Annotated in this window: 45 protein-coding genes (2 of these 45 cut by a window edge); 3 read left to right on the top strand and 42 right to left on the bottom strand. The window is 49.7% G+C overall.

The genetic code is table 11. The features are described from left to right. The 23 genes from pcrA to MKX76_RS25605 form a co-directional block, all read right to left on the bottom strand. Window positions 1–178 carry the start of a DNA helicase PcrA gene (pcrA, locus tag MKX76_RS25710; RefSeq protein WP_341034828.1) on the bottom strand. 2,153 nt of this gene lie to the left of the window's left edge, so 178 of the gene's 2,331 nt are visible here — the first part of the coding sequence; its start codon is at window positions 176–178; its stop codon lies off the left edge, out of view. A gap of 175 nt (window positions 179–353) precedes the next feature. After that, the gene (locus MKX76_RS25705; RefSeq protein WP_007132223.1) at window positions 354–1,043 is read right to left on the bottom strand and encodes a heptaprenylglyceryl phosphate synthase; all 690 of its coding nucleotides are present in this window, start codon (window positions 1,041–1,043) and stop codon (window positions 354–356) included. A gap of 246 nt (window positions 1,044–1,289) precedes the next feature. Next, window positions 1,290–1,904: a class I SAM-dependent methyltransferase gene (locus MKX76_RS25700; protein ID WP_341034827.1), complete on the bottom strand. Its 615-nt coding sequence runs from the start codon at window positions 1,902–1,904 to the stop codon at window positions 1,290–1,292. Between the two features lie 583 nt (window positions 1,905–2,487). Then, complete coding sequence (locus MKX76_RS25695) at window positions 2,488–3,360, bottom strand: phosphatidylinositol-specific phospholipase C/glycerophosphodiester phosphodiesterase family protein (protein WP_341034826.1); 873 nt, start codon at window positions 3,358–3,360, stop codon at window positions 2,488–2,490. Window positions 3,361–3,490: 130 nt separating this feature from the next. Then, window positions 3,491–4,891, bottom strand: coding sequence for an undecaprenyl-phosphate glucose phosphotransferase (locus MKX76_RS25690; RefSeq protein WP_028405491.1), 1,401 nt, complete (start codon window positions 4,889–4,891; stop codon window positions 3,491–3,493). Beyond that, window positions 4,888–5,799, bottom strand: coding sequence for a glycosyltransferase family 2 protein (locus MKX76_RS25685; RefSeq protein WP_341034825.1), 912 nt, complete (start codon window positions 5,797–5,799; stop codon window positions 4,888–4,890). The genes MKX76_RS25690 and MKX76_RS25685 overlap by 4 nt, the downstream gene beginning before the upstream one ends. A gap of 93 nt (window positions 5,800–5,892) precedes the next feature. Further along, on the bottom strand, window positions 5,893–6,822 hold the full coding sequence (locus MKX76_RS25680) for a glycosyltransferase (RefSeq protein ID WP_144871906.1): 930 nt from the start codon (window positions 6,820–6,822) through the stop codon (window positions 5,893–5,895). A gap of 84 nt (window positions 6,823–6,906) precedes the next feature. Continuing rightward, window positions 6,907–7,791, bottom strand: coding sequence for a dTDP-4-dehydrorhamnose reductase (rfbD, locus tag MKX76_RS25675; RefSeq protein WP_341034824.1), 885 nt, complete (start codon window positions 7,789–7,791; stop codon window positions 6,907–6,909). Then, window positions 7,788–8,810, bottom strand: a complete 1,023-nt coding sequence (gene rfbB, locus MKX76_RS25670) for a dTDP-glucose 4,6-dehydratase (RefSeq protein WP_341034823.1) — start codon at window positions 8,808–8,810, stop codon at window positions 7,788–7,790. The genes rfbD and rfbB overlap by 4 nt, the downstream gene beginning before the upstream one ends. Window positions 8,811–8,822: 12 nt before the next feature. Next, window positions 8,823–9,371 carry a dTDP-4-dehydrorhamnose 3,5-epimerase gene (gene rfbC / locus MKX76_RS25665; protein WP_341034822.1) on the bottom strand — a complete coding sequence of 183 codons (549 nt, stop codon included), beginning with the start codon at window positions 9,369–9,371 and terminating at the stop codon, window positions 8,823–8,825. 16 nt (window positions 9,372–9,387) lie between these two features. Next, on the bottom strand, window positions 9,388–10,131 hold the full coding sequence (locus tag MKX76_RS25660) for a sugar phosphate nucleotidyltransferase (protein ID WP_144871914.1): 744 nt from the start codon (window positions 10,129–10,131) through the stop codon (window positions 9,388–9,390). 25 nt (window positions 10,132–10,156) lie between these two features. Further along, on the bottom strand, window positions 10,157–10,489 hold the full coding sequence (locus MKX76_RS25655) for a DMT family transporter (RefSeq protein ID WP_099478316.1): 333 nt from the start codon (window positions 10,487–10,489) through the stop codon (window positions 10,157–10,159). Beyond that, window positions 10,482–10,850, bottom strand: coding sequence for an EamA family transporter (locus MKX76_RS29805; protein WP_206098251.1), 369 nt, complete (start codon window positions 10,848–10,850; stop codon window positions 10,482–10,484). Before MKX76_RS29805 ends, MKX76_RS25655 begins: the two co-directional genes overlap by 8 nt. Further along, window positions 10,837–12,597 carry a DUF6020 family protein gene (locus MKX76_RS25650; RefSeq protein ID WP_099478315.1) on the bottom strand — a complete coding sequence of 587 codons (1,761 nt, stop codon included), beginning with the start codon at window positions 12,595–12,597 and terminating at the stop codon, window positions 10,837–10,839. The genes MKX76_RS29805 and MKX76_RS25650 overlap by 14 nt, the downstream gene beginning before the upstream one ends. Continuing rightward, a complete protein-coding gene (locus MKX76_RS25645) occupies window positions 12,587–13,528 on the bottom strand; it encodes a glycosyltransferase family 2 protein (protein ID WP_341034821.1) in 942 nt (313 codons plus the stop codon). The genes MKX76_RS25650 and MKX76_RS25645 overlap by 11 nt, the downstream gene beginning before the upstream one ends. Window positions 13,529–13,709: 181 nt before the next feature. Further along, a complete protein-coding gene (locus MKX76_RS25640) occupies window positions 13,710–14,456 on the bottom strand; it encodes a hypothetical protein (RefSeq protein ID WP_099478313.1) in 747 nt (248 codons plus the stop codon). Window positions 14,457–14,459: 3 nt separating this feature from the next. Further along, window positions 14,460–16,142 (bottom strand): glycosyltransferase, encoded by a 1,683-nt coding sequence (locus MKX76_RS25635; protein ID WP_099478312.1) that lies wholly within the window; start codon window positions 16,140–16,142, stop codon window positions 14,460–14,462. 16 nt (window positions 16,143–16,158) lie between these two features. Further along, entirely contained in the window at window positions 16,159–17,148 is a 990-nt protein-coding gene (locus tag MKX76_RS25630) for a class I SAM-dependent methyltransferase (RefSeq protein ID WP_099478311.1), read from the bottom strand. Window positions 17,149–17,167: 19 nt separating this feature from the next. After that, a complete protein-coding gene (locus tag MKX76_RS25625; RefSeq protein ID WP_099478310.1) occupies window positions 17,168–18,862 on the bottom strand; it encodes a glycosyltransferase in 1,695 nt (564 codons plus the stop codon). After that, window positions 18,847–19,716, bottom strand: a complete 870-nt coding sequence (locus MKX76_RS25620; RefSeq protein WP_144868716.1) for a glycosyltransferase — start codon at window positions 19,714–19,716, stop codon at window positions 18,847–18,849. Before MKX76_RS25620 ends, MKX76_RS25625 begins: the two co-directional genes overlap by 16 nt. A 21-nt stretch (window positions 19,717–19,737) precedes the next feature. After that, window positions 19,738–20,469 carry an ABC transporter ATP-binding protein gene (locus tag MKX76_RS25615; RefSeq protein ID WP_099478308.1) on the bottom strand — a complete coding sequence of 244 codons (732 nt, stop codon included), beginning with the start codon at window positions 20,467–20,469 and terminating at the stop codon, window positions 19,738–19,740. Between the two features lie 13 nt (window positions 20,470–20,482). Next, on the bottom strand, window positions 20,483–21,259 hold the full coding sequence (locus MKX76_RS25610; RefSeq protein WP_144868713.1) for an ABC transporter permease: 777 nt from the start codon (window positions 21,257–21,259) through the stop codon (window positions 20,483–20,485). Between the two features lie 17 nt (window positions 21,260–21,276). Next, entirely contained in the window at window positions 21,277–22,206 is a 930-nt protein-coding gene (locus MKX76_RS25605; protein ID WP_144868710.1) for an NAD-dependent epimerase/dehydratase family protein, read from the bottom strand. 114 nt (window positions 22,207–22,320) lie between these two features. On the opposite strand from MKX76_RS25605, the gene MKX76_RS25600 reads away from it, so the two are divergent. Continuing rightward, window positions 22,321–24,780: an O-antigen ligase family protein gene (locus MKX76_RS25600; RefSeq protein ID WP_341034820.1), complete on the top strand. Its 2,460-nt coding sequence runs from the start codon at window positions 22,321–22,323 to the stop codon at window positions 24,778–24,780. A 77-nt stretch (window positions 24,781–24,857) separates the two neighbouring features. Here MKX76_RS25600 and galU read toward each other — a convergent pair whose 3' ends face one another. Beyond that, the gene (gene galU / locus MKX76_RS25595; protein WP_251535712.1) at window positions 24,858–25,730 is read right to left on the bottom strand and encodes a UTP--glucose-1-phosphate uridylyltransferase GalU; all 873 of its coding nucleotides are present in this window, start codon (window positions 25,728–25,730) and stop codon (window positions 24,858–24,860) included. A 547-nt stretch (window positions 25,731–26,277) separates the two neighbouring features. Here galU and MKX76_RS25590 point away from each other — a divergent pair. Next, window positions 26,278–27,315, top strand: a complete 1,038-nt coding sequence (locus MKX76_RS25590; RefSeq protein WP_341034819.1) for an acyltransferase family protein — start codon at window positions 26,278–26,280, stop codon at window positions 27,313–27,315. Window positions 27,316–27,631: 316 nt separating this feature from the next. Here MKX76_RS25590 and MKX76_RS25585 read toward each other — a convergent pair whose 3' ends face one another. The 15 genes from MKX76_RS25585 to MKX76_RS25515 all read right to left on the bottom strand — a co-directional run bounded on the left by MKX76_RS25585 (window position 27,632) and on the right by MKX76_RS25515 (window position 51,448). Further along, the gene (locus MKX76_RS25585) at window positions 27,632–28,639 is read right to left on the bottom strand and encodes a LacI family DNA-binding transcriptional regulator (protein WP_341034818.1); all 1,008 of its coding nucleotides are present in this window, start codon (window positions 28,637–28,639) and stop codon (window positions 27,632–27,634) included. Between the two features lie 246 nt (window positions 28,640–28,885). Continuing rightward, window positions 28,886–29,686, bottom strand: coding sequence for a 5-deoxy-glucuronate isomerase (gene iolB, locus MKX76_RS25580; RefSeq protein ID WP_341034817.1), 801 nt, complete (start codon window positions 29,684–29,686; stop codon window positions 28,886–28,888). 135 nt (window positions 29,687–29,821) lie between these two features. Beyond that, window positions 29,822–30,856: an inositol 2-dehydrogenase gene (iolG, locus tag MKX76_RS25575; RefSeq protein WP_341034816.1), complete on the bottom strand. Its 1,035-nt coding sequence runs from the start codon at window positions 30,854–30,856 to the stop codon at window positions 29,822–29,824. A gap of 25 nt (window positions 30,857–30,881) precedes the next feature. Then, a complete protein-coding gene (locus MKX76_RS25570; protein ID WP_341034815.1) occupies window positions 30,882–32,327 on the bottom strand; it encodes a CoA-acylating methylmalonate-semialdehyde dehydrogenase in 1,446 nt (481 codons plus the stop codon). A 262-nt stretch (window positions 32,328–32,589) separates the two neighbouring features. Then, window positions 32,590–33,603, bottom strand: coding sequence for a 5-dehydro-2-deoxygluconokinase (gene iolC, locus MKX76_RS25565; RefSeq protein WP_341034814.1), 1,014 nt, complete (start codon window positions 33,601–33,603; stop codon window positions 32,590–32,592). 213 nt (window positions 33,604–33,816) lie between these two features. Beyond that, window positions 33,817–34,731: a myo-inosose-2 dehydratase gene (gene iolE, locus MKX76_RS25560; protein WP_341034813.1), complete on the bottom strand. Its 915-nt coding sequence runs from the start codon at window positions 34,729–34,731 to the stop codon at window positions 33,817–33,819. A 135-nt stretch (window positions 34,732–34,866) separates the two neighbouring features. After that, entirely contained in the window at window positions 34,867–36,732 is a 1,866-nt protein-coding gene (gene iolD, locus MKX76_RS25555; protein ID WP_341034812.1) for a 3D-(3,5/4)-trihydroxycyclohexane-1,2-dione acylhydrolase (decyclizing), read from the bottom strand. A 142-nt stretch (window positions 36,733–36,874) separates the two neighbouring features. Further along, on the bottom strand, window positions 36,875–39,109 hold the full coding sequence (locus MKX76_RS25550; protein ID WP_341034811.1) for a glycoside hydrolase family 88/105 protein: 2,235 nt from the start codon (window positions 39,107–39,109) through the stop codon (window positions 36,875–36,877). Beyond that, complete coding sequence (locus MKX76_RS25545) at window positions 39,106–40,881, bottom strand: hypothetical protein (RefSeq protein ID WP_341034810.1); 1,776 nt, start codon at window positions 40,879–40,881, stop codon at window positions 39,106–39,108. Before MKX76_RS25545 ends, MKX76_RS25550 begins: the two co-directional genes overlap by 4 nt. A 25-nt stretch (window positions 40,882–40,906) precedes the next feature. Beyond that, window positions 40,907–41,782, bottom strand: a complete 876-nt coding sequence (locus tag MKX76_RS25540) for a carbohydrate ABC transporter permease (RefSeq protein WP_007132248.1) — start codon at window positions 41,780–41,782, stop codon at window positions 40,907–40,909. A gap of 25 nt (window positions 41,783–41,807) precedes the next feature. Next, the gene (locus MKX76_RS25535) at window positions 41,808–42,710 is read right to left on the bottom strand and encodes an ABC transporter permease (RefSeq protein ID WP_144878661.1); all 903 of its coding nucleotides are present in this window, start codon (window positions 42,708–42,710) and stop codon (window positions 41,808–41,810) included. 96 nt (window positions 42,711–42,806) lie between these two features. After that, window positions 42,807–44,429, bottom strand: coding sequence for an extracellular solute-binding protein (locus MKX76_RS25530; protein WP_341034809.1), 1,623 nt, complete (start codon window positions 44,427–44,429; stop codon window positions 42,807–42,809). A gap of 520 nt (window positions 44,430–44,949) precedes the next feature. Continuing rightward, a complete protein-coding gene (locus MKX76_RS25525) occupies window positions 44,950–47,256 on the bottom strand; it encodes an AraC family transcriptional regulator (RefSeq protein ID WP_341034808.1) in 2,307 nt (768 codons plus the stop codon). A 283-nt stretch (window positions 47,257–47,539) separates the two neighbouring features. Beyond that, window positions 47,540–50,053 carry a U32 family peptidase gene (locus MKX76_RS25520; RefSeq protein WP_341034807.1) on the bottom strand — a complete coding sequence of 838 codons (2,514 nt, stop codon included), beginning with the start codon at window positions 50,051–50,053 and terminating at the stop codon, window positions 47,540–47,542. A gap of 297 nt (window positions 50,054–50,350) precedes the next feature. Further along, window positions 50,351–51,448 carry a DNA alkylation repair protein gene (locus MKX76_RS25515; RefSeq protein ID WP_341034806.1) on the bottom strand — a complete coding sequence of 366 codons (1,098 nt, stop codon included), beginning with the start codon at window positions 51,446–51,448 and terminating at the stop codon, window positions 50,351–50,353. Window positions 51,449–51,872: 424 nt separating this feature from the next. Here MKX76_RS25515 and MKX76_RS25510 point away from each other — a divergent pair, with 424 nt between their 5' ends. Beyond that, window positions 51,873–53,090 (top strand): MFS transporter, encoded by a 1,218-nt coding sequence (locus MKX76_RS25510; RefSeq protein ID WP_077568370.1) that lies wholly within the window; start codon window positions 51,873–51,875, stop codon window positions 53,088–53,090. Between the two features lie 116 nt (window positions 53,091–53,206). On the opposite strand, the gene MKX76_RS25505 is transcribed toward MKX76_RS25510, so the two are convergent. The 3 genes from MKX76_RS25505 to MKX76_RS25495 form a co-directional block, all read right to left on the bottom strand. After that, window positions 53,207–55,162 carry a translation factor GTPase family protein gene (locus tag MKX76_RS25505; RefSeq protein ID WP_341034805.1) on the bottom strand — a complete coding sequence of 652 codons (1,956 nt, stop codon included), beginning with the start codon at window positions 55,160–55,162 and terminating at the stop codon, window positions 53,207–53,209. 419 nt (window positions 55,163–55,581) lie between these two features. Beyond that, window positions 55,582–57,513 (bottom strand): copper amine oxidase N-terminal domain-containing protein, encoded by a 1,932-nt coding sequence (locus tag MKX76_RS25500; protein ID WP_341034804.1) that lies wholly within the window; start codon window positions 57,511–57,513, stop codon window positions 55,582–55,584. Then, window positions 57,510–57,671 carry the final stretch of a S1C family serine protease gene (locus MKX76_RS25495; protein WP_445669858.1) on the bottom strand. The gene runs 867 nt beyond the window's last position, so only the last 162 of its 1,029 coding nucleotides appear in the window; its start codon lies beyond the right edge, outside the window; the stop codon is at window positions 57,510–57,512. The genes MKX76_RS25500 and MKX76_RS25495 overlap by 4 nt, the downstream gene beginning before the upstream one ends.

Raw genomic sequence — 57,671 nt, 5'->3', positions numbered from 1 at the left:
TGCTCCAAGGCGCCGCCTTGCGCGTGGCGATCAGGTACGCGATCCGGTGCGTCAGCACCCGCGTCTTGCCGGAGCCCGCTCCGGCCATGATGAGCAGCGGTCCGTCAGTGGCCTCCACAGCCTGCCGCTGCTGGGGATTGAGGCGCTTGATCGCCTCATGTATATCAATGGAATGCATAAAGATTGCCTCCTAAGGTGTAAATTTGAGCAATGTGCGTCGTGTTGTGTTTTTTCAAAAAATGGGGTTGTACAAAAAGGTCCGGGGTCTGTATAAGGAATGTTCGGCGGTCTAATTTGTCCTCTGTGGACTAATACTCATATGCATCGAGACTATAGGAATCGGGCATCAGGTGTCAGCCTTTCACCGCACTGACCGTCGCCAGTGCCTGCTCCAGGTCATCATAAACGATATTGCCCACGATGATGGTATCGGCGCATGCCGCAGCCTCAGCTGCCCGCTCTGCGTTCGTGATTCCCCCGCCGTAAAATAGACGGGCCTGATCAAGCGATCGGCGCACCTTGCGGACGGTCTCCATATCGCCAAACGCACCGCTGTATTCCAAATAGACGACCGGCAGCTGCATGAGCTTGTCCGCCACTTGAGCGTAAGCTGCGGCAGAGCTTGCATCCAGCGCGGTATTCGCTCCTGTCAGCTCGGCAACGGCCGCATCCGGATTCAGCACAATATAGCCCTCCGCCACGACCAGCTCCCACGGAATCATATAACCATACCGCTCGATTCCTTCATGATGGCGGCCGAGTATCCATGTCGGATCCCCGGTATTCAGCACCATGGGAATCATGTATAGATCAAATCCGGGTACAACGGCTTCCAGATCGGACACCTCCTGCACGCACGGCAGCTCATAGCGGCGAACACGGGACAGGAGATCCACCGTATTTTCATAGGTAACGCCGGTCGAGCCTCCTACCATAATCGCATCGGTTCCTGACATGCATACCGCATCAAGGGCATCGTCGGCGATCTCCTTGTCGGGATCCAGCTTAAACACATGCCGCCAGGATTGTATCAAATCTTTCAAGCGTCATACCTCCACGTTCACGGGTTACTATTATACTAAATTAAGTCTATGCCAGCACGGTATGCAAGTCAATTTATGTTCGCATAAAATACGAACATTTTTTTGGTAATGGCGGGGAAGCGAGGGATGTGCGCTCAAACCGTTTCATGGCGGTTGCAGTGAATGGAACGCGATGAGCATAAAAAACCCAACCCTCCCCGTTAGCGGGAGAAGATTGGGCAAAGCTTCAAGCATCCGGTTATTGTGTTACTTTTTTGCGGTGTTGTTTGGTTTCAGTACGTGGATGTACCATTTTAAACCGGCTTTATGATTGAACAAGCTTACCTTATCCACTACCTCAAACGACCCGCAAGTCTCGATCTCTTGAATTTTGTGTTCCACCATGGCGTAATCGGGATCCTGCTGGTTTTTGTGCGAATACATCGATGTGACGATAACTCCGCCCGGCGTAAGAAACTCGGCGTATTCCAGCAGCTTGGCCGGCGTGTTCGGGACATACTGCAGCGATTCGTTAAAGACGATGACGTCGAAGGATCTCGGCGGCGTGTAATGATTGATGTCGGCGCAATGGAAAATAGGGCTGTCCGTTTTCCCCGAGGCGATTTTGATCGCTTCCTCCGACAGATCGACGCCTACATATGCCGGCTTTTCCTGCTCCGTCAGCAGATCGTACAGATTGCCCGCACCGCATCCCATATCCAAAATCCCCTCAGTCGCGGCAAACTTCCGAATGTAGCCGTATACGACGGAATACCGGGCGTACTCGGTCATATCGGATAAGTAATCCCAAATCTGCGCTTTATACTCTTCGTCCCATTGCTGTTTGCTGCTTTCAATGAAATCTTGAATCATTTTTTCCATGGATGGATTCCCTCCCCATGCGGAATGAATAGTAAGTCTTCAAGTATTCATGCTTGGACAAACGTACTGCAACGTAACCAGGAGAATCTGGATGGTAAGGAGCCTTTTCCAAAACTTGGATTAGCGGGTTGTTAGTGCAAGAGGTTCAAGAGGTTCAAGAGGTTCAAGAGGTGCAAGAAGTGCAAGAAGTGCAAGAAGTGCAAGAAGTGCAAGAAGTGCAAGAAGTGCAAGAAGTACAAGAAAGCTCAGGAAGCACAAGAAGGTACAAGAATTACAGAGTGTGATCAAACTTGCAGAAAAGCTGCATGTAGTACATGGCGAAGGTGATTTAAGATTCATGCTAGTGAGGAATAAACATAAAGTCACATACTTTATTTTCGGTACAAACAAACAATGCTTGCGGCTTCGTTATAATATCACAATCATCCATATTATGTAAATCATACTGAAGTATGGAATATTAGTCGGCTGGGCATTTTTCGGACAAAGGTTTCGTCCAGGTTAAAATCCGACCGGAAGGTAAGGGGAGAGGCCGTCAGGGCCGCGAGCAGGTTCAGCACGAAGAGTCGCACAAGCAGTGCGGTTATTTTTGGAGTGCATAACGCAGGCTGATCTTTTCCAGCTCCGGTTCGGTAAGCAGGTCGGAATAGACGCCGTACACGCCCCATTTTTCATAATTGTTCACCGTATTGGCGTCGTTGATGGTGTGCACATACGTGACGGCCCCCGCTTCCTTCAGCTTCGCGACAAAGTTGGGATTTACCCGGTGCTCCGGCATGGTTACGGCGTCGATATGATTCGCTTTCACGAACGCAATGATCCGCTCCGGCGAGTCTGTTGTCGCATACAGCGTGTAAATGATGGAGGAAAACGGGTAGATCTCCCTCACCATATCCAGCATCGGTTCATTGTAAATCTGGATCACCACCCGATCAAGCAATGCCGGATCCCGAGCCAAGGCAGCCTCTGTCAGCTCCGTCAAGAGCAGCCGGATGTCTTCATCCTTCTGTTCTTTCGTATCGGTCACGATATAGATATTCGGAACGCTGGCCATCAAATCCATCACCGCATCCACATCCATCGGCTGGTATCGCTCCAATATCGGCGTCTCCATAAACTCCTCGTGGGTCAGACGTGCCCCCTGCTTCTCCTTCGGCAACTGATCCAGCTGGCCAAGCTGTTCGCTCATGCTCGCCGTCCACTCATGCCGTGCTACGACCTTTCGATCAGCCGTCAGCATAAAGTCGATCTCGAATACCCGGGTGCCCTGCTTATAATTAGCGACCATCGCCTCATATGCATTCGTATACGGCTGATCTCCGATACTCCCCGCTGCATGGGCAATTAGACGATAGGCCGTAAAGCCCTGCCGCTCTTCCGAACCATCCTGTATATAGACCAGCATAAGTATCACCACTACCGAGAACAATGCACCAACCACCGTCATTCGCCTCATAATATCCCCGCCTCACCGTAGTCTAGTTGCGTATTCGTCTGTTTGCTAGGTTAATACCCGCCAGGCCAAGGTACCAAACGAAAAAACCCGCATTCGGCTTGTGCCAAATTGCGGGTTTTTGTTGGGATGATTAGTAAGCATTCTTGAAGCCATTGCGGATCGTACGCAGAATAATCTTGATATCAAACAGAATGGACCAGTTTTCAATGTAAAAAATATCATGCTTGATCCGTTCCTCAATCGACGTATCGCCGCGCAGCCCATTGCTCTGCGCCCAACCGGTAATGCCAGGCCGAACATGGTGCTTCACCATGTATTTCGGAATTTCCTCTTTGAACTGCTCCACGTAGTACGGACGCTCCGGTCTTGGACCCACGACGCTCATATGCCCAAACAGCACATTGAAGAACTGCGGCAGCTCGTCGAGACTGGTCTTGCGCAAGAACGAACCGAATTTAGTGCGACGCGGGTCATTTTCCACGGTCCATCCGGTGTCGACTACGCCTGGCGGCAGCGGCTTCATGGAACGGAATTTATACATGTTGAACGTGCGGCGGTTAAGCCCTACCCGCTCCTGCTTAAAGATCGCCGGCCCGGGCGAGGTCAGCTTGATGCCGATGAAAATCCCGACCATGACAGGCAGCGTCAGGATAATCGCCACCAGCGAGAAGACAATATCGAACGCCCGCTTAAATAGCCGGTTCGCGGCCAGATCCAGGGGAATATCCCGCACATTGATCATCGGCATGCCCGCAAAGTTGTCGAATACCGGCCGGGCCGGAAGATAATCGAAAAAGTCCGGAATAATGAGCGTACGCACGCCCGCCTTCTCGCAAGCTGCGATGATCTCGGGATATTTGTGATGGGCATTGAGCGGCAAGGCCAGCACAACTTCGTCGATGAGCTTTTCGTTCAACACATTGTCCAGGTCGCTGACCGATCCAAGGATCGGTTTGAAACGCCTCTCCTCCAGCTCGCTCCATTGCTGGTAATCGTCCAGGAACCCGATCACCTCGTAACCGAGTTCAGGGTACTGCTGCAGATTTTTATAGAACCGCTTGCCCAGCGTTCCAGCACCCACGATGAGGACGAACTGGCGATTGTAGCCTTTTTCCCGGAAATGCTTCAGCGTCTTCTTCAGAAAATAACGGTACAGGATGATCGACGCTACGTTCAGGATCATGTAGATGGCGAGATACCAGCGGGAGATATTGACCTCCTTCACGAAGAACATCAAGCTGAGCAGGATGAACATCCCAATAAAATGCATTTGGAAGATCTTCATGAACTCGTCGGCAAAACGCTTCTTTCGCTTAGGCGAGTACAACGAAATCATGATGCCGACCGCGACAGCAACTCCGCCGTATACCAAACTCCACATCCCGTACGATTCGATAGGAAGCGGCATTTCATATGGGAACCAGCCGCTTTCGAATTTGATCCACCATGCAAGCAGGAATGACAGCTGGATGAAGGCAAAGTCGGTCAACATATAGACTCGGGTCAAGAAGCCCTGATTCTTGCGGATCATGATTTCACCTCCACTCCGCCGGAAGATGAGGGCATCGATGCCGGCCGAATCGGCTTCAGCCGGTTCGTGAGCAGGGCCAAGAGCATTTTCAAACCGACGCCTGCATACACCGCTCCGTTAACCAATATGTTGTACTTCTTCCGGTAATGCTTCCGATGGAACAAAATCATCGCCCGATGGAATTCATAAATAATCTTGAATGGACGGCGCCGGGCGCTTCCGCCTTTGTAATGCACAATCGTCGTACGAGGATAATAGTGGATGCCCCACCCGGCCTGCTTGATCCGATAGCACCAATCGATATCTTCTCCATACATGAAAAATGTCTCGTCCAACCCGCCTACCTGCTCAATCGTCTCCCGCCGTACCAGCATGAACGCGCCGACCAGACAATCCACGGGATACTCCTGATCGGGATCGAGATAGCCTAGCTGATACTGATTGAAACGCGGCTCATTAGGAAACAGCTTGCTCAGGCCGAAGGCATAGTAAAAGGAGGCGGAAGGCGTTGGAAAGCCTCTCTTGCACGCCTTGTCCAGGGAACCGTCCGGCAGAATGATTTTGCAGCCCGAGGCGCCCGTTATCGGATTACGGTCCATAAAGGCCACCATCGTTTGTATCGTATCCCGCTGGATCACGGTGTCGGAATTTAAAAGCAGCACATAACGTCCCTGCGCCGCTGCCATCCCCTGGTTGTTGGCTTTGGCAAAGCCGGTATTTTCTGTATTCTCAATCAGCTTAACGAGCGGGAATTCCTGACGAATCGCCTGCACGGAATCGTCCTTCGAATCGTTATCAATGACGATGACTTCATATGTAAATTCGGTCTCTGATGCGAATACCGATCGCAAGCAATCCAACGTCAGCTGACGGGTATTGTAGTTCACGATTAAAATGCTAACATCCATTGCTGCATGGCTCCTGACAAATATAGTAATCTATCGACATTATAGCATAGAGTTTGTTGGGGATGTCGGAATTACAAGGAAATCCTGCATGCTTCATATAAAACCTATCAAGATAAAAAATTTAAACAGAAGGCTTTCGGCACGGGATTGACGATGCAGCTTACTGCGTCTGATATATCGGATTCGCTCGGCCACACTGCGGCGCGGCGAGAGAAACAGGTCCAACTGCTCTTTTTGTTCATTGTTTAACCGGGCACCATAGATCTTCCGAAACTCTTCGGCCTGCTTCCGGAGCAATCCCCTTCCGGTATGTCTCTTAAAGCTCGCCCACTTGCTCTTCAATTTACCAAACAGTGTATTGCTTCCGCCCACTACATTATGGTTGTGCTGGCGGTATAGCATTGAAGGCGAGTGGTCATATATTACCGTTCCAAACGCGGATACTAGCAGATAGAACCACCAATCATGCATGAGGATGCTGTCACTGTCAGCCTTCCTACAGTTCACAAACAAATTCCGAGCCGATGCATTCATCGTAATGGTCGCCCCAATCGCGATGTTCTCATAAAGGGCATTATAGAAGGATGGTTCCCTAGCAGGAGGCTTGGGCCATACACCTAGGCGGTTCAAATATTCATCCGTTAGATAGGCAGGCGTAAATATCATCGCAGGCACTTCCGTATGGAGCGCCGAATGTAAACGAGCCACAGCCGACTCTACCTTATGTTCCAGCCACACATCATCTTGGTCACAGAAGCAAAAGTAATCCGCAGTCGGGTCCGAGCTCCGCAGCAATTCAAAAAAGCTTGCCACGACGCCGATATTGTTACCATGCATTACGGTAATCCGATCGGGATATTCTGCCTCCATTCTCTTCAGAAGGTCGGGCGTTTCATCCGAAGAACCATCATCCCGTATGAGCAATGAAATGGAAGGATATCGCTGCTGAAGAATACTATGAATCTGTTCCTCGACATAAGCGGCTCCATTATATGTAGATAGTAATACTTGTACTTTTTCCATATCCCCCCGTACCTCCGATAAAACACACTGTACTGGCTAAACGAAAGACCCGATCTACAGATCAGGTCTTGTCAGTCGCTGTATTTATCTTAAGTATAAATCAGGGTCCTTCTTCATATCTACCATAAACTGCTTCAGTCCATCTCTCCAATGCGGTAAATCCTGCAGTTGGTTGATCCGAATCGCAAGATGATCCATCACCGAAAAGGCAGGCCGGGGAGCAGGTCGTGGAAATTGTGCTGTGGTGCATGGCTCCAGTTTCGCGGTTATGCTCAGCCCTATTTGCTCACGTGCTCCTTCAAAAATAGCCTCAGTAAACTCATACCATGTGCAAGATCCGCTATTGGAAGCATGATATGTGCCATATTTCTCAGTTGGCAGTAGTTGCAACAGGAAGTGGGCTAAATCCACCGTATAGGTTGGAGATCCCTTCTGGTCATGGACAACCTGCAGCACAGGTTTTTCCTGTCCGAGCCGCAGCATCGTTTTAACGAAATTGCTACCATTCAGGCCAAAAACCCAGGAAGTTCTCACGATAAACCATTTGGAGCAGAAATCGCGTACCATCTGTTCGCCGGCAAGCTTGGATTGACCATATACCGTCTTCGGATCCGTCGGATCATATTCCGAGTAAGGCCGGTCCGCATTACCGTTGAATACATAGTCCGTGCTAATGTAAATCAGTTTGGCGCCTACTCTCTCTGCGGCAAGCGCAATATTTCGTGTTCCGATCGCATTCACGAGATAAGCACCGTCGGCATCCGATTCAGCAGCATCCACAGCTGTATATGCAGCACAGTGGATAATAGCCTCGGGGCGACTCTTCGATATGACATCAAAGCATTGCTCCAAATCCGTAATATCCAGTTCGGCACGGCCGAGCCCTTGTACCTCATGCCCAGACCTACGAAAACACTGCACAACGTCCTGCCCGAGCTGACCGTTTGCTCCGGTTACCAGAACTCTCATGCGTTATCCCCCAACCGAGTGCTGTACTGCTTCGCCATATAATCCCGATAAGCTCCAGACTGGATACGTCTCCACCATTCCTTGTTATTTAAGTACCATTGGATCGTTTCCTTGATGCCTGTCTCAAAATTATGCTTCGGCTTCCAGCCAAGTTCCTCCGTAATCTTCGTCGGGTCTATGCCATAGCGCCGGTCGTGACCCGGTCTGTCCTGCACATAGCGGATAAGGGAGTCCGGCTTCCCAAGCTCCTTCAAAATGGTTTGGACGATATGAATGTTCGTACGCTCGTTGTTGCCGCCGATGTTATAAACCTCGCCGATGCGTCCTTGTCGAATGACCAGATCAATGGCGCTGCAATGGTCCTCGACATACAGCCAATCCCGAATATTCAATCCATCACCATAGATCGGCAGCGACTCATCCTGTAATGCTCGGGAAATCATGAGCGGAATGAGCTTCTCGGGGAATTGATACGGCCCGTAGTTATTGGAGCAGCGGGTAATATTCACCGGCAGTCCGAACGTCTCGTGATAGGCTCTTACGAGCAGATCGCCACCCGCCTTACTGGCCGAATACGGGCTGTTTGGAGCCAGCGGCGTCGTCTCGCTGAATAATCCTGTCTCCCCCAGAGATCCGTAAACTTCGTCCGTAGAAACCTGCACAAATTTCGTTACCCCGTATTTCTTCGCGGCATCAAGCAGAACTTGCGTACCCAGAACATTGGCATTAACAAATGCCTCCGGCTCCAGGATGCTGCGATCCACGTGGGATTCAGCCGCAAAATTTACGACAACATCGACGCCACTCTTGAAGACTTCATCCACTTTCCCTTTATCCGCGATATCTCCGTGAACAAAGGTATAGTTCGGTTCATTCTCCACCGATTTCAGATTTTCCAAATTCCCTGCATACGTAAGAGCATCCAGATTGATGATCTCATCCTGTGGGTGCTGCCGCATCATATATAAAATGAAATTACTGCCGATAAAACCGGCACCGCCGGTAACCAAGATTTTCATAGTTGTTCTCCCTTACTCAAAATTCATCTCTGCGTCTTTCAACAGCGGATGCCGCTGGTCTTTTTCCGATAAAATCGGATTTGACGTTGGCCAATCGATGCCAAGTGCCGGATCACTCCATAATATGCCGCGATCATGTTCAGGGGAATAGTATTCATCCACTTTGTAAAGGACTTGGGTATTCGGAACGAGTGTACAAAAGCCGTGTGCAAAACCTTTCGGCACAAGCAACTGCCGCTTGTTATGCTCGCTCAAAATCACTCCAACCCATTGACCAAATGTAGGGGAGTTCTTCCGAATATCTACGATTACATCATAGATTGCTCCGGTCAGCACTCGAACAAGTTTCGTTTGAGCATTCGGGTTGAGCTGGTAATGCAGCCCCCGAAGAACACCAGGTTCTGCGGACAAAGAATGATTATCTTGAATAAAGTTGTAGTTGATGCCATTTTGTTTAAAAAGCGAGTCGTTGTAGCTTTCCATAAAAAAACCCCGGTGATCGCCGTGGACCACCGGTTCAATGATGAGGGCATCTGTGAGTCTTAAAAGAGTGACGTTCATAGGGTATCCTCCCTAACTACAGTTTAAGTTTACCAAAGTCGTCTCCAAACTGAACGTCTTTGGCCAATTCATTGGCACGGGCGAGCGAGGCGTGGGTCCCTGCGTCGGTCCACCAGCCTTGGAGTATATCAAAAGTAAGCTCTCCTCGTTCAATATATGCATTATTTACATCGGTGATCTCCAATTCACCTCGAGCGGAAGGTTTCAATGTCTTAATGATATCAAAAACTGAAGAATCATACATATAAATTCCCGTAACTGCATACTGCGACTTCGGTTGCGATGGCTTCTCTTCAATCGAGACGATTCGCTCACCCTCAAGCTCCGGTACGCCAAAACGATGGGGATCTGGAACTTCTTTAATCAGGATCTTGGCACCTGACTTCTGTTGCTTGAATTTGGACACATAGGAAGAAATATCGTCTTCAAAGACGTTATCTCCTAGTATGACAGCAATCTGCTCTTCTTCGGCAAATTGTTTTGCAAGATATAAAGCCTGTGCAATGCCCCCGGCTTCGTCCTGCACTTTGTAGGTAAAGGAGACACCCATATCACGACCACTACCGAGAAGATTTACGACATCCCCCATATGATCCTTACCTGTGACAATAAGGATATCCGTCAGGCCAGCCTGACGGAGCTTATATACCGGATGGAAAATCATCGGGTATTTTCCAACCGGGAGTAAGTGTTTGTTTGTAACTTTGGTTAAGGGGTACAGGCGTGTGCCTGTGCCGCCGGATAGGATGATGGCTTTCATTTCAATCTCCTTTTTTGTGTAGAAGTCACAATACCATAACAACTGTACCACAAATAATTAGAGCTATCCCTATCAATTGATAAGTAGTTGTTTTTTCTTTGAGGTAATACTTTGAAATTAAAAATGTCCATATGTAAGTAATGGAAGTTAACGGGTATACCAATGTGTATGGAGCAAACTTTAATACTACTATATTTATAATAGCCCCAATAAAATACAAAGAGGCTCCGAAAGTCAACAATCCTAAAAATAATTTGATCTTTTTTGAACCTAGGTGGTTTGTTGATTTCTTAAAAAACAATCCACCTAGTGAACCCATTATTGTCATAAGCAAAATTAATAAAATAGTCTTAATCATGTTGATTGACACCTATTGTAATGGCACCTAATGAGATTATGAGTATTCCCAAGCATTTTTGTAAGGTGATTTCTTCATTCAAGAAAAAAAATCCAATAAATACTGAAAAAATATAGCCCACACATAATAGTGGCTGTAAAACAGATAAATTTCCATATTTATAAGCTATTATCATAAATGCAGCGCCGAAGATATACAGTATCAATCCTAACAAGACTAACAGCAGATTTGTTCCTTCTGATACTTTCCATAGAGCTTGCCCTATAGAAGTGATCAACGCTGAACAAAGAATAAATCCTATTCCAATCTTGTGGTTTATAAATAGAATTTGATCATCGCTTCGTTTACTAATTAGTGCCACCTCTTAAATTAGAGTTTTTACCTACAAAGACAGTTAAGAAAGCTAAGAACATCACCAACACATTCCCGTACGAGTAACGAAAATCCTGGGCAGGAATTGCTGCTAACAACATCCCTGTATTCAGCATCACAGGTAACGAAATTAATGAATACTTCCAATTCCCCCTCAAAATATTAACAAAAGAAAAGAGAATGATTAAAAAAGTATAGATTGCAGGTCTCCAGATTATATTTAGAGGATACAACCATGTGGAGTTTAATATTTGATTTATAACACTTGTTAATTTTTCATTTATTACTATGCTTGTCAAACCCATTTTTTCCCCAATCTCTTTTGGGTAAATATCCGTTAAATATAGTGTCGAGACCCCATCATTAAATTGCTTTATCTGCCATACTACAGAGACTTGCTTAAGATATGCCTTAATAACTAGCTTAGGGTTATTAAATGAAACAACTAACCATTGCTTGAGGAACTCATTTTTATTTTCCAATAAGAAGCTTCTATTGAATTGTTCATTAAATTTTATAGGATCAACCGAGTAGGGATTATATAATTTCCTCCACATATCAAGAGGTAAAACCTCATTAAAAAAATCTTTCTGCTCCTGTGCCAAATTTCCATCTTGTGCAATAACGCTTGCAATAAGTTGCGTAGGAATTGCAAGTGCTTCATTCGGATCTGAAGATTTTACATTGAAAAAATTATAGAGCGGACCAGTGATTATTAATTGAACAACTACCACAATAATTGAAATAAAATAGACTTTTTTTAGATCTGATTTAAATATTATAGCTAATATAACCAATGTAACAACGAATACTAACAGACCATTATGCCTGAACATAATAAAGCCAAGACTAGAAATAAAGTATAAAAAGATATTTAAATTAGAATCTAGCCAATTGCCTCTAGTTTTTATTAAGTTAAAGATAAAAATGGAGAACAATAACATACATGCACTATACAAGATATCTTTCCACATAGTTATTGAATATATTCCGTTTATAGGGATTAAAGACATGCATAGCACGATCATCCATATCAGAAATTTCCTTACTCCATACTTCTCAAAGGTATATCCCAAATATCCAATTATAAATGCGAGAATAAGAATTTGAACTACAGAATAGGCCGCAGGGCTTTTCCATATTATTGTGGTTAGCATAATAAACCATGTATGTGCTACAGGATGCCAATCATTAAACTCATGACTAATTGTTTGAGACCATTGATCTAAGGAATCTGGTGACATTGCTCCAGGAAAATATGATATAAGATAAAAACTATAAATGACTATACTCGGTAGAGAATAAATAAGTATTCTATATTTACCTATCAGAGATGTCCCAGTAGCATTTGAATCATAACTCAATAAATTATAAGTAGTGTACAATACTAAGCACATCAAAGAAATTACTGCAAGGACACTTATTATTAAATTACCTAATAGTGATTTAGACGCATCAAATCTTGAACCTATAAGACTCAAAAATAGCAAAAAAGAAAAAATGAAGTAGAAAATATAAATCCATATTTTGGTTTTATAATTGAATGACTTATACGGTTTAAATACTTCCCCCTTTATACTAGCCTGAATTGATTTCACACAAAAAATTAGTAGAAATGAGAATAACAACAATATTACAAACATTTGATTTGGTATAAGAACATAAATAAGGCAGGTGGAAAAAATCACTGCAACAATCCACATTAATGCTGTTTTTTCTTTTAGTTCAATATTCATTTCCTGCCTTCACCAACTTCATTGTTTTATGTAGTTCAAGTTCATACTGCTTCCGAGAATTTGAAACTACTGTATCAAGAATAAGTCCACACGATAGGGAAATAATCGCCAATAACATAAATCCTGTCGCAAGAACTGCTGATGGTAATCTCGGTACCAAACTTGTTTTAAGATACTCAAAAATCACGGGAAGTCCAATTATTAAACCTATCAATACAAAGATGGTAGACCAACAAACAAAAAAGATTAACGGTTTATAGTCTTTGAATAAAGTGAATATTGTCTTCAATACCTTGAACCCGTCAGTTAGAGTACTGAGTTTTGAAAAACTCCCTTCCGGACGATCTCGATAATTAATAGGTACTTCCTTAATTAAAAACCTCTTATCCAAAGTATGAATTGTCAGTTCAGTTTCTATTTCAAATCCAGGACTCATAGCTGGAAACGACTTCACATAGAGTTTATTAAATGAACGATAACCTGTCATAATATCATTTATGTTACTTTTATAAAGCTTATTAATTAAATTTTTGACTAAATTGTTACCTAAATCATGAAATGGTCTTTTGTTTTCATTAAAATATGAACCATTTGATAATCTATCCCCTATCACCATATCTGCTTCTTGGTTAATTAGTGGCTCCAATAGTTGGTGAACGTACTCAGCAGGATATGTATCATCTCCATCAACCATAACATAATAATCTGCATCAATATTTAAAAACATAGATCGTACAACATTACCTTTCCCTTGCCTAAATTCCTTCTTCACGATAGCTCCATGCTCAGTTGCAATTTTCGCGGTATTGTCACTTGAGTTATTATCATACACATATATTTTTGCATTGGGTAGCTCTTTTTTAAAGTCATCTATGACTTTACCAATCGTTTGTTCCTCATTGTAACAAGGTATAAGAATCGCTACTTCCATAAACAAATATCTCCCTTATTATGTGTTTTCCTTTTCTTTATTAGGCTAATGATGAAGTTGCGTGTCCAAAGCTCTTTTTTTCGCAAATTTTCGTTTATAGCTTCATCCACTTAATTTTTTAGAGACTGGTTATGGCAACAACCTCATAGTCTCCCCTTTATTGTTAAAGTAGCTGTACCAATCATTCAGATTTTGATTTGTTAATTTTCTTCAATTGGATCACATTTAAAACTAGAAAAGAAAGACTAGAAATAAAGATTAAAGAAAATAAGCAACTAATCCACCGTTGAATGTTAGTTGTAGGTACTAAATTGGTTTTTACTGTATAGCTGTAATCACCACTATCAGGAGAATACAAATCATGTGTCTCTTTGTGATTACCTTCGTTTATAGAGATATTCCCAGACCAAGCATGTTTTAAAAATTTGATCCTTATATCCTGGGCTTTTGGTAAATCAAAAACAATTTTGTCAGGTTGGCTGCCAGAATTCACTATTGCTCCTTCTTTTTCAGTCCAAACATTTTTGTTTCTTATCATAGGAACGTCTTTCAGTTCTACTTTTCTATCATCTATATATATACCTGTAATCCATACCTCAGAGCCATTTGATTTTGGATTCTTAGTTATACTGGGTACTATCTCCACTGAAGTCGGCTTATAGTTTTTCACAATCAAACTATCGTTAAACACCAGAACACATATTATTGAAACACACAAAGAAACTAAAACCAGGCCTATTCTTCCCCCTACATTTTTAGAAATAACGTATTTATTTATTAAGTAAAACACCAAAGTATTCAATATAAATAGGTAGCAAAAAACAAATATGAGCTGTAAAACTGTCTGAATTGTATACTGACTTATTACTTCTGTTAAATATATCGAATTTATCACAATAACAATTAAAACCGGGATGATTTTTTTCATAGATTAATTCTTCCTTTTAGTTATTGCTCGAATCTTCCTTAGAGGTGCAGTTATCCTCCATGAAATAGTGTTTTCGTAAGTTCTGATTAGCTCCTGATAAAATGCCATATCGGACGAAGTTATCTGCGATTCGTTGCTTATAAAAAAATCTCTAAGGACTACATTTTTATAGGATACTTCATCCTTCACATCCCACCAAGAAGCATCATAGTGATGTACAGCCAAATTTTTTCCATCGTACACATCAATCGTTAGCACATTCGGCGGATAAATTCTAATGTTTTCTTTTAATATTTGATATCTTCCATTCATGTCAATCTCATATTTTTCTTCTAAGATATCAGTTAGCCGTTTTACAATCGTATGGGCTGTATTATAAGAACCATTACTTTGTTTAAAACGATCCTCCCTGTATGTATCCAACCATTGTTTTATTAGAGGATGACCTGCTACCGCCCCAAATATTCCCGCGTGTACTGCATCTCTTGTTTCAAATGCAAAAAAAGCATCACTAATCCGCAAAGAATCAATTCGATTCATTAATTCCATATCGGTATCCATGTAAATTCCACCTTGTTCATAGATAACCTTGATTCTGAAGTAGTCCGCTACAAATGCCCATTTCTTTGCTTCATAGGCTTCCTTCACATACTCATTTTCTTCAATATTGCAATTAGTTTCATTCCACTCTATGATCTCATAGTCCCCTGCGAAAGTTTCCCACGATTTAATGCATTTTTTTACTAACTCACTCTTCTCTCCCTTGCCAAACCAAAAATAATGTATCTTTTTGGGAATGAGCTTTGCTCTTAAAATGTCTATAATGGATTTGTTCTTCACTGCTTCCTGGTAAAAAGAATTTGTGCTTATGATATCGCGTCTTGAATTTGCATATTCAAGAAACTCGTCGGCAAAATCAGGTTTGAATTCTAAAAATGAAGCTATACTTTTGCTTACTGCCATAATTGCTTCAGCTTGATACTCGCTATTGACATTTGTAATAACCCTTTCCCATGAGTTAATTACTCCTAATGTCCTTCTGTCTGAACTATAAGTTATCGAACCTCCTCGTTGCCTGTAATAATACATTGGAAAATCCAAGTAACCGATACTATTGGCATAGGATAGCAATATTGGTGTTGTTCCAATATCCTCGTACCAGTCTTTTGTAAATCTTGTTAGATCAAAAAACTTTCGATGATATAATTTATTACAGGCTGTCGCCGGATCAATAGAGTTAATGACACACTCTCTATGAGTAAAATTGCTTCCTCTAAAGCCTTTTGACCTGTAGCCTGTTGTCCATCCATCCTTAACAATCATAAAGTCACATATTACAATGTCATGACCATACTTTGTCATATTATGCATAGCCTCGAACATCTTAATGTCTACCCAATCATCTGAATCTACGAAGCCTATATATTCTCCCCGAGCATATTCCAGCCCAAAGTTCCTGGCTTCTCCCAGTCCCCCATTCTCCTTACTGAGGGAGATTATTTTATATGGATGTTTTTCTGCGTACTCATCTATTATTTTCTGTGATCCATCCGTGGAACCATCATTCACGACTATTATTTCTATATCGCTTAATGTTTGATCTACCAATGAATCCAAGCACTTTCTTATATACTTTTCGACATTATATACAGGAACAATCACTGAGACTGCTATCTTCTTCTCCATTCGATCCTTCCATTCTTCAAAGTAAATTTTTATGTTTGAAAATATAAAAATCAGATGTGGATGTAGTCATTTCTCGCCCTAATTGAAAAGGATACTTGTTGGGTATAAAATCGATTAAAACCCATTCAGCACAATTTTCTTGTACATATCTCATAAATTTTCGATGTCTGAATTCAGGCCAAACAGTAAATTCTTCATGATTACTTGAGTATACAATGATATATTTTTTTGAGGATGAAAATAAATCGTGCATATATTGTTCATAGACATCTTCTTCAGTTAAATGAAAAATAACATCTAATGATAAAGCTAAATCATAATCTTGACTAATATACTTGTCTTTTTCCTCAGTAGTATAAAACAATTTATTTTTATCACCACAGTATTTTTCTTTGTTTTTATTGATAACCGACTGGGAAACATCTACCCCCACATATTTTTTATATTTCATAAATGATAATTGATTGCCATCTCCGCATCCAAATTCAATAACAGTATTTATCTTTTTTTGATCTAAAAAAGAATTTATAATCATTGCCTTGAATTCTGCTAAGTGAGCATAAGAACCCGTGCCTGAGCTATTCCCGTTTATATAATGAGTCTCCCAAAAGTCTTTAGAATCTATAGGGTTGCCTAAGCCTTTAAAATTAGAAAGCTCCTTCTTCAACTGTTGTATTTCTTGATTCAATAATTTTAACTCACTATCTTTGTGAATTAACTGTGCCTTATGTTTACTATTGATACTTTCAATAGTGTTATTTAAATGCTCTATAGCTTCTCGTTTTTTTGCAATCTCATTTTCATATTGTTTTTTCAATCTTTTGTAATTTTCTTCAAGTTGTTGATTAACCTCTTTCAAACCATTTAGTAGTTCTTTTATTTCAATTTCATTCTGTTCTCTTTCCTTCAGTATTTTGTTCAGAGAAATGATGTGATTATAGTAAGCTTGTCGCTCTTCAATTACTTTCTTAATTCTTGGTATTTTTTTTATAGATTTTCTCAGCATCTAACTCCCCCCTCTCTAATCATTTAAAAATCCTTCTATATAATTTATACGCAGGATCTAAAAAAAGCTTGATTATTCTTGCCTTAAGGCCCCTTTCATTATCTGAAATCCATCGTAATCTTCTATATAAATGTTTAAGTGTGTGAATTGCATTTCTTTCATTAAGTAAGACGTAATCTTTTAGGACTACATTTTTATAGGATACTTCATCCTTCACATCCCACCAAGAAGCATCATAGTGATGTACAGCCAAATTTTTTCCATCGTACACATCAATCGTCAGTATATTCGAGGGATAAATTTTAATGTTTTCATTTAATATTTGATATCTTCCATTCATCTTTATACCATAATTTTTCAACAAGATATCAGTTAGTCGTTTTACAATCGTATGGGCTGTATTATAAGAACCATTACTTTGTTTAAAACGATCCTCCCTGTATGTATCCAACCATTGTTTTATTAGAGGATGACCTGCTACCGCCCCAAATATTCCCGCGTGTACTGCATCTCTTGTTTCAAATGCAAAAAAAGCATCACTAATCCGCAAAGAATCAATTCGATTCATTAATTCCATATCGGTATCCATGTAAATTCCACCTTGTTCATAGATAACCTTGATTCTGAAGTAGTCCGCTACAAATGCCCATTTCTTTGCTTCATAGGCTTCCTTCACATACTCATTTTCTTCAATATTGCAATTAGTTTCATTCCACTCTATGATCTCATAGTCCCCTGCGAAAGTTTCCCACGATTTAATGCATTTTTTTACTAACTCACTCTTCTCTCCCTTGCCAAACCAAAAATAATGTATCTTTTTGGGAATGAGCTTTGCTCTTAAAATGTCTATAATGGATTTGTTCTTTACTGCTTCCTGGTAAAAAGAATTTGTGCTTATGATATCGCGTCTTGAATTTGCATATTCAAGAAACTCGTCGGCAAAATCAGGTTTGAATTCTAAAAATGAAGCTATACTTTTGCTTACTGCCATAATTGCTTCAGCTTGATACTCGCTATTGACATTTGTAATAACCCTTTCCCATGAGTTAATTACTCCTAATGTCCTTCTGTCTGAACTATAAGTTATCGAACCTCCTCGTTGCCTGTAATAATACATTGGAAAATCCAAGTAACCGATACTATTGGCATAGGATAGCAATATTGGTGTTGTTCCAATATCCTCGTACCAGTCTTTTGTAAATCTTGTTAGATCAAAAAACTTTCGATGATATAATTTATTACAGGCTGTCGCCGGATCAATAGAGTTAATGACACACTCTCTATGAGTAAAATTGCTTCCTCTAAAGCCTTTTGACCTGTAGCCTGTTGTCCATCCATCCTTAACAATCATAAAGTCACATATTACAATGTCATGACCATACTTTGTCATATTATGCATAGCCTCGAACATCTTAATGTCTACCCAATCATCTGAATCTACGAAGCCTATATATTCTCCCCGAGCATATTCCAGCCCAAAGTTCCTGGCTTCTCCCAGTCCCCCATTCTCCTTACTGAGGGAGATTATTTTATATGGATGTTTTTCTGCGTACTCATCTATTATTTTCTGTGATCCATCCGTGGAACCATCATTCACGACTATTATTTCTATATCGCTTAATGTTTGATCTACCAATGAATCCAAGCACTTTCTTATATACTTTTCGACATTATATACAGGAACAATCACTGAGACTGCTATCTTCTTCTCCATTCGATCCTTCCATTCGAATTCATTTTCTTATGAATCATTTTTTTAGCTAACCGAGTTAAATTATTGAAATAACCATAGATCAAAATCCTACTCCCTCTTATAATTGCTCCCTCATTAAAACTACGTCTACAGAATTCATATCTTATCAATTTATCGTATTTCAAATGCAACTCTAGATCGGTATTACTGTAATTTTCATTAGTATTTTTCTGCCTTTTATGGTAAAATGCAAGGGCTTGTGGTAAAACAACAATTTTTTTACTAAGTGCAAATCTCAAATTAAACTCCCAATCCCCTAAAACAGGCAAGTCTTCCCTATAGTATCCGATTTCAGTCAAAACATTTTTTCTATAAACAAAAGAGTTTGTTGTAAATAAATTTCTCCTCAGCAAGGAGTACTTTCCTATCCTTTTTAGGCGAGGATTTAAACTCTCTTTACATAGCTCTTGTATTGTTTGTCCTTCAATTTCCTCATGAACGATTGTTGATTTTGTTACTACACCATCAATTAAATTATTATTTACTAATATTTCAACACATTTTTCTAAAAAGGTTTCATCCCAAGTGTCATCATCATCTAATAAAGTGACAAATTTAGCATCCGTGTTTTTAAGCCCGACATTTGTAGCCACTTCCATAAAACTATTCCTTTGAAGATTGATTAAGCGAATATTATTACTAGTTCTGCATATAAATTCTGAGTGAATGGCAGAGATAGTACCTTCATCTCCGCCGTTGTTTATTAAAACTATCTCCCAATTCTTAAATGTCTGATTCAGTATGCTTTCCATTGCTCTTCTCAATAACAAAGGACGGTCCTTGGTTCGAACCATCACAGCAACAACGGGATTCAAAATAACACCTCTCCTGTCATGTCAAGCCATTTCATATGCATTAATTACAGTATCAGCTCTACCAACCATTTTGGTTTTTCCCTTCTCAATCCAAATTGCATTATTACACATTTCCTTTACCTGTGCAGAAGAATGCGAAACAAACAAAACAGTAGTACCATCATCAAGTAGTTCATTCATCTTTTTTTTACATTTTTCTTGAAATTTATAATCACCGACTGCTAGAACTTCATCTACAATCAGTATTTCAGGTTTAATTGTAGTCGCAACTGAAAATGCTAATCTCGCAACCATACCCGAAGAATAATTTTTAATAGGTACATCAATAAAATCTTTTAATTCTGAAAATTCTACGATACTGTGATAATGTTCTTCCATAAACGCTCTAGAGTGCCCTAGCACCGCGCCATTTAAGAATATATTCTCTTTAGCAGATAGATCAAAATTAAAACCTGCACCTAACTCTATAAGAGGAGCTAAATTCCCATTAACAACAACACTCCCTTTAGTAGGCTTCAATACTCCAGCAATGATCTTTAAAAGAGTGCTTTTACCGGCCCCATTTAATCCTACTAAACCAAACGTGTCCCCTTTTTTCACAGTGAACGAAATGTTCTGGAGAGCTTGGAACTCTTTAAAATAAAGTTCTTTTTTTAGAAGCTTTAAAACATATTCTTTTAAACTATCAATTTTTTCAGTTGATAAATTGAACAGCATGGAAACATCGTTAACCTCTACTGCATATTCTGACATATGTCCTCCCATACTAGACGTGAAGAATAAATTTATCTTGTTTTCTATAGAATGTATAAAAACCAACCAGAAACGCAACCAGACCGATTGCGAAACAAAGCAAGTTATGTCTCATACTTGGAAAAGTTGCAAACATAACAATCTCTCTAAAGTAATCTACCATATAATAAAGTGGATTAATCTGAAAAATGAATTGAAATTTCTCTGGTAACACCGTAGGAGGATAAAAAATAGGCGTAAAATACATCCAAGCAGTGGTAAAAACCTCATATAAATAATTAAGGTCTCTAAAAAACACCGTATAGGATGAAAGAAAGAGAGCTATCCCTGTGGTAAATAAAAAGATATAGAAAATAGCTAATGGCAACAATAACATGACTGGTGTTATCTTAACATCAACAACTATCATAACAAGAAATAACGCAACTAAAGAAAATAAAGTATTAACAAGAGATGATAAGCATCTAGCTAATGGAAAGATATACTTAGGTATATATACTTTTTTAATTAATGAGGCATTGGCCGTTATTGAGGACATGGAGGAAATTGTTGATTGGTAAAACAAATCCCATACCAAACGACCTGTGAACACATATACCGGAAAATTTTCAATATCACTTTTGAATAAATTAGAAAACACTAGGGTTAGCACAACCATCATTAACAATGGATGCAGTACACTCCATATTACTCCCAATACCGATCTTCTATATCTCAACTTTATATCATTAACAACTAACTCTCTTAACAAAAAACGATACTTTTTAAAATTTTCCCAATATCGAATCATCTATAAAGCCCCTTTAACTAAACTGACTGCCACTTCATCTCAATGTAATAATGTAGTGTATCTTTAAGACTCTGTTCAAAATCGTGTGAAGGAGCCCATTTTAGTTTTGATTTAGCCTTGTTGTTATCCAGACAACTATGCATTATGTCTCCTTTACGCCCAGTTTCAAACATAGCCTGAACATTCTGACCATGTATATTAGATAGTAGGTCCAGCAGCCCAACTACACTTATAGATTCATTTGTTCCAATGTTAAAGGTATCATTCTCTTCATATTCTATTGCTGCTAGATTTGCGTTGACGACATCTTTTACAAATATAAAATCCCTAGTTTGAAGTCCACTCCCATAAATAACCGGCCTATCTTTGTTAATTAACTTATTTATGAATATAGAAACCACGCCACCTTCTCCTTCATGGTTTTGCCGTGGTCCAAAGACATTCGAATACCTTAGAATTACGTAACTAATATTATATAAAGAAGAGAACACTTTTATATAATACTCAGGAGTTAACTTTGATACCCCATAATATGAAATAGGTTCAGTAATATGATCTTCAGTAATTGGATTGAAATGCGGCTTACCGTATACTGCGGCAGAGGAAGAGTATACAATTTTTTTCACTCCAAAATTCTTACAGCAATTTAATAAGTTTAAAGTCCCTCTTATGTTAATCTCTTCATCTAATAAAGGGCACTCTATTGATTTACCAACATTAACCTGAGCAGCAAGGTGGAACACGATATCAGGTTTCGTATTTTCAAATACATCCTCAATACTCTTCGAGTTTAATTCCATCTGATAAAAACATGCCTCTGGATTAATATTCCTTTTATCTCCAGTTGATAAATTATCAATTACAGTGACCTTATGACCAATATTAATTAATGCATCTACCAAGTTAGAACCTATAAATCCTGCCCCTCCAGTTACCAAAACCTTCAAATCAAATCACTCCATATCTATATCTCAACATTTATTAAACCAACTTCCTACTTTGTTGCCATGTCATACTATGCTAAAATATTGTCGTATCTACAAGAAAAGGAGCTAATTACGTTGTCGAAACCAGTATACGGCAAAAATGCCGCTGAGTCGAGGAAGATAGAGACAAGATCGGCTTTATTCGGAGTGTTAATAACCGGAATTATCTTGTTTTTAGCATGGACGCCGTTTCAAACGGCTTTATTTAATGGTCAATTGCTAGAATTTGAGAAACCCATCTTCTGGGCCGCGATTCTATCAAGTCTTCTATTATTTCTTTGGATTGCTCAGTATTTCAAGAACTTTCAGATCGCAGATCAACGAGACTGGTTGGCAGTGGCCGTTCTTCTTCTGCCCCTAACATACTTAATTTCGCTTATTAGCGCAGCATCACAGGCTCTTGCTATGAACATGGTGATCATCAACTGTATTTACGCGACGATGTTTGTCATTGGGTTATATACGCTTCGTGACAAGTTGGGAAATCGAATCATCCAGAATACGATCATGGCTGTCGCTTACCTTATTGTTGGTTTTGGCCTCCTGAATTGGTTCGGCCAAGGCAAGACAGCCGGTGCAATTGCAAAATGGTTCTCCAACACAGTGCTCAACGGCACATACACTCATGCCGTCATGACAGATTCCAACGGTTTGCGTCTTACCTCTGTATTCCAGTATGCCAATACATACGCTGCCTTTTTGATGGCATTCCTATTTGCAGCTGTATTCTGCATTACGGCTTCACGAAAATGGTACGGCAAAGCGTTCCACAGCTTCATGCTGGTACCGATCATTGTGTCGCTGCTCTTGACGCTATCCCGTGGCGGTCTGGTCATGCTGCCGGTTGTATTTGTTCTACTGCTCTTGTTCCTAAAGCCTGCTCAACAGCTGCTCTGGATCCTGTATTGCGGCATTGCCGGCGTAGCATCCCTGTTAATCTCTAAATCTGTGACCGAACTGGGACTTCAGCTTAATGAAACGTTTAGCGGCAGCGGAGCGTTAAAGGGATGGGGAATCCTGATCGGCACATCGGCGGTCGTAGGACTGATCGGGTGGACGATCCAGAGCTTTGTCGCTCCGAAACTGGACAAGGTTTTGGAGAATTGGTCCTCTAAAAAAGGCTCCAGTTTATGGATTCCGCTCGGTTCTACCGTGATCGGTGGCCTGTTGATCTTCCTGTTTATTGGTACGGGCCTCAAAAATATTTTGCCGCAAAACATTAGCGTCCGCTTGGAGAACATTAACTTTAATCAGCATAGTGTTCTCGAGCGTTTCACTTTCTATAAAGATGCAATGAAGGTTCTTGCGGATTATCCGATTATCGGTGCAGGCGGCGGTGCCTGGGCTTCCCTTTACGAGCAGTACCAGAACAACCCGTATACGAGCCGTCAAGCTCACAACTTCTTCCTGCAGTATCTCGTTGAGGTTGGTATTCTCGGCTTTGTGATTTTCATGGCATTTATCTTGTATATCTTCTATAAATATATTCGTGGCTACATGAAGGGAACCGAGGAAGATCGCAACAGCCATTTCCTGTACCTCATCATCGTGCTGTCCATTCTGATGCACAGTATTTTGGACTTTAACATGAGTTACGTGTTCATGGGGATTCTCGTATTCCTGGGGCTCGGCGGTATGGCCGCAGTCATGGAACATAAACCGCTCGCTAAGTGGAAGGTGAAAGATTCAACGGCTAGAGGCGTATATAGTGCAGTTGTCGGTCTCGGTGCCATTCTTGTCTTCATTACATCGATTCGTTATGTGCAAGCTGCCGATGCAGCAATGGATGCTCGCAGAATTGTCCAGGTTAGCAACTCTTTTGAAGAGATCAAAGCACCTCTGGACAAAGACCTAGGTATCCGTCCAAGTCATCCAGATTCCGTACTGTTGTTAGCATCGCTTTACCAGGCGGTATATCAGCAGAATCAGAACGAAGACTTCTATAATGCAACTGTTAGTTTATTGAATAAAGCACTGAAAGATGAGCCTCACAACAAAGCCATGCTTCGCAGCTTGATAAAGACATATGAAATGAAGCAACAGCCGGAGCAAGCATATGATGTCTTGATTCAGAACGCGCCTAAATTTAATTGGGACATTGAATGGTATCAGGACATCATCCTGCAAGGTTACGAGCTTGGCATGAAAGCTCTCGGAACAGGCGACCACGCTAAAAAAGATGAGTACTTTAAGCACGCAACAGATGCTTTCGCCAAGGTTCAGGAAGGTATTCAGCATCTGAAGACGCTGCCGGAAGGTCAGCTCCAGGGGAATCCTTTTGAAAATAGTCCGGAAATGATCCTCCATGCAGGCAAGATGCATTACATGATGAATCAGCCAGAGCAAGCAGTCAATGCGCTCAAAATCGGCATTCAGGACGATCTGTCGCAGCCATCTGCTCAAGAGATTGTCAGGTGGTACCTCGCTGCACTTCAAAAGCAAGGTCAGAGCGACGACGCTCTGCTTGAGAAGTTAAAGCAGGTTGATCCGAATGCGGAGCAAAATATCAAGCAATTGGCGGATCTTCAATTCTAAATCAAATAGCGGGCACGTTCCCGGTAGATCCAATTCATCTATCGTAACGTACCCGCTATTTCTTTTTCATGTAGAGACTATCTTACTTTCTCCATTATTTTACTCATGTAAGCTAGCAAGTCTTCTCGTAAATCCTCACGCTGCAGTGCATAGTGGATACTGGTCTGAATAAAACCCATTTTTTCTCCAACATCATGACGAATCCCCTCGAAGTTATAGGCTAAGATGGGGCTTCGATGAGCTAGTACCGACAGGGCATCGGTTAGCTGAATTTCCCCGTTCTTCCCAGCTTCTTGATCCTCCAGTATATCAAAAATAACAGAAGGCAAAATATAGCGTCCCATGATTGCTAGATTGGACGGGGCTTCATCTCGAGAAGGCTTCTCAACGAGTCTTGTCGTTTCATAAATCCTTTCGGATTTTCTAATGCCATCTACAATGCCATATCGATTAACTTCATCCCAATCAACGGTTTGAACTCCTACAACAGCAGAGTGGTATGTATCATAAACTTTCATCATCTGCTTCAAGCAAGGCACTTCTGACTCTACGATATCATCGCCGAGCAGTACGGCAAACGGCTCGTCTCCAATGAATTTCCGCGCACACCAGATCGCATGCCCCAGGCCTTTGGGCTCTTTCTGCCGGATATAATGGATGTCGGCTAAGTTCGACGGCTTCTGGACTTCCTCCAGCAGCTCCCATTTTCCTTTTCCCGCCAAGTTATGCTCGAGCTCAAAGGACGAGTCGAAATGGTCCTCAATTGCCCGTTTACCCTTACCAGTAACGATAATAATATCTTCAATACCGGATGCAACCGCTTCTTCAATAATATATTGAATCGTTGGCTTATCCACAATGGGAAGCATTTCTTTCGGCATCGCTTTCGTAGCCGGCAGGAATCTTGTGCCTAATCCTGCGGCGGGTATGATCGCTTTACGAATATTCATTTCTAACTATCGTCTCCATTTCCGCATTTTCCCGAATAAATTAATTGTAACATGTCCGGACCGGTCGTTCGACAATAAAATCGGTTTTTATCAAATATGGGAAGCTCAATTTATTAGTCTGAACTGCATCCTTTTAGGCAGGAGCAAAACAGTCTTATAGGAATATCCTTCTTTCTATCTCCCTAACTTGGGCCACATTCGATTTCACCGTTTACAACAACCAACAAATTGGTTATTAAGACGGTAACACGAAACGCATGCAAACAAGCCGCAACGGACGAAACATCTGTCTAGAAGACGATGAGGTCTTAAAGGGTGAACCGTTATAGGATACCTTCTCAAGAGTGGGCCACTCTTGAGCCGTCACGCAATTTTTTACTTATCTTTTAATCGATATCTTCACGCTTAAATCGTACCTTCACAGCTCAAGATCAATACCGTAACCCTAAGCACCCTTCCAACTTCAACCATGGAAAGCCCCACTGCCATTCGATATACTAAAACGAAACTTCATTGGAACGCCAAACCCAAAGGAGCTGGTTGCCAGATGAAAGAGAGAGACGTCTATTTCGATAACCTCAAATTCATACTGATCCTGTTGGTGGTCGTGGGGCACCTCATTGAGACGTTTAACGGCGAGCGCTGGATGGGAACGATCTATCAGTTCATTTACTCGTTTCACATGCCGCTGTTTATTTTCACGGCCGGTTATTTCTCCAAACGCATCCAATACCCCAAATACTACATTAGTCTGCTGTCGGGATTGGTCGTGCCGTACTTCATTTTCGAGACGCTGTACACCTTGTTTGATTATTACATGCAGGGGCTGGACCGGCTCGACTTCACCTATTTCTACCCCTATTGGATTTTGTGGTTCCTCTTCAGCATGATGCTGTGGAAAATGCTCCTGCCGTACCTGCTGATGCTCAAATATCCGCTGATCATCTGCATCGCGTTGTCGGTCCTGGTCGGATACTCGATCGATGTGGATTATTACGCGAGCATTTCGCGCACGCTGTATTTCCTGCCTTTTTTTCTCATCGGATATTATTTCAAAAGGGAGTGGCTCAGCGCCTTCAAAACCCGATCATTTCAGCTGCTGTCCATTGTCATCCTCACCGGCGGATTTGCCTTTCTGTATGGCCTGTCACCCATTCTGCAAACAAACGCCAGCTGGTTCTACGGCGCGATGCCATATCTGGAATTTGGTTTGGATTCTTGGTACGCTGGGCTTTACCGAATACTGACCTATGCCTTCACAGCCCTGATGGGTCTATGCTTCCTTTCCATCATTCCGGAGACGAGGCAGCCCTATTCGGAACGGGGACTTTATACCATGTACGTTTTTCTGCTGCACGGATTTATCATTAAAACAATGCAGTATAACGGGTGGCTCGAGACCACCTTCCAGTCGACGGGAGGTAAACTGCTGCTGATTCTTCTCGGCGTCATCTTGACCTGGGTGCTGTCCTCGCCATGGATCAAACGCGGTTTCGGGTGGATCGTCGAACCGAACGTCGAGCCGCTGTTCAAGGAACAAATCCGCCGCCGACCGAAGAATGTCCTTAAACAAGAAGAATATTAGCTTGAGGCATGGAGCATGACGCCGACCACTACACACTGTGAATTTCGAGGGTACCCGAATAACCTGGTCACGTGTTACACCGATCCGGTATTTGCTTCAAAGCCCCTACCAGCCCACGCAAAAAAGCCTTCCTGCAGCTGCTTTTACGCAAGCTTTGCGGGAAGGCCTCGCCCATGAAGGTGTAGAGTCAAGCAGGTCAGCGCCCCAAGAACCCTGTAATACGTGGGTAATCCCCATTCATGCATCGTCCACAACGATGACAAGCTGGTCAGAGGCACGCGCATTGGAAGGCTTCTTCAGATTTATTAAAAAGTTTCTATAATAGCCGCGCTGTTGAGCCGCGGACCACCAGCTCCGGGGGAAGCACCATCCGCCGAGCGGGATCGTCCTGTCCGGACAGATCCTGTACCACCAGGTCGACCGCCAGGCGGCCCATCTCCTCGATCGGCTGGGCGATCACGGTGAGCGGCGGATCGGTGACACGCGCTAGGATCGTATCGTCAAAGCTGACGACCGAGCAATCCTCCGGCACGCGCAGCCCGAGCTCGCGAATCGCCTGAAGAGCCCCGATCGCCAGCAGGTCGTTACAGCAGAACAGCCCCGTCGGTTGCTCCGCCAGCTGCAGCATAGTCTTAGCTCTCCGGTATCCATCCTCGATCTTGTGGTCGCAGACTGCAATATGATCCGGAGGCAGTTCCACGCCGAACGAGGCTGCAGTCTCGACAAACCCTCTTACCCGCTCACCGCTGCTCGTCACCCGCTCATTCTCCGCAAGCACCGCCAGCCTGCGGTGGCCGAGGCGAAGCAAATGCTCGGCAGCCAGACGCCCGCCGTCGAGATCATGAACCCGAACGCAGCTCGCCCCAAGCTCCGGATGGTCCCGGGCGATGAGCGTGATCGCCAGCGAATGCTCCTGCAGCGGCTTAAGCAGCTCGCCGTGGGATACACCCGTGCCGATAATGACGCCATCCACTTGCTTTTGCTTCAGCAGACTGACATAGCGTTTTACCTTTTCTTCATTGTTGTCCGTGCTGCAGATGATGACGCTGTACCCAAGCTGATGTCCGCGGTCCTCAACGGCGCGCGCAATCTCGGCAAAAAACGGGTTGGAGATATCGGGAACGAGCAGGCCGAGGGTATAAGTTCTTTTGCTGGCGAGGGCGGAGGCAATCGCATTAGGCCGGTAATTCAAGCGCTTCATGATATTCAAAATCTCTTCACGCCGTTGGCGGCTGATCTTGCCCTTGCCGTTAATGACATGAGAGACGGTCGCAATGGAGACGCCGGCTTCGCGCGCAACGTCATAAATAGTCGCTTTGATCATCCCTTGTGCTCCATTTGTTTAATTTTGGCATTTAAATCATTATGCGCTCCCGGCCCGCTTCGCGCAAGGCCATTTTAGCGTCGATCCCATTGATGCGGACCAGTCTCTTAAAACAATAAGTTAAAAAGTATTTCACGATGCTTATCGTACAAGCATGGACTCCACTATCCTCGTTGCAGCAGCCATCCTTTTGACAACACATAATCGAGGAGCGGCTGACGGGAAAAATAGACCAGCTTCTACCCCTTATTTCATTAGCCAGTCATAATCCGGATCGTTGCGGAACTTCCAGATCCGCTTCGGCCCTGCCATGACGTTCAGATAGTACACGTCATATCCGGGAGGCGCCGAAACTGGATGATAGCCCTCGGGCACCATAACCGCCTGGCCGTCCTTGACCGCCATCGTCTCGTCCAGCGAACGATCGTCGTTGTAGACCCGCTGTACGGCAAAGCCCTGCTCCGGCTGCACCCGGAAGTAGTAGGTTTCCTCCAGCTGAGATTCCTCCGGCAGCTTATCGCGGTCATGTTTGTGCGGCGGATAGCTGGACCAGTTTCCTCCATCCGTAAATACCTCGACGACCAGCAGGCTGTCCGCAGGCTTTTGCTCCGGTAGAATGTTATGCACCAGGCGCGACATGCTTCCACTGCCGCGGTTTTCGACGCCGACGTCCTCCGGCGCGATCAGCCGCGCCTGATGGTTGCCTTGCCCCGGGGCAAGACAGACCGCCAGCTCCAGCTCGGTAAGCGCCGTGACTTCGTACTGCTCCTGCGAAGGAACATAAACCGTATAGGGCGGCGTCTTTTCAAACACGCTCATCCGCTGGCCAATGTTGTCCCAGCGCTCTCCTCCAGTCTTCACGTCGGCACGGCCGGACAGCAGTACAAGAGCCGCTTCCTTATCTTCCGTCCCCCGGCTCAGCGTCTGTCCTTCGCTTAAACGGTATACCTCAAAGCCTACATATTCCCAGCCTGCGCTTTCAGGCGTTATGGACAGCACACATCCGTCCCGGTCCGGAGCCGTAGAAGGCACAATTAGGTTCAGCATGATTCTTTCCCTCCTCTAAAATATCTTTTTTGCAATTGATGAATGGAGCGAGCCTGAGCGGACACTCATGTCATAGGATCGGTGTTCATCCCGCAGGCGCAGGCCTAGTGCCGCTCCGATACATCCTCTTCAGGCTTAGCTTACCGTGGAAATGCCGCTGCTTAGCTCGGCCAGCTTCACCGGTCGGCCCTGCTCCAGCGAGCGCTTAGCCGCCAAGGCAATCAGCTCCGCCTGCAGGCCGTCATAGCCGCTGACGGGCACGGGTGTACCTTTTTGCAGACTCTCAATAAACTGACGGGTTTCGTTGATGTAGGCTTCTTTATACCGCTCCAGGAAGAAGTACAACGGCTTGTCGCGGGTGACGCCCTCCGGGCCGCTGACGACAGCGGTACTCGGGTAATCGTTGTCGGCTGAAACGCTGCCGCCGGAGCCGAATACCTCGACCCGCTGATCATAGCCGTAAACCGCCTTGCGGCTGTTGTCGATGACGCCGAGCGCCCCGTTTGCAAACCGCAGCGTCGTAACGGCCGTATCAATATCGCCCTGTTCGCCGATCGCAGGATCTACCAGCACCGCCCCCTGGGCGTACACTTCGACCACTTCACTGCCCGAAAGAAAACGGGCAATGTCAAAATCATGAATCGCCATATCCATAAACAGCCCGCCGGACACCTTAATATAATCCGGATGCGGCGGATTCGGATCGCGGGAGGTAATCTTGATCAAATGCGGCTCCCCGATTTTCCCTTCGGACACAATCTCGCGGACCCGGCTGAAATTATGGTCGAACCGGCGGTTGAAGCCAATCTGCAGACTCACACCGGCAGCCTCCGCGGCCGCGAGCGCCTCGCGGGTTTGCTCTACGCTCATGCTGACCGGCTTCTCGCAAAAAATATGCTTGCCGCTCGCCGCAGCCTGCTTGATCAGCGGGACATGCGTATCCGTCGAGGAGCAGATGAATACGGCATCGATGTCCGGATGCTCCATGATCTCGGTACTGTTGTTCGTAACCACTGAAATGCCCCGCTCCGCGGCCCAGTCACGCAGCTCGCCTCCGGCGTATAGATCGCTGATGGCGGCAATTTCCGCGCCCGGCATGTGCAGCAGATGATCCGCATGGATTTTGCCGATTCGTCCGGCACCGATAATGCCGATTTTAATGGTTTTCATATGAATGTCTCCTCCGCTTATGAGCTTACCAGCGTGCCGTTACCATTTTCTTTCGGGTATAGAATTCCACGCCGTCGGTGCCGTTCGCATGCAGGTCCCCATAGAAGGAGTTTTTCCAGCCGGAGAACGGGAAGAATGCCATCGGCGCAGGAACGCCGAGGTTGACACCCAGCATGCCGGCATCGATATGCTCGCGGAACTGGCGCACGTCGCTGCCGTCCTGTGTGAACAGGCAGGCACCATTGGCGAAGTCCGAGCGGTTGGAAATTTCAATGGCTTCCTCCAGCGTTGCCGCACGCATGACGGATAGCACCGGTGCAAAAATCTCGTCCCTCCAAATCTTCATCTCGCAGGTCACGTCATCAAAAATCGTCGGCCCGACAAAATACCCCTCACCGTTCGCGGCATCATCCCTCCGTCCGTCACGGACCAGCTTGGCTCCTTCCTGCTCGCCTGCCTCAATGTAAGAGAGCGTGCGCTCCTTGTGAGCTTGCCGGATGACCGGCCCCAGGAAGACGCCTTCATCCGCCCCGTTGCCGATGGAGATTTCATCGGCCGCCTGCTTCAGCTTCCCGATCAGCGGCTCCGCTACGTCCCCAACGGCTACCACCACGGAGCAGGCCATACAGCGCTCACCGGCTGAACCGAAGGCCGCGCTGACGATTTGGGTGACGGCTGCGTCCAAGTCGGCTGATGGCATCACGATGCTGTGGTTTTTGGCTCCGGCCAAGGCCTGGACGCGCTTGCCGTAGGAGGAAGCGGTTTTGTAGACATACTCCGCCACCGGCTGAGAGCCTACAAAGGATATGGCAGCAATGCCCGGATGCTCCAAAATGCCGTTGACCACGTCATGCGCGCCATGAACAACGTTGAGCACGCCGTCCGGAAGGCCGGCTTCCGCGAACAGCTCCGCCAGGCGCTGGGCCAAGAGCGGCGTGCGCTCCGACGGCTTCAGCACGAACGCATTGCCGCAGGCGATGGCGAGCGGGAACATCCAGCACGGCACCATCATCGGGAAGTTGAACGGCGTGATGCCCGCTACAACACCGATCGGATAACGGTACATCCCGGACTCCAGATTGGTGGCGATGTCGGGAAGCTGTTTGCCCATCATCAGCGTGGGCGCACCGGCTGCAAATTCCACGCACTCGATGCCGCGCTGCACCTCGCCGTAGGCTTCGGCATAGCTTTTGCCGTTCTCCGCCGTAATCAGGCGGGCCAGCTCCTCCCAGTGCTCCACAAGCAGTTGTTGATACTTGAACAGAATGCGCGCGCGGCGAGGCACGGCGGTCTTCGCCCAGGAGCGCCCCGCTTTGGCTGCTGCCTGCACCGCCAGGTCTACCTCCTCCTTGGTCGAAAGCGGCACGTAAGCGAGAATCTCCTCCGTCGCCGGATTGTAGACGGGATCGGTTTTTTCGGATCGGGATGGCACAAATTGTCCGCCGATATAATTGCTCAGGGTTTGCGTCATGGCTGGTTGGCCCCTTTCGATTGAATCCGTTAGCGTATTTGATAGGATCCGTTAGGATGTTGGTTAAGATCAGTCAGGATATTAGTTGAGATCACTCAGGATAGTTATTGAGAGCACTCAGGATAATTTGTTGGGATCTCTCAGGATAGTTATTGAGGGCACTCAGGATATTCAGTAGAATCCGTCAGGACCTTCGATAAAATCAGAGAGCCTTCGCCAAGCTATATAAGTCACCGTAAATGAATGGTCAGATGCACGGTATCTAGGTATTAGCCGTGATTTCCCCGCGTTTGCAGCGCTCCATATAATCGTGAACCGCTTCGCTTGTCGGCATCGCATCGGAGCAGCTGTGGCTGGAGATGACAATGCTTGCCGCCGCGCTGCCGAATTCCATGGACCGCTCAATGCTCCAGCCCTGCATTAGACCGTACAGAAAGCCTGCGGCGTACGAATCCCCTGCCCCGAACGTCTTGATGACCTTTGCCGGAAAGCTTTGAGCCGTATGGCTGGTGCCGTCGGGTGTATATGCGATGGAGCCCTCCTTGCCGTGCTTGATAATGACGATTCTGGCGCTGTAGTCAAACCACTTGGCCGCCGTGATGCGATCACTCCGCTCTGGGTTGCCTCCAAATTGCTCCATCATGTCGAACTCCTCGCGCGTACCGAGGATGATATCGCATTTTTCAGCCGCCAGATTATAATAGGTCGCCGTTTCCTGAGGGGATTTCCAAGTGTACGGACGGTAATCCAGATCAAATGCAATTACGGCTCCGTGGCGCTTGGCATATTCCAGAGCGAGGAACACCGCTTCCCGGGAGGGGCTGGCCGCAAGCGCGGTTCCGGAGATCAGCACCATTTTGGCGGAGGCGATCAATTCCTCGTTCACGTCCCCCGTCTCCAGCAGCAAATCCGCAGCGTTGTCGCGGTACATCAGGATGCTGCAGTCAGTCGGACTTTTAATTTCGGTAAAAGCCAGCCCCGTCACGGCTCCGGTACGGTCGGTCGTTACGCCCTGCGTCGCAATTCCGTTATCCTTGAGATATTGGGTAATAAAACGCCCCATCTGATCGTCCGCCACCTTGCCGATGAAGCCCGTATTCAGGCCCAGTCGGGCCATCCCGATACAGATATTGGCCGGGGATCCGCCCACATACTTGGTAAACGTGCTCGTCTCTTCCATCGGCCGGTTAATCTCATTGGCGTTCAAGTCGATGCACAATCTCCCCACGGCGACAAAATCCACCGGCTTTTCGTCGTTAAACGTGATTTCACTCATGGATGAACCTCCTTGATCAGATCGGCCCACGCTGAGCATTCATAGGAAAATATGGCTCCGCTTTTCAATGGCCGTAATCACTTGCAGCTCTTAATCTAGATTTCTAAAAGAAACGGTTGTCTGGTGTCCGATAAACAAGCTGCTACCCTGCTCTACATTTTTAACCTTCCGAATTGGCCATCAGCCTGGTTTCGACGCACAAGCCGAGCAGTGTCAGACCTGCGGCTTGAGCTGGCCTTCCAGACGATCCAGGTACTCGATCGCCCGCTCAGCATACGCCTTGGCCGGATGCAGCGCAGGATCCTGCTCGCCCTCCAGCATCGCCCAGCCGTTATAACCGCGCTCTATGAGCTCTCCGATAATCGGCGCAAAATCGATGCAGCCATCGCCGGGAACCGTAAACACGCCCCTGCGGATGCAGCTCACGAAATCGCAGCCCTCCAGACGTGCCTGCTCCAAGATTTCGTGCCGGATATCCTTCAGGTGGATATACGCGATCCGGTCATAATGCTTGCGGAGCAGCTCGAGCGGATCGCATCCCCCGTAATAGGCATGGCCGGTATCGTAGAGGAGAAACACGAGCGAAGGGTCGGTCATCGCCATCAGCCGGTCGATTTCGTTAGGCTGCTCCACGACCGTGCCGCCATGGTGATGATACGTCAGCTTCATGCCGTAGCTCGCCGCAATTTCGCCGGCCTGGTTGAGTCCCTCCGCCAGGCTTTCCCATCCGGCGTCATCCAGTCGTAGAACGACACTCTCGTTCGGCGTCCGGCGGGGATCGAAGTGCAGCGAGCCTCCAACCTCAGCCGTGCTGATGACCTTGCTGCCGAATCCGGCCAGAAACTCCGCATGCCGGCGGTAGTCCTCCAGCTCCTGCTTCCGGTAAGCGGGATCGGAGAACAGCACGGACTTCCACTGCGAGACCAGTTGAATGCCGCGGGACTCCAGCTCCCGCTTCAGCACCGCCGGATCCTTCGGAAATTTCCTGCCCATCTCCGTGCCTGTCAAACCCAAAGCCGCAATATCATCCACAATCGTTTCAAACGTTGTGTCATCCCCATGCTCTCTGACATCCTCGCCGACCCAGTTGATGGGGTGGATCCCCAGCTTGAACAGCCTGTTGCTCATATCCAGCGCTCCTTTGCTTTGTTTGGTAGAGTAGTATGCTTCCTTACTCCAGATCCCATAGTCGGAACAACTTCATCGCCCGAGACATCTATGCTACCTCCTTGGTTTGGGACAATGAACAACTCCTTTTCCAACTTAATAAGGCCTTGCTTCCTTGCTCCGAGCGGCCATCTCGCGCTGGGCCTCCGTCACCTTGCTCGATACGGATACCTCCGGCACCTCCACACGCCACCAGGACTCGTAGCCGTCGGTGTTCGTTCCCGGGACAACCGGAATCTCGATCAGGGTCGTGACGGTTTCCTGCCGGGCCTGAAGCAGCGCTGCTCGCAGCTCCTCCGGTGTGCCGGCCTTGTAGGCTTTGGCGCCTAGCGCCCGCGCGTGCGCGGCGAAATCAATCGGGAGGTATTCACCGGTCAGGCGGCCCGTGCCCTCCTCGCGGCGGCGGAACTCGTTGCCGAAGCCGTCGCTGCCGTTGCTCCGCTGCAGATTGTGAATGCATTGGAAGCCATGGTTGTCGAACAGCAAGATCGTAATCTTGCGGCCTTCCTGCAAGCTGGTGACCAGCTCCGAGTGCATCATCAGATAACTGCCGTCGCCGACCAGCGCATAGACCTCGCGGTCCGGTTCTGCCAACGCCACACCAAGGGCGCCGCCCACCTCATACCCCATACAGGAGAACCCATACTCCATGTGGTATGTCTTCGCTTCGGGGGCTCTCCATAGCCGGTGCAGATCCCCCGGTAGACTGCCTGCCGCACAGACGATGACCGAGGTCGGAGGAATGACCTCATTGATGACGCCAAGCGCCCTCGTCTGCGACAAGCCATCCGGATGCTCGGCGGCGTACAACCGATCCACCTCGCGGTCCCACTCCGCTTTCAGCCCGGCGAGCTCGCCTTCTTCATATGCGGCTTGATAGCCGTCCTGCGACAGCTTAGCATGCAGCGCCTTTAGACCTTCCTTCGCATCGGTCACCAGCGCTTCGCCGCCAAGCTTAACGCTGTCCGCAGCGTTGACGTTCAGGTTCAGGAACGAAACATCCTCCCGCTGAAACGCCCATTTGGAGGACGTCGTAAAGTCCGTATACCGGGTACCGATACCGATGATCAAATCCGCTTCTGCCGCGGTACGGTTCGCCGCCAGCGAGCCGGTCACGCCGATCGCCCCCAGGTTCAAGGGGTGATTCCAGGGAAGCGCGCTTTTGCCGGCCTGCGTTTCGGCGACTGGGATTCCGAAGGCTTCTGCAAAAGCAGCAAGCTGCCCGGTTGCATCGCTGTAATGCACGCCGCCTCCGGCGATGATCAGCGGGCGCTTGCTCGCGGCAATCCGTGCGGCTGCCCGCTGCAGCCCTTCCGCCGACGGCGGGCGTCGATCGATGACATGAACGGTTTTCTCGAACAGCGAATCCGGATAGTCATACGCCTCAGCCTGCACGTCCTGCGGCAGCGCCAGCGTCACCGCCCCCGTCTCCGCCGGATCGGTCAGCACGCGGATCGCCTGCCGTGCCGCTGCGATCAGCTGCTCCGGCCGGGATATCCGATCCCAGTACCGGCTCACCGGCTTGAATGCATCGGCCGCCGAAACGGTATAATCCGACGGGGCCTCGATCTGCTGAAGCACCGGATCAGGCTGACGGCAGGCGAAGTTGTCGCCTGGGAGGAGCAGCACCGGAATGCGGTTCACCGTTGCCGTAGCTGCCGCGGTAACCATATTCAAGGCACCGGGACCGATGGATGAGGTGCAGGCCCAAATCTGCCGGCGGTTATTCTGCTTGGCGTAGGCCGCCGCGGCATGCACCATGCCCTGCTCGTTTTTGCCCTGCACATAAACCAGGTCCCCCGCGCTTCGTTCCAATGCCTCGCCGAGGCCGGTCACATTGCCGTGCCCGAAAATCCCCATCACCCCGTGCACAAATTTCGTCTCCACTCCGTCGACAGAAACATACTGTGCATCCAGGAACCTCAGCAGCGCCTGTGCCATCGTTAATCTTGTCGTCGTCAACCGGTTCATCTCCTTTTCGCTTATCTTCTCTTGAATCCAAACGGGAAAGCGGGAAAGCCATCTATGAATTAAGCGCTTAACCTAGTGCACCGAAGCGCTTATATCCTTTGGCGGATTAAGCGCTTTAACGAAAGTGTATGCCTTACTGGAGGCCCTGCATGCCTTTCAATTTCATAATTTCCACGCACGACAGCATCATGATGCCGATCCCGTGGTTGTCGTTCAGCACCGTAAGCAGATCATGCTTGTAATAGTCCCCCGTAAAGGAATAACGGGACCCGCTGCACACCCCATGCACGCTGCCGCTGCGATCGATGGCATGCTCGGTCAGCCCCTGCCATGCCCGAATGGCGGCCTCGGCGAACCGTCCGGGATTCTCCAGCCAGCCAAACCTCACGCCTCTGGCAAAGGCGTAAGCGAACATCGCCGTGCAGGAAGCTTCCTCATAAGCCTCCGGATCGGTAATAACCTGTCTCCAGAGTCCTGACTCGCCCTGGTAGGAAGCGATCCCGGCGCACAGCTCGCAGAAAAATCCAAGCAGCGCCAGGCGGTCCTTATGCTCGTCCGGCAGGCGCTCCAGCAGCTCGGATAGGGAGAACAGGCTCCAGCCGTTTCCGCGTCCCCACGGTATACGTGTCGCTTTCCCGTATTTGAAATCAAATACGTGGCTCATCACGCCTTCCTCCGGCATGAACAGATACTCCCGGTATCTCAGAAACTGCCTTGCCGCTTCGTCCAGATAGGAGGAATCGCCTGTAATCCCGGCGTACCGCGACAAGAACGGCGTGCTCATGTACAGATCATCCGCCCACATCGTATCCGCGGAATACTCGGAAACGCACAGCCGGTAAAAAGCCCCGTCCTCCCGACGTTCCAGGCGGTTCGCCATAAAATCTGCAATGACCTCCGCGACCTTCAAATCCTCCGGACTGCCGCCGCTTTCCGCATAGGCTTCCAACATCGCGGAGCCGAAAGAACCGCAGTTGTCCAGCATCTTAATCAGTACCAGCTGATGATTGATGGACGGAAAGCCGTACGTATCCCGGTCCCAAACCGCGTATTCGTACCATGACGTGCAGATGCCGATATGTGCCCGGGCATATTCCGCAATATCCGGCCGTCCCAATACTCGCGCGGTCTTCAGCAGACCGTACATCGTCACGCCGAGCGGATAGTCCCAACGCCCGAAGTTGGTGGCCGAGCCGGAGGTCCATTTGTTGCTCAGCATGGCGTTCTCATAGAACGGCCTGACCCGGCAGCCCGGCGCATCCTGGGACCATCCGGTCAAGCCGCGGCCGTCCGCGAGCTGGAACAGCCTCTTGACCGTGCACACCTCCTCCGGCGTTTCCTCCTTCGCTGCCGCCAGCGGGCCGGCATACAACCAAGGAGACGGCGCCCCCTGTACCGGAACAGGGAGCACGAATTCCAGCTCTTCCCCAGCATGATAGGCCTGAAGCTGAAATCCCCATCCGGACGGCCCGCTGGAGCAGCGGACCAGCAAATCCCCTCGGCAGCTCGCAGCAGGCAGCTCACAGCGGAAGTCTCCTCCCTCTTGAAGGTCTAGGACCGGTACAGGATGTCCGCCGATCCAGACCTGCAGCCTGCCCCTAGTACGGCCTCTAAGCTCAATCGGATCGTCTGCGGCAGGCACCTTCAATCGGCTCCAGGCATACCCCGATACCGCTGCCCCCGGCAAGCCGAACATTCGCTCAAAATTCGGCTTCACCGCTTCCTGCTCGCTCCAGCCTGTAACCGGGAGCCAGCTCACGCCCGTATCGTCTTCGCTTCCGTGGGCGTTCGGAAAGCGGCCGCTTTCGCCGAATAGGCCGGCCGTCAGCGGCCCGGAATACGCCCAGCCGGCGGCCCCCTTCCGGTCCGCAAACGGGAAAAGCACCTGCAGAATTCGGACCTTGCCCTCCTGGGCGCCAAAGCGACAGCCGAATCCGGCCTCAGTCCTGCGCGCCTCAATCAACAACGTGTTCCAGCCCGGATTCAGCACCAGCGGAATGACAATCTTCGCATCGGGCTTCATCTCGTCCTCGGCTCCTGAACGGTACATCAGCTGCTCGTTCAGATAGAAGCGGACCGGGCTGAACGGCATGATCGCGGCATCCAGCGACCGTTCGTCGTCGCTCCACACCAGACCAAGCGCAAAGGCAGCGTTCCCCTGCTTCGCATCCCGAAACCGGTCGCCGAAGTTAAAGTCGTAGAACCCTTCTCCGGTCTGAAGAATCCCCGTACCGGCGAACGACCGCAGCGCGAACGGAATTTCCGGGTTCGCCCCGATGTAGCGCCCGGCAATCGTCTTCAGAATGCCGGCATCATCATCGCCCAGCCAATACCGGATGCTCTCGCGGGCCTCGATATAGCTTGTCATGAAGATACGCCTCCTTCCGTTCGGCCGTGCGCTGCCATCGGAGAAAGCTTGATGTCGATCTCCTTCACGAACGGAGTCACCACATTCAGCAGCAGCGTACGGAACCCGAGCGGATACGCCGCTTCCCGGACACCTGCCGCCGTATGCTCAAATCCGGCGCCGCTGATTTCCATCCAGTCGCCGCCAGCTTCATACCGGATGCTCCCTCCCATCCAGAACTGGGTATCCACGCCCGCAGGAGCAAGCTCACCGCCGCTAAGGGCTCCGGCAGCCGGAAAAACAAGCGAGATTTGCGACACGACGTCCTCCGGCTCTGTCGAGGAAATGACCAGCCTCCAGCCTTCGCCCGTCTCCACCACATCCACCTCCACCTTGTGCCGCTGGAGATGCGTCTGCGGGCGGCAGTGATGCGGCAGCAAATACCAAGGGCTGACGTCTTCGCCTGCGCTTGCAGGCAGATCGGCTTCCGGCACCGGGCCGTTGTAGCCTTTTTCCTGTTCGCCGGATAGCCGGTATCCCTGCTCCAGCGCTGCCATCCGGCTCATCTTGACGAAGCCGGGCTCGAAATACGAGGCAAACTGCACGCCGAGCAGACGGGCCGCACCATGTCGAAGCGAAAAGAAGGAAGACATCTCCGTGCTTACCGTCACACTGGTATGGCCCTCACGGATTCGCGCCACCGGGGCGCCAAAATCCGTGTGCATCCGGCTGTAGCGGATAACGCCGTGATGGCCGGCGTCTGCAAAGCCGGACAAATAGCGCTCCCTGGGAAAATCACCGTTCAGCACGATTCGGTAGTTCTCCGGCATCGGCTTCGTCTCCGCACCTTCACGCAGAAGCCCTGGATCCAGCAGCAGCCGCACGGCGGCATTCGTCGGCGCTCCGCCGGGATGCTTCAGCAAAGCCAGCGACTGCTCGGCCATGCCTTGAAATACCGGATCCTGGTCCAGTGAAGCCATCATCAGACACGGCAGAAAATACCCCGACATATCGAAGCTTTGGCCGAAATCCTGCCGCCCGGAATATTCGGTGACGATCTCTCCGTCCGGGTGGACCAGATAGGACATCATCTTCAGGTTGGCCCGGACCGGCACCAGAAGCTCCGGACGCTTCAGCAGCCTGGCCGCATGAATCAGCATGACATCGCTGACGACGTTGTAAATCCCGTTGCTGCGCTCGGTCCACTCCCCGTCAGCCGTGGCATCCATGCCTTCCGCGAGCCACGCCCGGGCCCGCTTCAAGGCATCCGGCGAATCAAAGAGCTCGTTCAAGAAGCCCAGCGCTGCGCAGATGACCCACCGATGATTCGGCGTATGGCAGCCTCCGGTGATTAGGGCGGGCAAGGTCCGTTCCAGGAACAGGAGCATATCCGCCGCCGCTTCCTTCAAGTCCTCCCAGCCGTCAGCCATAAGCAGTTGCGCGGTTTGTGCGTAACCGACCACCACGAAGGCAGTATCCGGCGGGGAATGGAAATTCGTCCAGCCGGGCGATATCGTGCCGTCGCTATGCTGAGCCGCAAGCATGTAACGCGCGGCAAGCGCAAATCGACGGGCCAGCTCGTGATTGCGGTAATATTCGGAGGCCGGATTGCAAAGCGCGGCGGCCCAGATGGCCATGGCGGTCGGCGTCCCGCTGTTATGGTTGGGCGAAGGCAGCCCGTTCTCGATCGTGCGGACCCCGCCGTACCAGCGGTGCTCCGGCTCCATGATCTGGCGGTCCATCGCCTCCCGCACCCAGCTGTCGTTCACTTCAAAAACCCTGTTATACATCATAAGCTCCCCCTGATCTCCGTCATCCTTAACCTTTTACCGCTCCCAGCATAACGCCGCTGACAAAGTAACGCTGCAGCCAAGGGTACACGATCAGAATCGGTACCGTGGCAAACACGACGCTCGCCGCTTTCAGGCTTTCCGTGGCTGCTCTGATACCTGCGGAAGGTCCCTCGTTGCGGGTCAAATCCGTAATCATATTGTTCTGCACCAGCTGGTACAGCTTCAGCTGCAGCGGATAGAGCTCTTCCTTCGTGATATACAGGAGCGTGTCCTGGAATCCGTTCCAGCGCCCGACGGCATAGAACAGGCTTAGCGTCGCGATCACCGGCAAGGATAGCGGCAAGATAATCCGCAGCATCGTCCCGATCTGGCTCGTGCCGTCAATCTCGGCTGCTTCCTCGAGGCTTTCCGGAATACCGTTGAAGAAGGAAATCAGGATGATGAGATAGAACGGACTGATCAATCCCGGAAGTACCAATGACCAGATCGTATTCAACAAGTTCAAGTCTTTTACGAGGATGTACTCCGGGATGATGCCCCCGCTGAAGAACATGGTCACGATGATAATGAACATGAAAAATTTGCGGCCCTTCAGCTTCTTTTTCGTCAGCGGGTAAGCGGCAATAATCGTCATGATCATGCACATCACCGTCGTCAGCAGCGTCAGCATCACCGTAAAGCCAAGAGACCGGATCATGCTGGAATCGGAGAATACGGATTGATAAGCCTGAAGGCTGAATTCCACCGGAAACAACGTCACATCCCCCGACGTTACCGCCCGGTTGGAGCTGAAGGATATCGCGATAATATGGAAGAAGGGTGCCAGGCAAATAAGAACGAACACCGCAAGCAGGATAATGTTTACGGTATCAAAAACACGGTTCGACACACGCTCGCTCATGGGTGAAGCTCCTTTCTGTACAACGTTAAATGATGGATTCGTCCGTCAGCTTTTTCGATGCATAGTTCGCGCCCAGCAGGAAGATCAAACCGACCACCGCCTGGAACAAGCCGACCACCGTCGCCAGCGTATACTGACCGGATTCAAGACCCGTCCGGTACACATAGGTGCTGAGCACGTCGGAATAATCCATGACCGCTTTATTGCCGATGACGAACGGGCGGTCGAAGCCGATCGCAATCATATTGCCGAGGTTGATGATGAGCAGCGTGACGACCGTGGTCTTCAGGCCCGGCAGCGTGATATGCCGTATCCGCTTGAACCGGCCCGCTCCGTCCACCTCCGCCGCTTCATACAGCTCCTTATTGATGCCGGTCAATGCCGCCAGATAGAGAATGGTTCCCCAGCCTGCGCTCTGCCACACGCCCGTCGCCAGGTAAGTAATGAGCCACGTGTCTTTGTCCGTCAGGAAAGGCACCGATTCAAAGCCAAGCGCCATCAGCATGTTGTTGATCATGCCGGATTGCGTGCCGAACACCTGATACACAATGCCGCCTATAATAACCCATGAAATGAAATGGGGAATATACAAAATCGTTTGGGATAACCGTTTAAACCATCGGATCCGGAGCTCATGCAGCATAATCGCCAGAATCAAAGGCGCCGGAAATGAAACCAGGAGGTCCAGCAGGTTAAGCATCAGCGTGTTGCGCAATGTTTTATAAAAATCCTGGGTTTGGAAGACTTCACGGAAGGCATCCAGCCCGATCCATTCGCTTCCGGTAATGCCTTGGAAGAAGTTGAAATCCTTAAACGCGATCTGAACGCCCCACATCGGGCCGTATTTGAAAATGATGAAATAAACCAGCGGCAGAACAAGCAGTGCATATAATTGCCAGTACCGGCGCAGATAAACGGTTCCACTCATCTGAATCATCCTCTCCTTGCTCATGACGCCGGGAACGAAGGAACGGCCTCAACGTTGACAGCCGTCCTTCCCCATATCCCGCTGCGGATTATCTTGTTATTTAGACTGCATTTCCTGATAAACCTTGGTCCGCTCGTCGAGGATCGCCTGACCGCCGCTGACCATGTAATCCTTCATCGTGGTTTCGAAGGTTTTCTCGAAGTCTTCCGGTTTGGCCATGGCCGTCTTGACGATCATCTCTTCGTATTTCGCCTGCAGGTTCGTGCCGTACTTCGCTTCCGATTCGATCGGACGGTCAAAGTTGACCGGCTTGAACGTATCCGTCGCCGCGATTTCCACTGCCTTGCGGTGCAGATCCTGGAATCGTTTCGGGAAGTTGGTGGTCAGCTTCTCCCGGTTTTGCGCATCGTCGCCGACAAAGTTGCCGTTGGCAATAATGGCAATATCGCCGGAGTTATACAGACGGTCAATCACATCCTGAGGGGCGTCCGGCTTGATGACGGGAATGCCGTCGACCATTTCGTAGTTTTCGCCTTCCACGCCGTTTTGCAGAGCCAGCAGATTCTCAGGGGCGGCCATCCAGTTCAGGTATTTTATCGCTTCGACCGCATGCTTGCTTGTTTTCGGGATCATGATGTACATGCCGTTTGGCGCGTACTCAGGCTTTGCGTGCTTGCCTTCGGAGTTGGTGAACGGGTCCACCGGCTCCAGCTTGGCATCCGGCTGGTTTTTCAGCAGCGTATCATAGGTGCCGTCCGCGTAATACAAGTTCGGATAATCCTCTGTCAAAAAGCCTACGAGACCGTTTGTCACATCCTGGGTCAGCTGCTTCTTGTCCTCGTCCAAGCTGAAATCGCGGCTGATCAGCCCTTCATTGTACAGCTTGTTCATGAATTGGAGCGCATCCTTGAAGCCCGGCAGCAGAGTCGGGTAGTCGTTGGCCCCGAGTTTTTGAATCAACGTGTACTTCTGCTCCTCCGTGGTCGGCTGGATAAAGGACCAGATCAGCGGATCATATTGCGCCGGTTCGATCGTCATGCCGAAAGGAATAACCTTGCCGCCGGTTTCCCCGGGATCCTTTTCTTTAAAAGCCTTCAGCACCTCGTACAGCTCCTCCGTCGTTTGAGGAACATCCATGCCGAGCTTATCCAGCCAGTCCGTGCGAATAAAGGAAGAATACTTGCCCAGGAATGCCCGTTTTCCGGGAACGGCGAACTGCTTGCCCATGTACTGGCCGTAGCTCATCGCCTCCTCATCGAGAAACGCCTTCAAATTCGGGCCATGCTCGTTGATCAGATCGGTCAGCTCCGTCAAACCGCCCTGCTCGGCATAACGGTTGAAGGTGGGCGTGTCATACGTAAACACGATATCCGGCACGTCGCCGCCGCTGGCCATGAGAACATTCAGCTTCTTGATTTCTTCCGAACGGGGTACCGGTACGAATTCCATCTTAATGTTGTTAGGGGTTCCAAAGTTGTCCTGGATATATCTCGTAAGGTAACTGTCGGTGATGGTGTAAGGCTCCGGCGTATTGCCGCGGTCGAAGATCTCGACCTTCAGCGTGACCTGCTTACCATCGTTGGATCCGGAGCTTCCGCCTGAGGTATCGGTGCTGCCGCCCGATTTTGATGAGCATCCGGATAATACGACCGTTCCGGCCATCAGCATCACGAGCGAGAGCTTAGCGAGCTTGCCCCACGTTTTCTTGCTTGCCGCCATAGTTACATCCCCTTTTCGTTTAAATATGTCCCTGCCGATTCGCGCCGATCTTTTTTTAATGAAAATGTCCTGCGGGGACAGTCGGGAATCCAGCCTCGCCTGCCACCAGTGTAAGCGCTTAACCTTTTGGGTGTCCTCAGTATGCCTTAGCGGCCGGCGAATGACAATAAACCAAATTCCAAACGCTACAAACCCCGCGGTTACAAGGTTTTTCGGATATCGAATGACTGTTTTCGCATAATAAACCGATTTCTAATGATGGCTGAATGCCCTGCTGCACCGGCGTTTGCTGCCAAGCTGCGACTCCCGATCCAGTGTGATTGACAGGCTACGATATGCCCGATATTCGTAAAATACGAAACGGGTGCAGCTTCCGCTTTGGAATGTTCTGCACCCGTTGCTTGATCCATATATACGATAAACCGTTTTCGTAATCCAAACCGCTTTCTAGGAATCCGAACCCTTCGTCATCCAAACCGCCTTCTAGGAATCCAGAACGTTTTCTTCATCCAACCGCCTTCTAGGATTCCAGCTCCGTACCCGGCGAGGCCTTCATCTTGAGCTTGCGGTAATCCCCCGGCGTCATCCCCACCGTCCGTTTGAACACCCGGCCAAACGTTATGGCGTTGGCATACCCGATTTTCTCCGCGATTTCCTGGGTTGAAAGCTCGGTATTCGCCAGCAGCTCTTCCGCCCGCTCCATCCGCAGCTGCACCAGAAAATCGACGAACTTCATATTGTATTCCATTTTAAACAGATAGCTTGCATACTTTCCGGAGATCTGGAAACGGTCGCTGAGATGCTTGAGGGATAAATCCGGATCCTCAAAATGCTCCTCGATATAATGCTTCATCTCGCTGATCATGGCACGATAGCTTTTCGTTTCGCTGAGCGCTACGTAAGTGCGGTATATTTCCGTTAAGTGGTCACTGATGCTGATCTGCAGCTCATCCAGGGTCGCTGCGCCGGCAAGAACTGGCTCCATGCCTTCCGACAGCTGGCTGCGCAGCTCGTCGGATAACGCGCCGACCTCCCGGGAGAGGAGCTGAAGCATGCTTTTGACCAGAGAGCGGATGATATCATCCTTCAGCCGCTCTTCCTTGAACGAAACGAACATGTTCTTCAGCCGGGTTCTCCACCCTTCGTTATTTAAGCGGAAGTCCTTCACCAGCTCCGAAATCTCCGTCAGATAAGGAAGCAGATGGCTTAAATCGCCTTTGGACAGCTCGTCGCCGACCAGCACGGCGTGCTTGCCCATCGCCAGCCTGTGTCCAAGCGCCTCGGAGGCGGAGCGGTACGATGCTCCGATCTCCTGGAGGCCGGCAACCTTGCCGCCCAGTCCGAAGCTCACCGACATGCGGAGCTTGTCCTCGACCCAGCCCCTGCATTCCTCGGCAGCGTGGATCAGACCCTCGCGATAGTCGCCTTCACCTTCGGGCAATGCGATCAGAATACCGACGCGGCTGCCGGTAATCCATTCAAGCCAGCTGTGGAAGCCGGCGTTGCGTGAGATTTCCTGGAACACGTTCATCAGCGCAAACTTCAGCACGTTCTGGTCACGGACGGTATGAACGTCCCGAAAACCGCTGTAATCATTGATTTCGCCAAGCATCATGGCATAACCGGCCGTCTTCGCCGGCAGCTGCATCGGAGCCAGCTCGGCCATCCGGGATTGCAGCTCCTCCTCGGGCTTCTGCCCGCTGATCAGGTCCATAATCAGCTGGCTGCGCTGAAGCTGAAGATTCTCGTGCTGCTTTTTGTCATAATCCATGGACCGGCTGATCAGGCTTTCAAGCGCACTGTCGATCATGGACAGCTCATCCTTGGCCGCCTGCGGCATGCTGAGCTGAATGGACTCCACGCGGTTCATCAGCGCTTTGATCGGCTGATAGTTCCGTCTGGTAATATACACGATGTAGATAATGGCGAGCACCACGGTCACAAAGCCGATCACGATCCAGATGTAGGACACGACCGACACCCAGGCATAGAGCTGGCCCGCCCGGAGGCCGCTTTCAAACGTCCACCCCAGCTGATCCGATTGCAGCGTCGTCAGCACCTTGCCTTCTTTGGCCCGGTTATCCCCTCCCATTCGGGACGCTTCGAAGATCAGCTCTCCGCCGGAGTCCAGAATATTCAAAAAGGAAACGCTGTCATTTATCATCGGATTGATCATCTGCTCCACCCGGTAGATGCCGACGTTGATTACAAGCAGACCCTGAGTGCCGAAGGGGAGCGGCAAATTTTTATGCATGGAGATGACCTGCTTCGGCTTGCTTTCGCCCAGGCCCGTCATGGAGCGCACGGCCGACCAGCCCCGGTAATCGGGCTCCTTCAGAGCTTGCTCGATGAACGACCGGTCCGGGAACGATTGGAGCGGACTCTGGCCGCTTGTGGTTAGCACCGACTGATCCGAGTGACGGTACAAATAGACCGATTCAATCAGACCGCTTCCCGTCTGCAGTCCGCGCAGGCGCTTCACCAGCGAGTGCATCAGGTTCTGATCGGATGAAGGGTCGCTGAACAGATAGCTGGAGTAGAGGGAGCTGGTCTCCACTTCGTTCAGCACGTCCATTTCAATGGCATTGATAGAGCGGTCCAGGTCTTCCATAATAAACCGCGTGGAAATCCCGTTCGCCTTGGCCGCCTCTTCACGCGAGGCTTCGTTGAACATAATGAAAGAAAGAAACACGATGATCGTAATCGTAATGAGGAAAATGGGAAAATAGGAGAGAAGCAGCTTGCGATACCAGTTGTGCTGCAAAGGGTTCAGTCCTTTCTCTTCCAGGTTAAGCGTTTTACTTATGCTTGTGCTATATTGTAGCACGTTCTTGTCTCTCTCTGAAAGAGGGGTGTCCCTGGTGAAAGGACCTCTGGATGAAGCTGCTGCCATCAGACGACAATCTGGACGCTAAAAAAAGGAGTGATGCCCGCACCGGCATCACTCCTTCTTATTCACGCGCTTGGGGTCGCTTGGTTCGAACGTTGTGCGTCCTCGCGCTTTATTTCCTTTATGGGATCGCTATGCTGCAAGCGCTGCGCGTCCTCTTATTATCGTTCAGGGGATCGCTCACTCGCTAGCTACCATACACAATCCTTCCGGGCTCCCTTTATTTCACCAGCTGCCCCCGCGTAACGCCGAGTTGGTTGGTCGCCTTCAGCGTTTTCCACACCTGGGTTCCGCTGATTTCTCCGCGCAGAGCACGGTTGTACAGATCGATGACCTGATGAACCTGCTCCGGCGTTTCTTCCAGGAATTCCACCCGGTAGCGCGGCACGCCGAGTTCCATGAAGTTCGAGAGGTATTCCGCACCGGACTGCTCAATGGCGTTGTATACCGTGTTGCGGCAGCCTTCGTCCACGCGCACCGGATGGGACATGCCGATCCGGTCCTGCAGGGATGCCCGATGCGCCTCGCATGGACGGCCGCAGTTCGTGTAGTCCGTTCCTTCGCTAAGGAAGGTACAGTACACGCAGTGCTCGGTATGGAACATCGGCAGATGCTGATGGATGACGATCTCCAGCTTCGACGTGTCCGCCTTGCGGAGAAGATCCACCATCTGCTGGATGTTCAGGTCATACGAAGGCGTGACGACGTCGCAACCGACTTCGGTGAACAGGTCAACCGTTTTGTGGTTGGCCATGTTCAGGGAGAAGTCGCCGATCAGCCGGGGATGCTTCGCCCCCGGGTTCTCCATCCGGTGGCGCAGGTAGAAATACAGCGCCCCGGTGTTGCGCACCAGCACGGCGTCCGGCTGGAGGCGCAGGATGTTGTTATGGTAGCCGTTCTCGCCCGGCATGTGGATGCGCGGCGTAGCCAGCGCAATCTGCTTGCCGGCTGCCCGGACGGCTTCCACCGCTGCCGGGAACTGCTTGATGAACTCGAAGTCGGCGTAGATCATCTCGACGCCGGCTTCGAGCGCAGCCTGCACCTGCGGCAGGCTGCGGCACAGCGCGGTCAGCTGCGCTTCCCCGCGCTTCACCGGCGCTGCAGGCGCAGCTGCATCGCCATACACCTCCACCGCCCGCTTCACATATACGGGCGGCTTCGGCCGCTCGCCGGCAAGCTGCTCCACCGCACGGCGGCGGATGCTGTTCAGCTCGCGAATCGGCACGATGACGTCGCCGTACAGGTCGACGTCCAGTTCCTCAAGCTGGAACACCGTTCCGCCCAGGCGGCCCAGCTGCTCCTCGAGAATCTCCCGATTCAGGGGCCGCTTCTGGGCGACTTCCAGCTCCAGCTCCGAATCCACCTGGACCGTCGTGCCCTTCTGCACATCGGTCCACCAGGTCGACAGCGGCTGTCCCGGACGTCCGCTCACCCGCACATGCACCGGGAACACCCGGTACGGCTTGTCCGTCTCGAACGTCTGGCGGAGGCGCTTGTCCAGCGCCGGATCGCTCGTCTTCCAGATCCGGTCGCCGACATGAACCTTGCGCAGATCCACATCGCTGCGGCCCGGCACGATATCGATGATCCAGCCCTCCTGCGCCTCGCCCTCCAGCTTGACGCCTTTACGGCGCACGTCATAGACGCGTCCGCCTTCTTCCTTCTTCGTCGGGTCGCCTGCATCGAATACGATGCCGTCGCCGCGCTTCAGCGGCGCTTCCAGCTTGCAGACGACGCCGTCGCGCAGGATCTGCTCCACCCGGCCGAGATACACGCCGCGGCTTTTCGGGAATGTGCCCTCAACCAGCTTTTTATTATTCGTGCCTTCCAGGAAACCATGCGTGAAGCCGCGCGAGAAGCTCTGCTGCAGCTCGCGGACCTCTTCCTTGCTCGGACGCGCATCCTCGCCGTCGAAATAACGGTCAATGGCTTTCCGGTACTTGCTCACGACGTTCGCCACATATTCAGGGCTCTTCAGACGGCCCTCAATCTTGAAGGAGGTCACGCCCGCTTCAATCAGCTCCGGCATCAGGTCAATCGCCGCCAGATCCTTCGGAGACAGCAGGTATGCCACATCGCCCATCGGCTTCTGCTCCCCGTCCACGATCAGATCATACGGCAGGCGGCATGCCTGCGCGCACTCGCCGCGGTTGGCCGAACGGCCGCCCCACATTTCGGAGGTCAGGCACTGTCCCGAGTACGACACGCACAGCGCGCCATGCACGAACACTTCCATCGGCAGCTTCGCTTGCTCGCCAATTTTTTGAATTTGCTTCAGATTGTTCTCCCGTCCCAGCACGACCCGCTCCATATTGAACGGCTTCGTGAACTCGACCGCCTCCGGCGACGTAATCGTCATCTGGGTAGAGCCATGTATCGGGAAATCCGGCGAGATTTCGCGGATCAGCTTCACGAGCCCCAAATCCTGCACGATCACCGCGTCCACGCCGGCGTCCACGCACGCATCGATCAGCTCCTTGGCATCCTCCAGCTCGTTCTCAAACACCAGGATATTAAAGGTCAGGAACCCCTTTACCCCGTAGCTGTGCAGGAACGCCATAATCTCCGGCAGCTCATCCATCCGGAAATTGTTCGCCCGCGCCCGGGCGTTAAACTTCTCGACGCCGAAAAAAATCGCATCCGCGCCGTTCGCCACGGCTGCCCGCATGCAGTCCCAATCGCCTGCCGGGGCCAGCAGCTCCACGTCTTCTCTTCGCAATGCTTTTATGTCCATCGATATCCTCCATCAACCGGCGCCAGGCCGGCATGCTATATATACTTTCTTCTTGTGCTCTACGAACAAGCGAAAGCAGTAAGCAAGACTGTTCTCCTGTCTCTTCCCTGCATTCTGCCCCTCATCAAACACCGTTCATTTTCATAGAATATACGACGATTCGTTATACCATCTATTGTAAAAGCATTGAAAGCTTTTCAACTTATCTAGTGTACCAGAAGTCGGGCCCTGCTTCTACCTGCTTGCTTGATTTCCACCGTTTTAATAGTGTTGCCAGAATCCGCACGCAGCTATCTCCTACTCCGTTCCCTCCAGCACAAAATCCATACTCGCCAGCCGCTTGCCGTTGACGATAATATGAAGCCGATGGTCGCCGGAATAAAATCGCCGCGTGGAAATCAGCTTAAACGATTGCTTCTTCTCCACCGTCCAGCATCCCGGAGCATACCGCTTGTCTGAGCATTTATAGCGCTTCGGAGCCAGCTTGCCGCTCGCCTTCATATAATCGATCTCATAATCGATTCGCAGGGATACTGGACTTCCCGTATCGTTCACAACCTGAAAGCTGAATTCCAGCTCCTCCCCTACTGCGATCAACGGGCGTTTGATTTTGAGCTCGCGAACTTCGATGCCCTCCAGCTCCTCAAGCTCCTGATAGCCAAAAATCGCAAGCGCCCGGATATCCCCCTTGCGCAGCAAGCTCCGGAGAGCATGCCGGACGATCCAGTCCGTCAGCGGATGCTTGCCGTACCAATTCGTGGCCAGCTCCAGCACCAGCTCGGGGTGATCCTTCGATATATCGTTCAGATGGTTCGCCACGCTTTTTCTGACATACAGCGACGGATCCTCTTTAAGCCGCTCCAGGATCGGCAGCGCCGGCCGCGGGTCGCGGATCAGGCTTGGCAGCTGGGAAGCCCAGGGCAGACGGGGTCTGATACCTTCGCTCGCAAGCCGCCGCAGATGCTCGTCATCCGACTCCGCCCACGTCGCCATCTGCGCCAGCATTCGCTCCTGGTCCCGGATAACGAAGGGGCGCACCGCAAATTCGGCAGTCGAATAATGCGTGAATACAGCCAAAGCCTCCATCGACGTATCCCACTGGTCCAATCCGTTCAGCTCCACGTAATCCGGGAAGAAAATATACTCTACGCCCCGGAAAAACGGAGCAGCCTGCGTCAATATCGTAACCGCCTCCGGATACGAACCAGGCAGCACTTCGGTTAGCGCCACCGTAATATGGCGGACGCGCTGCTTGAACTCCTCTTGCTCCCAGGCTTCATTATGAATCAGCCCCAGAAACCGGCCTTCATCGAACTCGTTATATACCTCTCCGATTCGTCCCGCCACCGCTTGCAGCAATTCCGCTGTATATAAATCCTTTAAGGTTTCTCGCATGTCGATCTCCTTATGAAAAAAATTTTCGCTATCATTTCCTCCCCATTTTCGCTCCATCCAAAGGGCGATAATTGCGCCAGCCATGCGGCTTCCCGCCCGTAATCCCTCACGCCCTGCGACCGGAAGCGCCGTGCTCGGTGCCCTTCCCATTCCATATCATGTGGTGTAGGATGAAATTATTAGACGCCTGTCGCTGAGGAAGGTACCTGGATGCTTGGGATGATTCCAGTTTACCAAATTTGGGGGGCGTTTTGCTGTACGGGTCTTGTTCGGGGCAAACTCGATTGCCATTTTCTTTAAACTTTTTTTATCAGGAGTTCCAGAGCTTTTTCATACATACCGCATTTTGCATAGGAGACAGGGGGGGATTTAGCATCCGCAGAGGAAGATGAACGAATCATGCACATCAGGAGATGAAGAAGACATGGAAAGTTGGAAGAAAAATTTATGGATTTTATGGTTCGGTTCTTTTATCGTTTCATCAAGCTTCTCGATGGTCATTCCCTTTCTCCCGCTGTTTCTGATTGAGCTCGGCGTTACCAAGCATACGGAAATGTGGTCGGGCCTGCTGTTCAGCTCGGCTTTTTTTGCCGGCGCGCTCTCCTCGCCGTTCTGGGGAGCGGTCGGCGATAAATACGGCCGTAAACCGATGATTATTCGGGCGGGCATGGTGCTCTTCGTCATCTATGTGCTGATGGCGTTCGTCACGAACGAGTATCAGGTGCTGATTCTGCGCCTGCTTCAGGGGCTGCTTTCCGGGTTTATCCCCGGGGCCATTGCCATTGTCGGCACGAATACCCCGGAGAAAAAAGTCGGCTACGCGCTCTCCATGATGTCGACGGCAACCGCGACCGGCGGCATTATGGGACCGATGATCGGCGGTACCCTCGCCTCCCTCTTTAGCAACCGCATGGCGTTCGGACTAGCCGGGGGGCTCTGCTTTATCGCTACGCTGCTCGTTATTTTCTGGGTTAAGGAAGAGAAATTCGTGCCGAGCAAGGAGCGGGTGTCGGTAATGAATACATTTAAAGTCGCCGGTCATAACAAAGCGCTGTTGACCGTGCTGGCGCTTACCCTGCTCACGCAGTTTTCCGTCATGACGATTGAGCCCGTATTGCCGCTGTATATCGCGCAGATCGGCGGCTCGTCGAGCCATACCTCCATGATTGCCGGCTTCGTCTTTTCGATCGTAGGGATTGCCAGCATTCTGTTTGCCGCACGCTGGGGGCGCCTGGCCGACAAAATCGGCTTTCACAAAGTGCTGCTGATCGGTCTTCTGGCCAGCGGCATCGGGTCTCTGGCACAGATGCTGTTTAGCAATATTTGGGCGTTCTCCGCCATCCGCTTTGTCTATGGCGCCTTCTTCTGTGCCGTATTCCCGGCGCTGAACGGCCTGGTTGTCCGCAACACGCCAAGCGAGTTCAGGGGCCGGGCGTTCAGCCTGAGCCAGACGGCAAACCAAATCGGCGGCATGGCCGGTCCGCTCTTCGGCGGTCTGGTCAGCGGCATCTTCAACATTCATTCCGTATTCATGATGACCGGCCTATTGATGCTGATTACGACGGTGATCACGTACTGGACGATGCGCAATTCTGGGCAGTCTCCCCTGCCCGCCAAGAACAAAACTTCCGCATCTTCCTAAGGTGTAAAACTTATTATACAGAGAAGGAACGAGGCGTCTTTCATGCGCCCCGCTCCTTCTTTTTACAATGACCCATTCCGTGACTTCCGCATGCTAATGCTCGGCCACTTCCACACTTACACATGCATAAGCTTGTCCGCCTCATCCCATGGTACCGCATAGCCCGCTCCCTTCGCGCAGAAGATGGAGGATGAGGTGTACTCGGGGTCGGCATTTTTGTCGTACCCGATTCGGCGGATCACTTCTTCTTCGTTATGGCAGCGGTCATAACCGCCGTACGTCAGGGTGATCGCTCCCCTCCCCTTCGTATAGGCCGCCAATTCCATCGCATAATTCATCAGGGTAGAGACCGGGGCGATGCCTGTTACCGTCACCTTGTCTCCCGTCGTGTCCGGCGGCTCGAACGTCGCCTTGGCCTGTGTCAGATCCGACAGCAGCCGGCCGATGTGCTCGAGCTCCACTTTGATTTTGAACTGATAATACGGCTCCAGCAGCAAACTCGTCGTTTTCTCCAGCCCTTGTCTGAGCGCGCGGAAGGTCGCTTCGCGAAAATCCCCGCCATGGGTATGCTTGTTATGCGCCCGTCCTTTTAACAGCGTGATCTTCATGTCGGTCAACGGAGAGCCCGTGAGCAGCCCATGATGCTCCCGCTCGCCGATGTGCTGGGCGACGAGATGCTGGTAGTTCACCGGCAGCATGTCGGGATGGCATGCATTCGCAAACACGATGCCGCTGTTCCGCTCTCCCGGCTCCAGCTTCAGATGAACCTCCGCATAATGCTTGAGCGGCTCGAAATGCCCGCTGCCGATGCTCGGATGGGCGATCGTTTCTTTATATAATATCTCCGGCTCGGCGAATCCGATCCGGTGTCCGAACCGTTCGTCCACGATCCGCTGCAGCACCTCCAGCTGAATGGTCCCCATGACATGGAGATGGATGCCCTGAGAAGCCTCATCCCACTGGACGGACAGGGAGGGATCCTCAGCATCCAGCAGCCGGAAGATCCGCAGCATGTCCTTCGGATGGACCGAGGAATCGAACTGTACCTTCGATTTCAGCGTAGGCACGAGCTCATAGACCGTTCTGCCGCCAAGCGCCCCCAAGCCGTCCCCGGCCGATGCCGATGACAGCCCGGTCACCACGAACAAGTCCCCGGCGCTGACCTCATCGACCATGGTAAATTTCTTGCCGTGAACCAGGCGAATTCCAGTGATCTTCTCCCGCATGCCGGCAGGGCCGCCGTGATAGGTAACTTCATCCCGTACACGCAGCTTGCCGCTCAAAGCTTTTATATAGGTCAGCCTGGTTCCCTGATCGTCATGGCGAATTTTGTACACCCGGCCGGAGAACTCCGCCTCTCTGTCATAATCGGTATAAAGGAGGCTGTCCAGCTGGAGCAGAAAGTGGGACACGCCGATACTTTGCAGAGCCGAGCCGCTAAAGCACGGGAAGCATCGTCCATCCTGAATCATCTTTCTCATTGCACTAAGCCATGTGCCCGCATCGAACCCTTGGTCGATATACTGCTCCAGGAGTCTCTCGTCCCGCTCGGCAACGGCCTCTGCCAGAGAGGGCGACATCCCGCCTTCATGCAGCTTGTCTCCCTTGGAAATCAAACAGACATCTTCAGTAAGCTCCCGTCTGATCTCTTCGAGCACCCTTTCGGGATCTGCTCCCGTTCGATCGATTTTATTCAGGAAAAAGAAGGTCGGCACCCCATACTTGCGCAGCAGCTGCCACACCGTCTCCGTATGGCCTTCCACGCCTTCCACCGCACTGATCACGACGACGGCGGCATCCATAACCTGAATGGCCCGCTCCATCTCCGGCGAGAAGTCGACGTGGCCGGGCGTGTCGATCAGATAATAGGTTGAGCCTTGAAACGGCATGATCGCCTGATCCGCAAAAACCGTGATGCCCCGCTCTTTTTCAATGTCGTGGTTATCCATATAAGCGTTCCGGTGATCCACCCGTCCGCGCTCCTGAATGGTATGTGTTAGATATAGAAGCTGCTCCGCCAGCGTGGTTTTGCCTGCATCCACATGGGCGAACAGACCGATCGTTTTGTTCAATGCGATCCCCTCATTCCTCTACCCGGTATTCGTGCCTAGCAAGTCGGTGTTATTGTATCACAGCGGGCAGTCGGCAGGAACTGTCGTAACGGCAGTCGTAATCGCTATTGCCAGCAGGCGCCCAGGCATCTTTCACTTAGAACGCATTCCGTTTTGATGGCTTCGATCGGTTCGATTGGATTCTTCCGAATCCATTCCCTTTCTCCCCCTCATCCTCCCGGTTCACCCAACACAAGCTCCATAGCAAAAAAATCGCTGTTCCTGCACAAAAAAAATCGCCGTCCCCGCACCAAGTGGTGCTCTTTGGGGACAGCGATTCGGCCCGGGCCGAGATCGCCCTTATTTACATCCAACTCATCATCTCGGAAACTCATAAGGTTAACTCATTATCCCGGCACTCCATTAGCCCTGCGTGGACATTATTTGACGAACTCAAAGGAGGACAGCGTCCGATCGAGCGCAGCCTGCTGGGCTTCCGTTGCATTGGCATCATTCAGCGTGGTGATGATCGTGTAGGTGATGCCCCCGTTCTCGAATACCAGCTCCCGGGTCGTATATTCAATGCCATTTTTGACCTGATGCACATTGAAGGACACCGCCGGAACACCGGCAACCTTCGTCTGCTCGATCCCCAGCAGCTTAAGCGATGCGCCCGGCACAGAGGCGGCTTCATTGTAGTAACGCTTCAGCTGGCTAACCACGTATTCCGCGGTTGTGTCCTGCTGGACCGCAAGCTCGAACCGGCCTCCGGCAAATGCATATTCGATATTCTCCTGCTCGAACTGGTCGCGCACCGGCTCCCAATACTTTGGAATATCAATATGATAACGATATGTCCGGGAGCTCTTCGCGCTCATCCGCGTTTTGTCCGTGAGGAAGCCTTCTTCACCGATTCGTCCGAAGTTCTCCGGTACCGCCTCATAATCGATTTCCACCGATTCCAGCACCTTCTTCCAACTCGCGGCCGTGGCTTCCTGCCCTTCCGGCACCGCATATTCCAAATAGTAGCGGTAGCCGTTCTTCTGAACCATCACTTCATACTCCGTGATCCACTTGTCGCCGTACGTATACCGCACTTCCTGAACCTGTCCCCGGACCCCTGAAATTTCGACAGGCGTTACGCCAATAATCTGGTACGCATCCTTCACGAACGACTCCGCGAACCAATCCTGAAGCCGCTGCGCCCAGGCTGCCAGCGTGCCGTTCGCTCCGGCCGGCGCCGATGTGACCGATACGGACAAGTATCCCTGTTTCTCGGCCCCGTACAGCATCTCCCGATTGTCGATCTGCCAGCCGGCCGGCACCATCAGGCGGATGCCGTATTCTGCATTGCCGGCCTCGCGCAGCCCGTTCACGACCGTCGAGATATCTTTAAGCGACTTATCCGATCCGTTATACGAGGTACGGAACGAACCGAGCAGCCCTGCATGCTTATCCATATCACGATAGTGGACCGCCTCCGCATCCGCAAAATACAGCTCGTACAACTTCTTGTTGTCATAATACTGCCGGCTTTCCCACAGCACGCCGTCCACGTCGCGGGAAACAATGCGGGCATAAGGCAGCGCTCCGGCTTCGACCTTCTCCTCGTGCAGCACGATGTCGCCGGATGCCTCGACCTCCTTCACCAGCTGTTCGAGGAGATCATCCGTGTCCAGCTCCACCTCTTGCGGGGTTACATGCACCTCCAGGTAATAGCGGCCCGCGGTGTCATTGAACGCAGTCCCGCTCTCATCATCCGAGCCTCGCCCGACCATCATCCAGGACGGGTAATTGATGCTCCAGCCGTAATAGCTGTTGCCGATTCGGGTCTTGCCGTTGCTTGTGTTGATCGCATCCTCGTCGCGCTTCTCTTCCTTATCGGTAACGGTCAAGCTGATCGACAGCTTTCCTTGGGACGAGGTTACCTTAGCTCCGATCCCTGATGCCACATTCCGCAGCGGTACCATGAGCGTTCCCGAGACCATCGTCGGGGCAGCCGGCAGCTGCACCTTCTTGCCGTCGATCCAGGCCGTCTTGTTATCGATCACAAGCACGACCGTGTGGGGCCCCTGCAGCAGCCGAACCCGATTCTCTCCTTCAAGCCGAATCTCGGTGCCAAACGCTTTCTTGAATACGCTTAGCGGCACCATCAGCACGCCTTGCTTCACAACCGGCTTCGCGATTTCGTACGCATTGCCGTTGACGGAAGCCTTACTGCTGCCGCTCTGAATCGTCAGCACCCGCTTCTCCGATGCCGCATCGCCCCATGCCGGAATCGATAATGCTGCCAGCAGTACCGCCGATGACAAAGCTCCGACAGCCATCTTTCTCAGCCCGCGCGATATTCCGGTTCTCTCTCCCTTGATCATGCGCTTTCGCCTCCCTCATCGTCAGTCGATACAGCGGAAGCGCCGTCCTGGCTGAGCTTCAGGCTGACGTTTACAATATCCCCGTCCCGCTGCATCAGCAGGCGAACCTGCTGTCCCGGCGTGTAGGACTTCAGCCGCTCATTAATATCCACCACGGA

Origin of the sequence: Paenibacillus sp. FSL R5-0810 (genome assembly GCF_038002285.1) — a bacterium.
In the GTDB taxonomy this organism is placed as follows: Bacteria; Bacillota; Bacilli; order Paenibacillales; family Paenibacillaceae; genus Paenibacillus_AQ; species Paenibacillus_AQ lactis.
This window is presented reverse-complemented; position numbering and strand designations above follow the sequence as displayed.

Coding starts and splice junctions, on each gene's coding strand:
- MKX76_RS25700 (WP_341034827.1), bottom strand. CDS start 1,904: ATGGAAAAAATGATTCAAGATTTCATTGAAAGCAGCAAACAGCAATGG.
- MKX76_RS25695 (WP_341034826.1), bottom strand. CDS start 3,360: ATGAGGCGAATGACGGTGGTTGGTGCATTGTTCTCGGTAGTGGTGATA.
- MKX76_RS25690 (WP_028405491.1), bottom strand. CDS start 4,891: ATGATCCGCAAGAATCAGGGCTTCTTGACCCGAGTCTATATGTTGACC.
- MKX76_RS25685 (WP_341034825.1), bottom strand. CDS start 5,799: ATGGATGTTAGCATTTTAATCGTGAACTACAATACCCGTCAGCTGACG.
- MKX76_RS25680 (WP_144871906.1), bottom strand. CDS start 6,822: ATGGAAAAAGTACAAGTATTACTATCTACATATAATGGAGCCGCTTAT.
- rfbD (WP_341034824.1), bottom strand. CDS start 7,791: ATGAGAGTTCTGGTAACCGGAGCAAACGGTCAGCTCGGGCAGGACGTT.
- rfbB (WP_341034823.1), bottom strand. CDS start 8,810: ATGAAAATCTTGGTTACCGGCGGTGCCGGTTTTATCGGCAGTAATTTC.
- rfbC (WP_341034822.1), bottom strand. CDS start 9,371: ATGAACGTCACTCTTTTAAGACTCACAGATGCCCTCATCATTGAACCG.
- MKX76_RS25660 (WP_144871914.1), bottom strand. CDS start 10,131: ATGAAAGCCATCATCCTATCCGGCGGCACAGGCACACGCCTGTACCCC.
- MKX76_RS25655 (WP_099478316.1), bottom strand. CDS start 10,489: ATGATTAAGACTATTTTATTAATTTTGCTTATGACAATAATGGGTTCA.
- MKX76_RS25650 (WP_099478315.1), bottom strand. CDS start 12,597: ATGAATATTGAACTAAAAGAAAAAACAGCATTAATGTGGATTGTTGCA.
- MKX76_RS25645 (WP_341034821.1), bottom strand. CDS start 13,528: ATGGAAGTAGCGATTCTTATACCTTGTTACAATGAGGAACAAACGATT.
- MKX76_RS25640 (WP_099478313.1), bottom strand. CDS start 14,456: ATGAAAAAAATCATCCCGGTTTTAATTGTTATTGTGATAAATTCGATA.
- MKX76_RS25635 (WP_099478312.1), bottom strand. CDS start 16,142: ATGGAGAAGAAGATAGCAGTCTCAGTGATTGTTCCTGTATATAATGTC.
- MKX76_RS25630 (WP_099478311.1), bottom strand. CDS start 17,148: ATGCTGAGAAAATCTATAAAAAAAATACCAAGAATTAAGAAAGTAATT.
- MKX76_RS25625 (WP_099478310.1), bottom strand. CDS start 18,862: ATGGAGAAGAAGATAGCAGTCTCAGTGATTGTTCCTGTATATAATGTC.
- MKX76_RS25615 (WP_099478308.1), bottom strand. CDS start 20,469: ATGTCAGAATATGCAGTAGAGGTTAACGATGTTTCCATGCTGTTCAAT.
- MKX76_RS25610 (WP_144868713.1), bottom strand. CDS start 21,259: ATGATTCGATATTGGGAAAATTTTAAAAAGTATCGTTTTTTGTTAAGA.
- galU (WP_251535712.1), bottom strand. CDS start 25,730: ATGAATATTCGTAAAGCGATCATACCCGCCGCAGGATTAGGCACAAGA.
- MKX76_RS25590 (WP_341034819.1), top strand. CDS start 26,278: ATGAAAGAGAGAGACGTCTATTTCGATAACCTCAAATTCATACTGATC.
- MKX76_RS25585 (WP_341034818.1), bottom strand. CDS start 28,639: ATGATCAAAGCGACTATTTATGACGTTGCGCGCGAAGCCGGCGTCTCC.
- iolB (WP_341034817.1), bottom strand. CDS start 29,686: ATGCTGAACCTAATTGTGCCTTCTACGGCTCCGGACCGGGACGGATGT.
- iolG (WP_341034816.1), bottom strand. CDS start 30,856: ATGAAAACCATTAAAATCGGCATTATCGGTGCCGGACGAATCGGCAAA.
- MKX76_RS25570 (WP_341034815.1), bottom strand. CDS start 32,327: ATGACGCAAACCCTGAGCAATTATATCGGCGGACAATTTGTGCCATCC.
- iolC (WP_341034814.1), bottom strand. CDS start 33,603: ATGAGTGAAATCACGTTTAACGACGAAAAGCCGGTGGATTTTGTCGCC.
- iolE (WP_341034813.1), bottom strand. CDS start 34,731: ATGAGCAACAGGCTGTTCAAGCTGGGGATCCACCCCATCAACTGGGTC.
- MKX76_RS25550 (WP_341034811.1), bottom strand. CDS start 39,109: ATGACAAGCTATATCGAGGCCCGCGAGAGCATCCGGTATTGGCTGGGC.
- MKX76_RS25545 (WP_341034810.1), bottom strand. CDS start 40,881: ATGATGTATAACAGGGTTTTTGAAGTGAACGACAGCTGGGTGCGGGAG.
- MKX76_RS25540 (WP_007132248.1), bottom strand. CDS start 41,782: ATGAGCGAGCGTGTGTCGAACCGTGTTTTTGATACCGTAAACATTATC.
- MKX76_RS25535 (WP_144878661.1), bottom strand. CDS start 42,710: ATGAGTGGAACCGTTTATCTGCGCCGGTACTGGCAATTATATGCACTG.
- MKX76_RS25530 (WP_341034809.1), bottom strand. CDS start 44,429: ATGGCGGCAAGCAAGAAAACGTGGGGCAAGCTCGCTAAGCTCTCGCTC.
- MKX76_RS25520 (WP_341034807.1), bottom strand. CDS start 50,053: ATGGACATAAAAGCATTGCGAAGAGAAGACGTGGAGCTGCTGGCCCCG.
- MKX76_RS25515 (WP_341034806.1), bottom strand. CDS start 51,448: ATGCGAGAAACCTTAAAGGATTTATATACAGCGGAATTGCTGCAAGCG.
- MKX76_RS25510 (WP_077568370.1), top strand. CDS start 51,873: ATGGAAAGTTGGAAGAAAAATTTATGGATTTTATGGTTCGGTTCTTTT.
- MKX76_RS25500 (WP_341034804.1), bottom strand. CDS start 57,513: ATGATCAAGGGAGAGAGAACCGGAATATCGCGCGGGCTGAGAAAGATG.